The sequence below is a fragment of the Chryseobacterium sp. 22543 genome, from assembly GCF_052044565.1.
Taxonomy (GTDB): Bacteria; Bacteroidota; Bacteroidia; order Flavobacteriales; family Weeksellaceae; genus Chryseobacterium.
Window position 1 is genome coordinate 1 of record NZ_JBQENH010000009.1, and the last position, 57,671, is coordinate 57,671.

Genomic DNA, 57,671 nt, shown 5'->3' on the forward strand with positions numbered 1-57,671 from the left:
AATCGCACAGCCCGGGCGTGAGGAGTATGAATGGATAGCAGGAAATAGCTCCTGATTAAGTTTGATAGTTGGAAGGGGTAAGAGTTTGAGAAAACCTTACTGTTCCTGTATAGGGGGAAAAGTTTGGAAAGGAGTGCTGCTCTTTTCTAAGAGTAAAGTTAAAAGAAGCGTTTGATTAATATCTTATATATATAGTATCCCAATAGACATCCTATGGTATCTGCTACGATATCCAATGTTTCCATAGATCTACCTAGTCCCATTTCTTCCTGCAGAATTTCGGTAAGGAATGCATAGATAAGAATGATCTGAAAAAAGTATGAGAATTTTATTTTGGGAAATGCAGCAATGAAAGAAAAACCTAAGGCTGCGAATATACTTAGATGTAAAATTTTGTCAATCCCACTGAACATAAACCAATATTCATGGTTCTCTTCTCCGGGTTTGAGAAGCATATAAGTAAGAAATGCCCAATAAATGGGCAATATCTTACTAAATATTTTTGAAATCTTATCCAATGATAGCTTTGTAATCATCTGCAGAAAGTAACTCAGACTGATCTGCCCCATCAGCAATTTCCAATTTGATAATCCATCCGTCTCCATAAGGATCTGTATTCAACAGTTCAGGCTGAGATTCCAATTCTGAATTGAACTCAATAACCTTTCCAGCGATAGGTAAGAATAGATCTGAAACAGTTTTTACCGCTTCTACACTTCCGAAAACATCTCCTCCATTAAGATCATCATCTACAGTATCTATGTCTACATATACGATGTCTCCAAGTTCTCCCTGAGCGAAGTCTGTAATACCGATTGTAGCAACGTTACCTTCAATCTTGATCCATTCGTGATCTTTGGTGTACTTTAATTCTGATGGTGTGTTCATTTTTTAATTTTTATTTTGTACAAATGTATTCAAAAATATAGTAGCTTCAAATATTGGATATAAAAAAAGTCCTTCAAAACTGAAGGACTTTTAAGTTTATATCATTTTTAGAATCCGCCTCCGGAATCTCCGAATGTAAATGTGGCAGAAATACCTGCTCTCACTGTAGACAGCGGGAAAGCTGTGGAGATCTTATACTTTGAGGTCATCTGTTCATAGAATACTCTCAGGTTCAGGTTTTCGGAAACGTTATAGTCTGCGGAAAGTTTGATGTTCATCAGTCTTTGTCCTCCTGTTACCTGAGCATCATTCAACAGAATATTCATAATAGAAGTCTTGCTGTCTCTTAATGAAATATCTCCTCTGATGTTAAGATCACTTCCTTTTCCTCTTGTTCCTCTTCCTCTGATATTGGCTGTTCCCAATCTGAAGTTTCTAACAATATATCCAAGTCTTACTACATATTCTGTATTGGCATCTTCAGTAAGCGTTTGGTTTACCAGTCCCAATACCATCATTCTTGTTTTGTTGTACTGTATCCCGAACTGCATATTGTTTCTCATGGTAACATCTATCCCGATAAGCGGTGAGAAAGATTCTACATATCCTACCTGTGCAAATGTATACGGATTGATCTTGTCACCATCGTTTTTGATTACATTTCCTGCATTATCTACTGTCTGGTAGTATCCATCCGGGTTACCATGATAATCTACATTGCTTTGGATACCTGTTGCTGTATATGTCGCTGTATAACCATGTAAAATATCAAACTTGGTGAACTGTCCACTGATTATAGGAATATTTTTTAATCCTGAATACGTAATTCTCCAGTTTGGTAACGGGAATCCTGCTTTTTTAGGATTGGTCATTGGTGTTGCAGATTTTCCTTCCATAGCTGCTCTAAAGGCTGGGATCAATACATAGGCATTTCCAATACTATAATGCTTCGCAAATCCATTGTTGTCCAATACCGCTCCCGGGCCGCCCAACTGTTGTGAAAGGGCTCTTGCATTTTCTCTGATAGCCTGATAAACTGCCTGTCCATCTTTAAATGATGTGCTAAGAAGTACTGCAGAGTTGGAATAGGTTATCATTTCGCTGGCAAATGTAAAGTCAGGATCTGAAACTCCATTATTAATATAGTTAAATCCTGTATGTGAGAAGTTACTGTTAAAAGTATGCAGCACATTAAGATCAACTCTTAAATCGTTCATCGGCATCATCTGCAAGTCTGCCCTCAATTCTTTGGTGGACATTCTTACATATGGATCTGTCATATAATTGGAACCACTCACCCATCCGTTTTCCATCACTGTTCTTCTGATATCCGCCTGTGATCCTAAAAGGAATCCTAGAGTTGGACCTCCCAGTGTCTGTCCAGATCCATACCAGTTTGGAGCTGATATTAATCCCGGAAGCACTGTTCCATTTGTTTCATTATAACTTACGTTCAACTGTTTGAAAGAAGTAAGGAAGAATGCTGCACTTTGAAGTGGAGTAAGCTTATTTTTAAATTTATATTTCTTATATCTATATCTGTTCTTTTCCCACTGTTTGGTATACACATTGTTCAGAGAGTCCATTTCTTGTCTGCGCTTCTGAAGTTTGGCATTTATATTTTTGAAATAATTAAACTGGCCAAAGAACTTCGGAAGATCTGCTGAAGCTGTTGCCTGAATAACATTGGTATTCTGACCAACAGATCCTAAACTTGCAGTCTGGTTCGTATTAGGATCTACAAATCCAGTTAATGAAGTAGATCTCGCCGCCCAGTTATAGGTAAATCCATATCCTACTTCTGCATCAATGAAATCAAGATAAGGCAGATACTGGAACGGCAGTTTATAGTTCAGCTGTGCTCTGTGGTTATACAATACAGGTCTTCCGGCTCTGAATACATTCCCGAAGATCGATTTGTTATCCATTGAATTTACATCTAGATTGTCATTAAGCGTTCTGGTTGCTGAATTGATTTCCAGTTTTAATGATTTCGTGAAATTGAATCCTAACCCATATTGCCATCCGAAGAAGAAGTTTCTGTTTCTGATCGCATCAAAATTACTATTCATATCCCCATTAAGAATTGCTTCTACATTTCTGAACTCAAGTTCGTTGTAGTTTCTGTCGATTTCAGTTCTGAAAGATATTCTCGTAGGAATCGGATTAAAATTGAATTCTTTCACCCATCTTAAATACTTCGTAGACTTTGCCGTATCACTGATCATTTTATTGAAAGGTTTGATTACCCACGGTTTAAATGTGTAGTTATAATCAACATATCCTCTCAGGTATTGTCTGTAATTTCTCTTGGTATAAATATCTCTGAAGTAGTCATCATTATAAACAGCCGTTACCGAAACGTTTTCGATGTCATAAAACTTAGGCTTTTTATTTGGATTTACTCTTTCTTTATGCATATTCACGACTCCTATACTTCTCTGCTGAGTATAGGTTCTCGCTACTTTTTTCAATTGATCCTTGTTTGGTGCCTTATTGAACTCTACATCGGTATCCAGAGGGTTATATTTTGGATCTTCAATAGTCTGTGAGTAAGAATAGTTTAAAGGAATTTTCACCCCTGTTTTTTCAGGAAGGAATTTATCTACATTGATAGCGGTATTAATACTGAATGCCGATTGAGTAGACTGAGTTCTTTCCGCAGGTTTTGAATCTATATTTCCGAAACCAACAGATGTATAGGATGCATTGGCATTAACTGTTGCCAAATCTCCCATATTAAAATTTAAGCTGGCGTTTCCTGCATATCCTCCGTCATTCTCAATTTCAGAAAGACGGATTTCGTTTACCCATAAAACTCTTGTTATTCCAGCTCCTCCTCTTGCATCAGCATTCCTTACTCCAATCATAATGGTAGTAATGTTTCCTAAGCTTGGTCTTCCTTTGATGTAAATATTCTTGAATGGTTCCTGATAGGTTGGATCCATTGTTCTATTTGTAATAGGAACTCCTGATTTGTCTCTTCTTATTTTAGCATCTACAAAATTCTGAACATCAAGATTGACTTCATTTTCCAACGGCCAGATTTCCATAGGAGCAGTTGCCGTAGTAGGAGTCATGTTTAAAGACGATTCATACTCGTAATAGTTATCAGTAGCATCACTTCCGAAACGGATAAAGAATTTGGTTTTCTCATCCATTCCTATTACTCTGTTCAGAGGATCATGAGCATGTACAAATAGCTTCAACTTTTTGTATCTTCTCATATCCAGTGTTGTATTTTTGAATACTCCCCTTGCTTCTGTTTTAAGATCAGTTACTTTCATGTAAAGTGAAGCTTCATTTTGTCTTTGAGCTCCGGCATTACCACTTAATACCTGTCTGTCAATTCCCGGAGGCAATACATATGGAGGCTGGTTCAGTGCATTTTCTTCAATATTTACACTACCTACTTCAAAATTTGGATCTGTCACAGTACCCACTCCTTCGTCTGAACCTGGGATATTTGTGCTGGCAATGTTACTAGTATACTTTCTCCAGTCTGATCTTACAAGATCCATTGTTCCGAATCTTAAAGTAGAGGTTTGGTCAAATCCAGCAAGCATTAATCTTGCAAATCTTACATTATTTAATACAGATGGATCTGCAGTTCCTTCAGCTTTATCATAATTAGCAACAGGAATTCTGAACAAGTACCATTTCACATCTGCAGACTGCCCGTTCTGGAAGCTTGCTTTTACTGTTTTTACATCTACAATATTGTTTCCTCCCAATGCTAAGCTTGGCTGATCCAGCTTGATCACATACTGATTATAGTTTTCAGTCTGGTCAAGGTTATAATCTTTATTAATATCTTCTGCATCCGGAGTTTGTGAAGCTACATTCAGAGAGTTTGCTTCTGAGTTTCCTTCCGGGTTTCTGAAATATTTGTATCTCTCCACAACTGAAGCGGCCTGGCTTCCGGTAAATTTATCAGAAAGATAGAATACGAAGTCATCCACTGCTGGGTCAGCAATATTGGTTACCGGGTTTACAAAAGTATTTCCGAATCTCATTGCTTCCTGATCAGAAGTAAGACCATCATATCCGGCATCCTGCACTCGTCTGTCATCTCCTTCCGTAGAGAATGCATATAAGATTGGTGGTTGTTTTGGCTGTGTTCCCCAGTTTGAATTCGTAGTAGAAGATGGTGTTCCAGGAGTTGGAAGCCCATTTTCATACTGCATTTTTCCATCCTTCAGAACATCTTCGGAAACGTTTCCTAAGTGAAGTAAAAGTTTTGGATCAGTACCCAATGTTTTACCATCTGCATAGGGATCCATCATCCAGAATTCCACGTATTCAATGTTTGAAGTAACAAAGTTCGGAACACTGATTGATCTCATAATCCCCGCCCATCTGCTTTGTGCCTGTTCTGTAACTGGGTTTACGTTATAAGGTCCTTTTTCTTTAGGGAAATAAGAGATATCAAATGTATTGGTGAAAGTTTGTTCTCCCGCTACGAAATCTCTGTTGTTATAAATCTCGGAATATTGTACTCTTCTGGAAGCGTGGTTGGATACAGACTGCGGTGTAATTCCTGAAGGTGCTTTCCCTCCAACACCCCAGAATCTAGGGTCAATATTATACCATGTTAATAATCCTCTTCCATATCCGCTTGTTAAGTCATCATTGCCAGGTATTGTGTTAAATGGCGGCAATTTATTTTTTTCGGGTTTTGAAGCTAAGCTCCATGCTGCCGGTTCTTTTAATGATATCTTGGAAGTTGTCTGTTCAAAATCGTCAATATAAGATTGGTTATTGGTTCCCTTATTTAATCCAGGAATCAAATATGCTGCTTCCATCTTAAAGTTTAAGTTAGATGGAGCTTCGGTTTTTACCATTGGAAGTTTATTGGTAAGTCTTGTCAGATAAGGAGCCTGATTATTGTACATCAAGTTGATCCCTGCCATGGTATTATTTACCGCTTCCTGTCCGAAGTTTACTTTTTGGGTAAGTGGAGACTCTGAATAATTGATCACGGTCCCTCCCAAGATAAAATTCTCACTGAATCTTCTTTCTAAATTTAATCCTAAGAATCTTTTTCTTTGGGTATTAAATGTTAATTGATTTTCTAACGAGATATTGATCGCCTGTCCGGACTGTTTTACATTTTCATTAATGATAGTAACGGTCCCAAGCATATAGTCTACGGTATAGTCTACTCCTTCTGTAAGCTGTACTCCGTTTGCGGCAACTTTTACTGATCCCTGAGGAACGTTTACTGCGCCTAACGAAATACCCTGTCCCTGAACTCCTTTATAACGACCTTCCAATGTATATCTCTGTGCAAGGTTACTGGAGAGCGCTTCTTGTTTTTGCTTGGTATAAAGATCCTGGAAAACGTATTGAGGATTAAAAGTTCCTCCTAAAACCTTTTGCATATAGTTACCAAAAGGCTGTACTTTCGTGAAGATTACTCTTCCGGTTTCCGGTCTGATGGTAATCCCGTTGACAAAATCAAAAATACCATCTCCTTTGCTTCCGTCTTTATTATTCTGAATGTCTCCATTCATATTAAGACGATCCCAGTTAAATAATTTCAGTAAGTTCTGATCTTTTACAGGAGTATCCGGAAGATAGTTTACCTTACCTCCCGTTTTTGGGTCTCTGTAATATGCATTAAGAATAAATCCATCTTGTGCTACCTGTCCTGCATCTATTGAATAGATATTCTTCATCATCAGGTCCCACATCGGAGACTGAGTATTCACTTTATTGTTTACTCTCAATACTTTAGTAACCAATACAGGACTTTCTTCAGAAAATTCCCCTACTTTGTATACTTTATTACTTCCGTTAACGGTAAAAGAGTATGAAACTGCTAAAAGCTGCTGATCATTAAGCTTTTGATTTAGTGATATATATCCTAGTTGCGGCTGAAAGGTAAACTCATTACTATTCAGCTTTCTTGCTTTTGTATTGTATATGAACTGTTCTCCATTATCATAGGGAATAGGATCTGCCCCAAGCACTTGTCCCTGAAAAAGAGTACCATAGTTTTTTCCTGCTTCTCTGCTTCCGGCTACTGTGGATACAGCATCATATAAACCATTCAGAGAGTTATCCGGTAAAGTAACTCCGCCAGGACCTTCTCCAAGGTCTCTGATCCCGATTATACTTTTCTGATAAGCCAGGTTACTGTTTCCCTGATCCAATACCCAAACTTCCAATCTGGTAATATTGATCGTTGAGTTGATCTGTGGATAATTAAGTAAGGCATCATCATACTTGTTCAGGAAATAATGTCCTAAAAAGTAGTGCTGGTTTTCCTCATAGTCAATAGCGTTGACTTTAAAGTTATTCATAACACCACCACCCTGTACTACAATATTACGGGCTTCACCCTGTTGTTGGGAAAGGACAACGGTTCCAAATGTTTTTCCTAACTGAAATTCTGTTTTCACCCCGAACAGTGATTGTGAACCACGAATCAAACTGGTTGAAAGCGGCATATTTACGTTACCAAATTCAACTCTTTTGATAATCTTATCTTCTCCTCCTTCGTTGGGTTTATCAACATTTCCAAGACCTTTGCTCTGAAGATCTTTCCAGCTTCCTTTTGCCTGCCAAACAAGGTTCATTCTGTTTTCAAAAGCAAAACCACTCTGGGTATCATAATTAGCCTTTAGCTGAAGGTTTTCTCCTACTTTACCCAATAATCCCAGCTGAATTCTCTGATCAATATCAAAGGTGAAACTTGTCCTGTTTTGTGGCAGGATCATCGGGTTATCTATTTTTTGGTAAAGTCCGGCAAAATCCAGAGATGCATACCCTGAAGGGATGATTTCAATTTTATTACCTCCGAAAATAGTTTCAAAAAGCCTGTTATTAATCAACAATGAAGGGATAAGCCCCTTCTTCCTTGCATCTGATCTGTCTCTTCTGAAAAGAAGGTTATATTTATCAGATTTTTCCTTGTAATAGGCCTTAGTCTGAGTTGCAAGCATATATTCTTTATACTCCTGCGGAGACATTGCTGTAGGAGGACCCGTTATGGTATTTCCAATTTTAGGATACACATAGTACATCCCGGTTTTTATATCGTAATAGGCTTCGTACCTCGTAGGGTCGGCCACTTCATATTGTTTTCGTATAATCGCCGTGTCTTTTTGTACCTGCGCAAAAGTGCTGACAGACATAAACAGGAACGACAGGAACAAAAATATGTTAAGATGCTTACTATTCGCCACCAAATGTTAAATGTTTTTTAAGATTTGTTTAACCAATTCTTCTACCGAGATACTTGGATTTTGTTTTATAATTCTATCCGCAATCTTCTCGCTTGCACGTTTAGGAATCCCTAAAACTTCTAATGCAGATAACGATTCTTCCTTAATTTTATTATCTACCATCACAGAAATGTTCGCGTTTGGATCACTGTATTTCTGTACTTTATCTTTAAGATCTACGATAATTCTTTCAGCAGTTTTTGCACCGATTCCTTTTGCTTTTTGAATCAGCGCGCTGTTTCCGGAAAGTATTGCAGAAGCGATCTCATCAAGGCTTAATGTTGACAGCAGAATCAATGCTGAAACAGCACCCACTCCATTAACGCTTATTAACAGATTGAACATTTCTTTTTCTGAACGTGTGTTAAATCCAAAGAGAAGATGAGCATCTTCGCGGATGATCTGCTGGATAAATAAGAAAGTCTGCTGATTCAAAACCAGCATCTGTGAGGTCATCAAACTGATTCCCACGTAGTAACCAACTCCTTGTACATTGATGACCGCGTAGGTAGGCGTAAGTTCTTGAACGTTACCTTGTAAAGAAAATATCATTATTAATTTTTAAAACTCCCAAATATAGCAATTTAAACTAATTAATGTTTTCATTTAACGTGCGAATGATTTTTAACTTAATTTTCAAATAAGAATTCAATGAATTAACATAAAAGCAAAAGACTCCAAAATATGGAGTCTTTTATTATCTCAACACGGTTTAAAGTGTCATTTTTTAATAAGAAAATCTAATTAGAGGTTAGTGATTACTAATTACGATTTAATTTTTAGATTGATTTCTTTTCTCTCCTTTGAGCATCAAGAACAGCAATCGTAGCAAGGTTTACAATTTCGTCTACGCTTGAACGCATTTGAAGAACGTGTACCGGCTGCTTTAATCCCATTAAGATAGGTCCTATAACCTGCGCTACTTTCATCCCTCTTATAATTTTGTAAGAAAGATTAGCACTTTCCAGGTTAGGGAAGATGAAGGTATTCGCTGGTGTTGTTCCTAATTTTGAGAATGGATAATCGCTCAGGTGATCTGCATTCATTGCAAAATCCGGCTGAATCTCACCATCTACAATCATTTTAGGGTATTTCTCATGAAGGATGCTCACTGCTTTAGCCACTTTCTTGGAAGTTTCAGAAATAGCAGCAAAGTTTTCAAACCCAAGCATCGCAATTCTTGGTTCAATCGCAAAAGATTTTACTGTAAACTCTGCCATTTTAGCAATATTCACAAGATCTTCTGAGGTAGGATTCTGATTGATGGAAGTATCTGCGAAGAAAATAGGTTTCTTTTCAGACAGGATCATCATCATTGCCGCTACTTTATCTACTCCTTTATCTTTTTCAATAACTTCTAAAACAGGACGTAAAACTGAAGTATAGTTTTTAGAGAATCCTACGATAAGACCATCGGTATCACCATGTTTCAGCATAAGAGGTCCGAAATAATCTCTCTGACGCACATATCTCTTCGCTTTGTACTCGTTCATTCCTTTTCTCTGACGAAGTTTCCAAAGGGTTTCTCTGTATTTTTTTCTGTTTTCTTTCTGATCGTCATCACTTGGATCAATGATTGGAACATCCAGCGTAATTCCGTAACGCTCCATCTGCTCCTTGATGTATTTTTTATCTCCCAGAAGACTTGGAAAAGCAATTCCTTCTTCATAAAGGATTTGAGCTGCCTTCAATACGTTATATTCTTCAGCATTTCCAAGGGTGATTCTTTTCGGATTGGATTTAGCACGGCTCTGCATCATTCTTACCAATCTCTCATCTCTTCCCATTCTGTCTAAAAGCTGGTGCTCATATTCTTCAAAATCCGTAATGGTTTTTCTGGCAACACCACTTTCGATCGCTGCTTTCGCTACGGCACTTGATACTTTTGTGATCAGTCTGTTATCGAACGGCTTTGGAATGAAGTAGTCTCTTCCGAACTGCAGGTTCTGAACATTGTATGCTAAAATTACAGCTTCCGGTACCGGTTCTTTTGCTAAATCAGCAATTGCGTGTACGGCAGCCAGTTTCATTTCTTCATTAATTCCTGTAGACTGTACATCCAATGCTCCACGGAAGATATAAGGGAATCCTAATACATTGTTTACCTGGTTAGGATAATCACTTCTTCCTGTTGCCAGGATTACATCTTTACGAGTTTCAATAGCAAGATCATAAGCAATTTCAGGATCAGGGTTAGCTAAAGCGAATACGATAGGATTTTCGTTCATGCTCAACAGCATTTCCGGAGTCATTACGTTTCCTTTTGATAATCCGACAAAAACATCAGAGCCTTTTACAGCATCTTCTAATGTTTCAATATCTGTCTGAGCGATGAAATCTAGTTTTTCAGGGGTAAGGTTTTCTCTTTTATGGTTGATAACCCCCTTACTGTCACACATCAGGACATTTTCTTTTTTCAATCCTAATGAGATATAAAGCTTGGTACATGCAATAGCTGCCGCACCTGCTCCATTGACTACCATTTTCACTTTATCAATATCTTTATTCGCAATCTGCAAAGAATTGATCAATGCTGCTGCAGAGATAATTGCAGTTCCGTGCTGGTCATCGTGCATCAAAGGAATATTCAATTCCTCTTTCAGTTTTTGTTCTATATAAAAAGCTTCAGGAGCTTTAATATCTTCCAGGTTAATCCCTCCGAAAGTAGGAGCGATACCTTTTACGATTTCAATAAATTTATCCGGATCTTTTTCATCAATCTCAATATCAAAAACGTTGATATCTGCAAAGATCTTGAACAAAAGTCCTTTCCCTTCCATTACCGGCTTTGAAGCTTCAGCACCGATATCTCCCAGTCCAAGTACGGCAGTACCGTTAGAAATTACTGCTACCAGGTTTCCTTTTCCTGTATAATCATACACAGTTTCAGGCTTATCATGAATTTCCATACAAGGAACAGCTACTCCCGGAGAATAAGCCAATGACAAATCTCTTTGAGAAGAGTGTGGCTTTGATGGAATAACTTCAATTTTTCCTTTGGGTTCTGCTTTATGATAATCCAGCGCGGCCTGGCTGAAGTTCTTTTCGTCACGATTGTTGTTACTTGACATAAAATTTTGTTTTTTGTTAAAGTATATATTTAATGTGGTAATCTACTAAGCTTTCTATTGGTTTCTGCACAACATGTCCCACATTTAAATTAAGTTCTGTAGCTACAGAACGTAGTATATTTTCATAATAATAAGCGATAGATCCGATAAAATTGATTTCAACGTCTTTAGCTTCTTCATAGGGTATTACCTGGTATTCAAAAAAGTTTTTCATTTCTTCAAAAACCATATCCCTGAAATAAGGATGATCTTTTCTTTCGATCACAAATTTGGTAAAGTCTGCCAAATAAGCATTTGGTCTTGTCGTATGATACATATTTTGCAATGCATCCTCTACGGTAAGCAGATAGTTGGCTTCAAATTCGGCACGAAGGTCTGAAGGCAGTTTTTTCATGAAATATCTGCGCAGCAATTGTTTTCCTATAGCACTGCCACTTCCTTCATCTCCAATAATAAATCCTAATGAAGGTAATTCTATCTTTACATTTTCACCGTCGAAATAACAAGAATTTGATCCTGTGCCAAGAATGCACACGATAGCAGGTTTTCCGCTGTATGCTGCATAGGCTGCAGCCATCAGATCTTCCTTCACAATAAATTCTGCTTTTACAAAAACCTTCTTCAGCTCTTCCTCTATGGTTTCGCAGTTTTTTTTGACACCACATCCGGAACCATAAAAAAAGACTTTGGTAATTGAATTTTTAACCGATACCAGATTGCTATTTTTCTGTATCTCAGGAGCGATAAGTTCTCTGTTGATAAAATTCGGATTGAAACCGATTGTTTCTGTTTTCAGAAAAACTTTCTTAAAGTCATCAAGTATTACCCAATCCGATTTAGTAGAACCACTATCTACAATAGCAACCATATTTTAGATTTTAATTTAAGGGTGCTAAATTATGAATTTATCTTCAATTAGCGTTTATAAACAACCTGGAAGCTGTCTAAAATCATTAATGTTTAATCTGTGTCTTTTTTTCGTTGAACTGCAATAGCCAATCTTCTATTTCATCTTCCAGATAGGAAGTCTGTAATACCATTGCATTGATAAAATCATCAGGCACTGGTTCTCCTTTGGAGTTTTCAAGATTCCACAATTCATCTGACATATTTTCATATTCTGAATACACTCTTTTGAAGCGGGAATTTTCTTTCTCAAGAGCTTCAATATTTTTCTGTTGAAGCTGGAATTTTCTGTATTTGTTTTGACTTTTCATACAAATATTATTAATAATTGGGTCATAAAATGTAGGGGTATATGCTCTTAATCGTGCACTACAAGATAGAAAAAACCATCAACACAAGAAGTTGAAAATGAATTTATTATCAGGTCATTATTACATCATTCTGAATATTAAAATTAGAAATAATTTTAATTAAAAAAAATATTTTAACAACTTTTTTCAGTGTTTAACATATAGTTATAAATTTGCATACTCATATTGTGAAGCTTTGACATTATTGGCATTCTAAAACGGTTATTAACAGCCGGGATACAGTAAAGCCTTTATATTCTGAGATATAAATCATTTCAGTCTTATACAATATGTATTTATATATTTAGTTTTTATATTCATTACATGAAAGAAATACTCTTACGCCAGAAACAGGTTCTGTTCTTCATCATTGCAGGAGGACTGAGTGCGATTGTAGAAATAGGCAGCTTTAAGATTTTCAGTACCTATCTTCCGCATTTCTTTGCAAAAGAAATCAACTTCCATGGTATACATTATCCTTTAAGCAACATTTTTTCTACGAGCTGCGGGATTATTACCAATTATTTCCTGAGTATCTGGTTTGTATTTGAAAGAGGAAAACACTCAAAGAAAAAAGAGTTTGTTTATTTTATGGTGGTTTCTTTCTTTTCAACGTTACTCAGCCTAGGTTTTTTCCAGGTCTTTTACAGTTTCATATTTAAAGATAATATCAATTTATTTTTTTATACCTTGAGCCCGGAAATGATCAGCAAAATTGCAGCAATATTGCTGGTTTCCATTCTGAATTATTCGATAAAAAAGAAAGTAATTTTTAACGGTTAGGCTGTGACAAAAATTTTAAATTATCTCTGGAGATTCTGGCTGTTGCTGTTAGCATTTTTCCTGACAGTTATTATTGGAATCCCTGTCTATATTTTATCCTTTAACAAAAAGCATTATAAATACGGCTATAAACTTGTCAGGATCTGGTGTTTCGGAATGTTTTACGGAATGGGTTTCCGGTATGATCTCATTAAACTTTCGGAACAGGAAAAAGACAAAAGTATTCCTTATGTTTTTATCTCCAATCATACATCCATCATGGATATTATGCTTACCTGCATTATGTTTCCAAACCATCCGATATGTTTTGTAGGGAAGAAAGAACTGGTAAAGATTCCTATTTTCGGAACCATTTATAGAAGGATATGTGTAATGGTAGACAGAACGAGCGCAAAAAGCCGTGCGGATGTATACCGAAGATGTGCTGAAAAGATGGAAGAAGGCAACAGTATTGCCATTTTTCCTGAAGGCGGCGTACCGGACGATACTTCTATAATCCTGGATGACTTTAAGGACGGAGCATTTATACTGTCCTCAAAACATAACTCTCCTATCGCTGTTTATACCTTTATCGGACTCAAGGAAATGTTCCCTTTTGAAAACTCAAAAGGCTATCCTGGAAGAGTAAAGGTGTATTTCAATGGTATCATTGAGCCTACCAATTCGCCAAAAGACTTAAAGGCAGAGGCTTACGAAGAAATAAAAAAAACTTTAATCAGGTATTCCGTTGAAAGGAAATAGTTATATTTGTTTGTGAAATCTATAATAAATATGTCAAATTATTCTAAACAAACCAATTGGGCCCAATTCATTCCATTGGTTACTGTATTCTTCTTTTGGGGATTTGTAGCAGCCAGTAATGATATTCTGATCCCCGTTTTTCAAAAAGCCTTCAATCTATCTCAAACTGAAAGTATGCTGGTACAGATATGCTTTTATGTAGCGTATACTGTAGGTTCTTTAATTTATATGATCATATCAAAGAGTCTGAAACAGGATTTGATCAATAAAATCGGGTATAAAAACGGCCTTATTGTGGGGCTTCTTATTTCAGCAATGGGAACCCTGTTGTTTTACCCGGCTGCCAATATGCATTCTTTCCCTTTAATGATCTCCGGATTATTTATTGTAGGTTTAGGCTTCTCTCTTCAGCAGATTGTTGCCAATCCGCTTGCTATTGAAGTAGGTCCTACAGAAACAGGATCACAGAGATTGACAATGGCTGGGGGAATCAATAACTTAGGAACTACAATAGGACCGCTTATTGTTGCATTTGCTATTTTTGGTTCTGCAAGCGCAGGCAATACGGAAGCAAGTATAGAAAGTGTAAAAACTCCCTATCTGATATTAGGAGCAGCTTTTGCTCTTGTGGCTTTAATGCTTAAATTCTCTTCTCTTCCTGCTGTAACTCCAACGAATACTGAAAACACAGATGATTCAACTCCGGGTGAGCACAGAAAGTCAGCATTTCAATATCCTCAATTGGTAATGGGAATGATCGCGATCTTCGTGTATGTAGGGGTAGAAGTTTCCACAGCCAGTAATCTTCCGGCTTATATGGAAAAAAACTTAGGCTTTGAAACAAAAGATGTGGCCCCTTACATCTCTTTATACTGGGCATCATTGATGATCGGCCGTTGGACAGGTGCTGTAGAAGCATTTGATGTGAATGCCGGATTCAAAAAAATCTTAAGGTTCTTAGCTCCTTATCTTGCATTTGGTGTATTTTTACTTGTAAATGCTATTGCAAAACATGACCTGTCTCCATTCTATGTATATGGATTCATTATTATTGCCATGATTATTTGTGATATCTTAAGTAAAGGAAACCCGGCAAGAATGCTTTTAATCTTCTCTTTGGCTGGGATTACCGCTTTACTGATAGGAATGTTCACAAAAGGAATGGTATCTGTCTATGCATTTACCAGTGTAGGTCTTTTCTGCTCTACTTTATGGCCATGTATATTCGCATTGGCGATTAACGGGCTTGGAAAACATACCAATCAAGGATCAGGATTACTTATTATGATGATTATGGGTGGAGGTATTGTAAGCATTATACAGGGATATATTGCAGATATTACGAATATTCATTTCAGTTATATCGTAGGGGTTATTTGTTTTGCTTATCTTGCATTCTATGCGATCCGTGTGAGTGGGATTCTAAAAGCCCAGGGCATTGATCTTGATAAAGTATCTAAAGGCAATGGTCATTAATATAACGAAAACAATATATAAAAAGAAAAGGTTTTGGGCAGGTGTATTACTTGCCCAATTTCTTTTGTTTTATGTTTGCTCAAAATCCAGAGTGACGATCTCGTTTTTTGAAAGCTTTTTTGAACTTCAAAAAGGAACCCATCAGGCATTGTTCAGCTGGATTCCATTTTCTATAGGAGACCTTATTTATATCATATTAGGTGCTTTCCTTTTATATTATTGCATCATGCTATTCAGAAAGCAGCGAAGACATGATTCTATGCTCAGAACTCTGATCATCATCAATATTTTTTATTTTATCTATCAGATCTTTTGGGGAATGCTGTATTTCCAGACTCCTATCATCAAGAAGCTTTCAAGCCAGAAAGAACCTGATGTGGAAAAGGCTAAAAAACTGGCTCTCTCTTACCTTGAAAAATGTAAGCTGACCAGGCAATCTGTCCGAGAAGACAGCAAAGGAGTATTTATCATTACAAACCTTAATTCTATACAACAGGAAATTCTGCATCAACAGGCAAAATTACCTTCTTATATTTCAAATAAAAGGGCGACTCAGATTTTGGATATTAAACCCAGTTTATTCAAAAATATAATGAGTTTTACAGGTATTTTGGGATATTACAATCCCTTTACTGCTGAAGCTCAATATAACGCTGAATTACCTTCCACATTTATTCCCTTCACAACGGCGCATGAAAGTTCCCATCAGCTGGGTTTTGCCAGAGAACAGGAGGCTAATTTTGTGGGGTATTTAATAGGTATTCATTCCAGTAATCCTGAGTTGAGATACAGCACTGAGTTTTTCACTTTAAAAAGCCTTTTAAGGTTCATTGTGGAGGAAGATCCGGAGTTCGTCAAGAATGTTCTACATCAATATTCTTCTGCAATGAAAAGAGACCGTATGTATGAGAAGAATTTTGTACTCAGTCATCAGGGCTGGCTGGATGATTTTTTTGGATACGCCAATAATCTCTTCCTGAAAAGCAATCAGCAGGAAGGTTCTGTCACCTATTCTTACTTTATAGATCTTCTCTTAAACTATGAAAAATAAATAAAAAAAAGAATCGTATCAGGCGATACGATTCTAAAAACACAAATGATGAAAAAAAATTTATTACCTTGACTTGTTCCCTCATTCAAGGCGATGTAAAAGTACGACATATTTTATAAATACAAAAACATTTACATCCTTTTTTAAAACTTTATGAAAACTTTATGATTTTTTAAGTTTTTTTGAGTTTACACCACATTCTGACAAATCGCAATCAACACCAGTATTCGATATGAAAAACATCGTTTAAACCCGTACAGCCTATTAAATTACCATAGAATCAAACATTTGTTTAAATAAAAAACATTCGGTTTTTACCCTGTTTTCGTCATTTTAAAAAAAGGAGTTATCCACCGTATTTTATATATATTTCTACTATTTATATCGTAAAAATGTCAAGATTTTGATCAAAAATAATAGCCTTTATTATTCCAATTTATTCCATTGCTTTCCGCATGAAATTGAATGTAAACTATAACCCTGAAAACTTTTAAACAACCGCCTGCGAAACCGCATCTTACGTCTTAAAACCAATTCATTTGAAAAATTTCGTATTCTAAGCCAAAACTCCTGCTTTATCTAATAATACTATGAATAAATTCTACACTAAGCAGCAATAAAATCATATAATTTTATTAGAATATCCTAAATTTGGAACCCATATTTTGTGAAATAAAATATTGAAAGTCAAATCTAATCTACCAATAGCCGTTTATATCTCACTAATAAAAGAAAAAAATTTTTGTATATTTAAAACATCTGTGTATTTTAGATAAAAATATTAACATGATTTTTGACAAACTAATTAACCACCTAAAACTCGATAAACAGGAATTCATTTTCCAGTTCAATTCACATCCCAATTATCCATCTGCATTGGCTTTCAGTGACACGCTTAACTTTATGGGGGTGAAAAATGATGCTTATGAACTAGACAAAGAATATTGGGACGAACTTCCGGAAGAATTTATTGCTATTGTTGAAAATTCATTTTCTCTTGTAAAAAAGTCAGGAAGCAATTATTCAGTATACTCAGAAAAAGCAAAAACCTTCGGTAAAGAAGAACTTTATACCAAATCAACTGATTTTGTACTGTTATTTGAAAAGACCGAAAATGCAGAAAATAAACTGGCCTTCAATTTCAAGCCGGTACTTTATTTAATTTTTGCAGCTGTTCTCGCTTATTCATTTATAAGCCAAACCATTTATGAAGCCTTATTCAATCTTCTCTCTCTGGCTGGAGTATATATTTCACTTGAAATCTTCAATCAGAAATTCGGGAATACATCTACCGTAATCGGAAGTATATGTGGTGGAGGTGCTGCTGCCAGCCAGACAGTCAACTCATGTGATAAAATTATTAAGCAGGATAAGACCAGTATTTTAGGGTTAAAATTTGCAGACTTTTCCCTGATCTATTTTGCAGGACTTACCGTGCTGGGATTATTTTTACCGGCTACAGCTTATATTGTAAAAGGATTCACCTTTGTTTCTATCCTTGCAATAGGGTATTCTCTATACATTCAGGCTTTTGTAGAAAAAACGTTTTGTAGAGTATGTCTTTTGATTATTTCAATACTTGCAGCACAAATAGTAGTAAGCAGTTTATTTTTCGAGAATATGTCTTTCAGTGTGGGAACACTTTTATTGACAGTCATTTTATGGGCTCTGGTATTCTCTGCCATTATTTATTTCAATACTCTTCTTGAACAAAAAGAAGCGCTACAAAAATCTAATGCGAAAAACCTTAGATTCAAAAGAAATTATGAGCTGTTCAAAAACCAAATGGAGCAGAATCCAAAAATCGAATTCCAGAATACCGAAACTTTTGCTGTCGGAAAAAGAGATGCGAAACTTCGTATTTCTATCGTATCCAATCCATATTGCGGTTTCTGTAAGGATGCTCATAAACTGGCAGAAGGCCTTTTGGAAAAATACCCTGATACGATCTCTTTACAGATGAGATTCAATTACAGTCCCGAAAGAGCTCCTGAAAAATACACACAGCTTATTTCAGACTTAACTCATATCTACCATAACAAGCCTGAAAAAGAGTTCCTACATGCTGTAGAAGAATGGTTTGAAACTAAGGACGAAAGTAAAATCAATGCTCTTTCCGGAGGAAATGTAACATCGGAAAACCTGAATCCACTAGTAGAGATGTCTACCGAAAACAGTAACGCAGGATTAAACTTCACCCCGATTTTTATCATCAACGGATATCAATTCCCTGACAAGTATGATCGTGAAGATATTTTATTCTTTATTGATGAATTAATAGAAGATGATGAGATTTAGTAAATAAATATCATTCATCTGAAAATTTCACTATCTTAGGAAAAACAAAAATAACATCTGATAAGATGTAAAAGAGCAGAAAAACAGTGACAAATGGGACTATTTCCGGTTTACCATTTCATTGAATTATAATTGAATTAAAGTAAATGTCGTCACCCGCTGACGGCATTTTATAATGAGTAGTAGTTTTGAAAAAAAAGTTTCCTTTTTATAAGCAACCAGATACCAAAGACTGCGGTCCTACATGTCTCAGGATCGTAAGTAAGTATTATGGTAAAAGTATATCTCTGCAGCAGATTCGCAGCCTTTCCGAAACAACACGTGAAGGAAGCAGCCTTCTTGGGCTAAGCGATGCGGCAGAAAACCTCGGATTCCGGTCTATGGGAGTCCAGATAGATTTCAATACCCTTACAGAAGAGGTTTCTTTTCCTTGTATAGCACACTGGAATAAAAACCATTTTGTGGTTGTATACAAGATTGACAAAAATAATAAAGTATATATTTCAGATCCCAGTTATGGACTTATTACGTATACAAGAGAAGAGTTTATCAAATCCTGGATCGGAGAAAATGCAAACGAAAATACAGAAGAAGGAATTGTTCTGATTCTTGAAACAACACCAGCATTTTTTCAGACAGAATTTGATGCTGAAGAAAGTAAAGCCAGCTTTACGTTTCTTTCCAAGTATCTCCTTAAATATAAAAGACTTGTAATCCAGCTGGCCATAGGGCTTCTGGGAGGAAGTTTATTATCCCTGATATTCCCGTTTCTTACCCAAAGTATTGTAGACGTTGGAATCCAGAACCAGGATATTAATTTTATCTATGTCGTTTTACTTGCACAGATTATGCTATTTCTTGGAAGAATGGGAATTGAAACCATACGAAGCTGGATTCTTCTCCATCTTTCGGCGAGAATTAATATTTCCATCATCTCCGATTTCTTTATCAAGCTTATGAGACTTCCGATAAGTTTCTTTGATACGAGAATGACCGGAGATATCATGCAGAGAATAAATGACCACCACAGAATCGAGCAGCTGCTTACAAGTTCATCGTTAAACACCCTCTTCTCACTGGTAAACCTTATCATCTTCAGTATTGTTTTACTGTTTTATGATTACAGATTATTCATTGTTTACCTTGTTGGAGCGATATTGTATATTGGCTGGATCAGTTTCTTCCTGAAAAAGAGAAAGGAACTTGATTACAAAAGGTTCTCTCAGGTCTCTCAGGAACAAAGTAAAGTGATTGAGCTTATCAACGGTATGCAGGAGATTAAAATGCATAATGCAGAAAAACAGAAACGATGGGACTGGGAATTTCTTCAGGTAAAACTGTTTAAAATCAGAATAAAATCACTTTCATTAGAACAATGGCAGTCTGTTGGAGGAAATTTTATCAACCAGATGAAAGATATACTGGTAAGTTTCCTTTCTGCAAAGCTGGTTTTGAGCGGAAATCTTACTTTAGGGATGATGCTTTCTGTACAATATATTATCGGACAGTTGAACAGCCCTCTTCTTCAGCTTATCGACTTTATCAAGCAGACTCAGGATGCTAAGATTTCCCTTGAAAGATTAGGGGAAATTCATGATAAAGACGATGAGGAGGATAAAAATGAGCAGTATGTTACAGATGTTCCAAAGAAAGACATCGAGATCAAAGATATGTCATTCCGTTATATTGGTTCTGATGTTCCGGTTTTTGAAAATTTAAGTCTTACGATCCCTTATCAGCAGACTACAGCTATTGTGGGAGCCAGTGGAAGTGGAAAAACAACCCTGTTGAAGCTGTTAATGAAGTTTTATGATCCTGACCAGGGTGAAATCAGAATCGGAAACACCAATATGAAGAATATCTCCCCAAGATACTGGAGAGATCATTGCGGAGTGGTAATGCAGGAAGGCTATGTATTCAACGATACTATTGCCAATAACATTGCTGTAGGTGAAGATCATATTGACAAACAAAAACTGAGACGTGCTGTAGAAATAGCCAATATCAAGGAATTTATTGAAAGCCTTCCGTTAAGTTATAATACGAAAATAGGAAATGAAGGTGTTGGGGTCAGCGGCGGTCAGAAACAGAGACTCTTCATTGCAAGAGCTGTTTACAAATCTCCTGAATATATCTTGTTTGATGAAGCAACATCAGCATTGGATGCCAATAATGAGAAAGTAATTATGGAAAACCTTGAGCAGTTTTTCAAAGGGAAAACAGCAGTGGTTATTGCCCACAGACTTTCCACGGTAAGACATGCGGATAAAATCATTGTACTGGATCAGGGGAAAGTTGTAGAAGAAGGCAGCCATGCAGATCTTGTAGATTTGAGGGGAGAATATTACAGACTTGTAAGAAATCAGCTTGAATTAGGAAGCTAGCCAAAATATAGCGGAACCGAAAAGCTTATAGAGTAGGAAAAACAAAAACTAATTTTAATCATGAAAAATCTAAAAAAACTTTCGAGAAAAGAACTGACATTTGTCAGCGGAGGTGTAGTTATTCCGGACAACAATTGCTGTGGTTCCTGGTGTCTTGGCAGCTGGATGCCATGCCATCTCCATCACATTGCATGTCCACCGGATGCTGATACTTCACCACCATCGTGGTATGACGGGAATTGCCCATTTGGTTAAATTATATTCCCCCTGAAATATTGGGGGAAATTTTATCTTAGAAAAATGAAAGAAGACGTTTTAGACAATATTGAACTCCGCTCAGAAAGCGTACAGGATATTCTTACCCAGCCCCCGCATTGGATGATACGCTGGGGAAATACTGTTATATTTATTATTCTCCTGCTGATTCTCTTGATGAGTTACATCATAAAATATCCGGAATTTGTACCGGCTCCTATTATTGTAACTTCGCAGAATCCTCCAGAGAAGATTGAAGCAAGGACAAGTTCCAAAATTGAAAAAATATTCATAAAAGACCATCAGCAAGTTAAAAAGAATGATGTTCTGATGGTAATGCAGTCAGCAGCCAACTATAAGGATATTTTAGAGTTGAAAAAATTGGTAGATTCCATTACTCCTGATAATTTATATAGCTTCCCTCTTGCTCAGGCTTCAAGGTTCAAGTTGGGAGAATTACAGGGTGAATACAATAGTTTTGCAAAAGCATTTCAGGATGAAGCCCTTTTTACAAGATTACAGCCTTATGCTCCGGAAAACCTGGCAGCCAATCAGAGTATTTCTGAATACCGCATACGAATTGCTACCTTAAAACAACAGAAAAACCTGGAATCAATAAAATATGATCTGACTAAGAAAAACTTCAACAGGTCTCAGGAACTTTTCAATCAAGGAGTTATTTCTGCTATGGAACTTGAAAATGAAAAGATCAAATATCTTCAGGCCCAGCAAAATCTTGAAAATCTTAAAATCTCCATATCACAAATGGATGAAGGGGTTTCCAATCTTAATAAAACTAAAAGCGGAACGGCCATTAACACAGAAAAAGACAGAATTACATACTCTTCACAAACTTTACAGCTTCTTGAGCAACTGAGAAAATCATTGAAACAATGGGAACTGAATTATCTTGTTATATCATCTACAGATGGTGTTGCCAGTTTCCAGCAGTTTTTTGGTGAAAATCAGTTTGTAAAATCGGGTGAACCTATTCTTTCTATTCTTCCTAAAAATAAAGAGCAGTTGGTAGGCAGAATGTCTGTTCCTACCGTAAACTCAGGAAAGATCATTCCGGGCGAAAAAGTATTGATTAAACTAGATAACTATCGATTCCAGGAATATGGTATCATCGAAGGAAAAGTACAGAATATCTCTCTTATTCCTGATGATAAAGGAAATTATTATGTAGATGTTATTTTGCCAAAAGGATTAAAAACAAGTTACAACAAAACGCTTACATTCGATAAAGAACTTAGGGGCAGTGCAGAGATCGTAACACAAGATCTTCGATTGATTGAAAGATTCTTCTATCAAATCAGAAAGCTGCTTGGATATCAGGTCTGATAAAGAACTTAGATAAAAAATAAAAGCCGTTTTGCAGATTGTAAAACGGCTTTTTTTATTATGGTACTTCAGATTAGCTCCATTTAAAGTAATGTACATAAAATCCAAAGTAGTATAGTTCATTCATTACGGGCTTTATTCTGCGAAGGGAGGTTTCGATCGTACATCAATAGATCAATCAAAAAAAGCCGGTAAGAAAGCGAATACAGGGAAAACAATGATCTCCTGTTTTAAAACATTCCAATAAAAGAATATGATAAGATCGAAAACTGGATAGTTCCCTTAATTTTCTATTGAAAGACGATAATTTTAAAAAATGAAAAAATTGGGGAGAAATAAAAAGATAAATTTGCAGTTATTCTAAAAAATAAAACCGCAATCATTGATTTAATGATTGCGGTTTTTTGTAGCGAAGACGGGAATTGAACCCGTGACCTCAGGGTTATGAATCCTGCGCTCTAACCAACTGAGCTACCTCGCCTTTTTGGTGGTGCAAATATAGAAAATATTTCTTTACCTCCAAAATTATTTTAACTTAAAATATTCCAAAACATCACCAACATGATCTGGTTTGTTGATAATCTTATTGTTAGCATCTAAAATAAAATACGTCGGAGTTGCATGAATATTGTACATATCCGTGTAACTGCTGTTCCACCCTCTCAATTCGGAGTCATTCACCCAAGGAAATGCAGCAATCTTTTTAGTATAAGAATTTTTGTCAACATCTAAAGAAAACCCTACAACCTGAATATTTTTTGATTTCAGATCATTATATTTTTCCAGAAGTTTCGGAAGTTCACTTTCGCAGTGTGAGCATGTGGATGACCAAAACACAATAACCTTTTTATCAGCCTTTATATCATATAATGACTTCGCAGTAGTATTTACTGGTGCCTGGAACTTATAGTTAGGGAAAGCAGCTCCCATTTCAATGTTGGCATTCGATTTCAGTGTAGATGCAAGTCTGTCAGTGATGGTACACTTAAGATTTTTGGCAAGTGACAAATATTTGCTCTTGTACTCATCCATCTCATACACATCAAAAATATCGATCAGTTCTGATAAAACAGTCTGCCCTCTTGGAGTTTCCACTTTTAATCGGTCTAAGAGTTTATCAACAGAAGCAGCAACATTGGTATTTCCTCCGGAGTTCAGATAAGATACTAACACTGGTCTTAGTAATGAGGAAGTCTCCAGCATATCATTTGACTTGTCCAGAAAGTTGATTATTTCCTCCTGATCTACTTTTTTGGTGGCATCTTGTGAAGGGGAAATAAATTTACTGTAATTCGTGTTATAATAGGTAATAAATGGATGTTGAGCGGCATCAATAGAGCTGGAAGTACCGGAAAGTCTGTCGATCTCTGTTTTCAGTGCTTTTCCAAAGTCTGTATTATCTTTATAATATTCTTTAATCTGTGCTAAAGCCGGCAAAATAAGCTCTTTCTTTTGTGAGCCTTCCTGCTGCTTACTCATCAGGTTGTTCGCTTCATCTAGATAGGTAACATCTTTAACTTTATTATTCTGGATATCCAGTTTAACATTGACATTTTTATTTTCTGAAATAAAGCTTACTGTATTATTAGAGCCCGGGAAATAGACTTTCATCATTCCCATATAACTGCTTGGGTATTTAAAAGTCCATGTACTATTCTTACTTTGTTCTTTGGTAACAATAATATCTTTCGAACCGTTTAATGTATATAGAATAGCGTCCTGATCTTTAAAGTCTGCCGGAGTCTGAATGGTAACTGTAAATTGAGCCTGCAGAGCAAATGCAGCCAAAACCGCAGATAGCGTATAAATCTTTTTCATAGAGTAAAAATAAAAAAACTCTCTGATTAATCAGAGAGTTTAATATTATTTTAATAAAATTTTATGCTTTTACGCTTTTGTACTTTTTTGTAAAGTAAACAATAAATACAATTGCTACAATACCAAGTATATATACGTACATATCAATAGGCGCTGGTGCTCCGGTACCATTTCCTCCATTTCCACTTCCTGTTGGAGCTGGTTGTGGTTGTGGTGGGGCTGCATTTGCTAAAGTTATAGCAAAAAGAAAAAGAGCTAATACTAGTTTATTAATAGTTTTCATGTGGTTTATTTTAAGATTTTAGTGTTAACAGTTTCTCCCTTATCAGAAACGATTTTTACAACATATGAATTTTTAACTGAGCCATCAAGCTCGATTACAAAATCTCTGGATGCATCAACCGCTTTTTTAGAGATTACTAGTTTACCGCTCATATCATAAACTTGAATATCTGCTTTTTTCCATTTTGGATCAAATCTTACAATGTAATTTGTAATAGATGGATCATACACTACAAGTGTTCTTGATGCAGTAGTATTGTTTTTATCTACTGCTAAAGTAATATTACTTGGTTCTCCATAATACAAATTAGCTTCTTCATTTGTCACCGCTATAACATCTCCTTGTTTAGCTTCTATTAAGTTTCCGTTTTCGGCTTTATAATAGAACCCAAGTCCTGAAGATAACTGGTGTGCACCAGCTGGGATTAGCACTGCATTTTCTCTGATCTCGAATTTATAAGATTTCACCTGATCCAGATAGTAGTTAACTAACTTAACATTTTTCCCCTGGAAGTTACTCTCATTAGCTTCGTTAATATATAACCAATAGTTAGTATAATTATTATCATACCCACCATTCAATGATTCTTCAAAAGTACCGATGATATTTTTACCCGCTGAAGACTGAACTGAAGTTGCGGCAGAAATCTGGTGCCCTGTTGTTAATGATGGAGAAACAACATAGTATGTTCTGGAAAGTTCTTTTCCATTAGCATCAAGACCGATTACACCAAGCTGTTTTACAGTATTGGTTATATTCTTGCCAGTGCCAGCCATTCTAGCTGCTGTTACATCATAATTGATACCTGCTGTTCTTGCAGTAGATTTGAATCTTCTCAGTGTATTAAAATTTAAAGTCTGAGCCGTATTGTCTCTTAACTTTATTTTAAATGACTGCATAGGTTTGATTACAAGTAAATCTACGTCACCAATAGCTGGAGCTACTCCGTCACCTGTAGGTAAGAAAGTAACTACCTTAGCAGATGTAGCATAAGTAGAACCACTTGGAAGAGTCACAATTGTACCTGGGTCATATTCAATACCCCAGATATTTTTCACAGCATTTCCATCAGATCCTGTAACACTTTCAGTATATCCAATGTTAGCTAAATCTAAATTGGTAAGGAAAGGGTTTCCGAATTGGTAAAAATTTTGGCCGAATGTTCCAGACCATGCATTCGTAGTAAACTCAAAACTATCATCAAGATAAGTATTGTACTTCTCATTGTATTGGTTTAGAGCGTTACCGTTAGTTCCGAACACAACATTAGAGGCTCCCACATTAGACTTCCCTGCGTTCTGTAATGTTACAGCACCCGCATATGGCGCATATGGTTTCCCGTTAATATTGAATACGGTTCCTGATGCAGGAGCGCTTGGATTCCAGTCATTATTTTTAACCTTTAGCATATAATAACCTGAAGCATCCCAAGTAGTTGAGGTAGGAGCTAGATTCAACGTGGTAATAGAAACAGCATTCGCATTATCCCACTTAAGAATTGGATTGTCATATCTTCCGGTATTGAAAGTTTTACCAACTTCAGTAGATAATGAATTGTAAGCTTTACCAGAGAAAGGCAAAGCAACTTGCTGGAAATAATTACCTGTACCGTTACTTGTAGTTCTGTATTCTTTGGTAACAATACCTGAAATGTTGGATTGGGATAATCCGTCAATGTACAGCTGACCATACGTGGAAGTAGCAAAAGAAGCAGGAGTATTAAGTCTTAAGATGATATTTCCACCGTCAGTCTTATCAGCACCGCCAGCATCAATTGTCTTAAAACTATCCGTAGCAGATCCTACAACCATGATATTTCCATGTACGTCCAAAAGACCATTACCTTTTGTCTGTACACCTCCACCGCTATAAACTAGGGTGCCTTCGCTCACATACATATTAGCATTAGTGTCAACATGACATAGTATCTGCGCCTGAACAGAGTAACTAATTGCTAAAAGACCTATAGCAAATAAACTTTTTCTCATTGTATAAATTATTTGTGTGTTAATACAATCTTCACCCGCAAAGGTATTATTATTTTTCTTAAAAAAAAAATATTTTATCTATTAATCAAAACATTATCTTCCGTCAAGGTGATCTCTTTGTCCTCTCCTATTGAAAACATATAGTCTTCTAGAACTTTTTCGGTAGTACCTCTCAACCCTCTTGCGCCTAATCCTTTTTCAATAGTTTCCTCTACGATTCTTTCAATTGCACCATCTGTTATTACCAAATCTGTACCATCCATCTTAAAAAGTTCCACAAATTGATTCACAATTGAATTTTTTGGCTCTTTCATAATTCTTACCAAGGTCTCTTTCGTGAGTTTATCGAGGTAAGTGATGATTGGAAATCTTCCTAAAAGTTCCGGAATTAATCCGAAAGTACGAAGATCAATTGCATTAATATTTGTTAATATATATTCGTCTTCACCGGTTTTATTGATTTTCTCAGAACTGAACCCTATTGCCTGCTTGTTCATTCTTCTTTCAATAATCTCTTTAATTCCGTCAAAAGCACCACCGGCAATAAACAGGATATTCTGAGTATTGACCTGGATATATTTCTGATCTGGATGTTTTCTACCTCCCTGCGGCGGAACATTGACGATACTTCCTTCCAGCAGTTTCAATAATCCCTGCTGTACTCCTTCTCCGGAAACGTCTCTTGTAATACTCGGGTTGTCTGATTTTCTTGCGATCTTATCAATCTCATCGATAAAGACAATTCCTTTTTCTGCTTTTTCCACATCATAATCTGCGACCATCAGAAGTCTGGACAGAATACTTTCAACATCCTCTCCTACATATCCTGCTTCCGTTAAAATAGTGGCATCTACAATACAGAAAGGAACATTCAGTTCTCTGGCGATAGTTTTTGCCAAAAGAGTTTTACCTGTTCCCGTTTCACCTATCATGATGATATTTGACTTTTCAAGTTCCACTTCTCTGTTTTCGTCCTGAGCGTGGAGTAATCTCTTATAATGATTATATACAGCAATAGAAAGCTGTTTTTTTGCCTGATCCTGCCCGATCACATACTGATCAAGAAATTCTTTGATCTCTTTTGGCTTTTTAAGTTCAGCCATACTGTCGGCAGGTGAATATCCTGTTTTGGATGCACCATCTTTTACAATAGCGTGCGCCTGCTCTATACAATTTTCACAAATAAAACCATTCTGGCCAGAAATCAGCATCTGTACTTCATTTCTTTTTCTGCCACAGAAAGAACATTGGTTTGAGTTCATATGATATAATAATATGTATATGTTAAAGAAAATCGTAAAAAATTACTTTTTTACGATTTTCTGATTGTTAAGAATTAATAATTGAGTGTTGAATCTCTGTATATTCTTCGTTCGTTAATTTTAATCTTTCATTTCTAAAATTCATGTCTTCCACCTTGTTTAAAGGAATCAGATGGATGTGTGCATGAGGAACTTCAAGTCCTACCACCGCTACTCCTACTCTTACACATGGAATTGCAGTTTTGATCTTCTTGGCTACCTCTTGAGCAAATCCCCAAAGGTTTTTGTATTCTTCACTTTCAAGATCAAAAATCAAATCCACTTCTTTTTTCGGAACTACTAAAGTATGTCCTTTCACCAAAGGCATTGCATCTAAGAACGCAATAAAGTTTTCATTTTCTGCAATCTTATAGGAGGGAATCTCGCCATTGATGATCTTTGTGAATATAGTGCTCATTTTATCAGAAGTTAGGGGTAGATATTAGAAGTTTAGAAATAGAAACTGTATCAGACTATAAAGAAATGTCTAATACTTCAAAAGACAGTTTGTTTCCGTTTGGTAAAGTAATTTCGGCAGTTTCGCCCACAGCTTTTCCCAACAGACCTTTTGCAATAGGAGTGTTTACAGAAATTCTTCCTGTCTTCAGGTCACTTTCGTTATCCGGTACCAATGTAAATACCTGCTCTTGCTTGGTAGCATTATTTTTAAGTTTCACTGTTGTTAAGATGGAAACTTTTGAAGTATCTAATTGGCTTTCGTCTATAATTTTAGAAGTAGAGATAACGTCTTTCAGCTTAGAAATTCTCATTTCAAGCATCCCCTGAGCCTCTTTAGCTGCATCGTACTCTGCATTTTCTGACAAATCACCTTTGTCCCTTGCTTCCGCGATCTGCTGAGTGATTTTTGGTCTCTCTACAGTTTCCAACTGTTCCAGCTCAGCTTTCATTTTCTCTAGGCCCTCCTTAGTTACATAGCTTGCCATAATTTTCAAAATTTAGTTTTAGTATAAAAAAATAATCCGACATTTGCCGGACAATGTTTTCGTGTTGTAATCGTTTTATTTTTACAAATATATAAAAATTTAAATTGAAATGAAAAAAACTTTTTCAATCTTATCCATTTTCAGTATATTGATTTTCAGTAACTTAACTATAATCTCTTGTGGAAGCAGAGAAGATACTGTGAACTGTTTCCCCAATACTCCCATTAATGTATCCCTTAATCTAAACCTGCCTGCCTACTATGCTTTGAACAATATTAACGGCTGGATTTATGTGAATGAACAGCAGTCCGGAACAAGAGGACTGATTATTGTCCGAACTGCAAATGGATTTAAGGTATACGACAGAAATGCTCCTCACATATGTCCTGATAATAATACAACCCTTGAGGTAAAGGATAATATCGCTATTATCTGCCCGCAGGACAACACAAGATGGATCTTAAGTACGGGGCAGCCAGAAGCTGGAGCTAAAACATCTCTGCCGCCTAAAACCTACCCTTCCAACTATGATGCTCCAAGCAAAACTTTAAATGTTTATTATTAGAATACAAAATGAAGATCGTTATACAGAGAGTCTCTGAAGCCAGTGTAAAAGTAGACGGAAAAATTGTTGGTGAAATCGGAAAAGGATTAATGCTGCTGGTAGGTGTGGATGAAAATGATGAAAAAATAGATGCAGACTGGCTTGTACAGAAGGTTTTAAACCTAAGAATCTTTGGAGATGAAGAGGGTAAACTTAATCTTTCTGTCAAAGATATTTCAGGAGAAATCCTTTGCATCAGCCAATTTACATTGATTGCAGATTACAAAAAAGGCAATCGCCCGTCTTTCATAAAAGCAGCAAAACCTGATAAAGCTATACCTCTTTTTGATTATTTTAAAGAAGAAATAGCGCAATCCGGATTAAAGATGGAAAGTGGAATCTTCGGAGCGGACATGAAGGTTTCTCTGGTCAACGATGGACCTGTCACGATCGTAATGGATTCGGTTACCAAAGGCTAAATGACAGAAATGAGTAACAAAAATATAGTCATTGCTTATCTTGCAGTGACTTTAATTTTCCTGTTTGGAATAGTATTAAGCCTGAACAACTATAGCTTCGCCGGATATTACGTTGATAAAATCATTAACTGGCTCTGGCTGTTGATGACCATTTTTATCATTATCAGGTTTTGGAATAAAAAAGTGATTAAAGTATATTTTGGTCTTTTAATCTCAGGAATCGTTCTCAGCATTTTACCTATGATGATTCCCTTTTTTGGCATCCTCCATTATTTTTCAACTATAGGCTGTGACCAGCGAATTCACCTGAATGATACTTACAGAATGGAAAGAGGACGTCCGGGAGCACTTTACAAACCGCTTATTACGATTTACAAGAAAGAAGGAATCTTTGAAAAACAAATCTCAAGAATTCCTTATTCAAGCATTATAGAAAAAATAGTATGGTCTTCTAATGAGACTTATTTAGATGATAAAAGCCTGCCGATCCAGAAAGCAAAACTCATCAATGTCAATCAGGACAGTATGGGTATTCAGTACCGGATCATGAATAAGCAGAAAGTAATTTACCATAAGAACACATTAAACTGGTTTGATGATTTTTAAAAATTAAACCTACATACCTCAACACAACCATTCAGTGATCCTGGATGGTTTTTTGTAATCATAGAAGGTCTATTTTCCCAACCCCACAGGTTTCAAAAGCGGTGAAGTTTATCATAAAAAATTGATAAGAGTCTTTATACAAAGGAGAAATAAAAAAACAAAAAATAAATTCACAAAAATGTGATTTGTTTTTATTTTATTATTATTTTTGGGATAAATCAAAACTGATTTACAACCATTTAACAAAATCGTATGAAAACAAAAATCAACCTTTTCGCATTGTTTGCGTTCTGCTCTTCCCTGTCTTTTGGTCAGGAAAGCCAGCCCAAACTTAATCAGGATCAAAATTCAATCATCTATGTATGCTTTTCAAAAGGCATCAATTCAGAAAAAACTGCATTCAGCAGAAATGCTGATCTGGAGAGATTTTCAAGAGAAAATAACATTTCATTTAAGTACGATCTGGATTTTACAGACCGCAAACTTGATGAAATGGCCAGAAGCAGCAAAGCAATTGGAAACTCCTCAGAATCTGTAGAAAAGCTGAAAAGAATTTATAAGGCTGATCTGCCTCTTCAAAACGAAGAAACTACTCAAAAAATCATTCACAGTCTTGAAAGATTCCCTGAAATAGAATATGTATCTGTGATGAGTGCGGCTCCTATTGAACCTCCTTTGGTAAATGCTTTTGTAGCCACACCTGATCTGGAAAGTATTCAGACTTATCTGAATGACAATCCGGGAATCAATGCAAAATATGCTTGGTCAAGAGGAATCACCGGACAGAATATTCGTGTAAGGGATGTTGAATATGGTTTTTACAAAACTCATGAGATGCTTACCAACCAAAATTCTATACAGCTTGAACCGGGATATTCTCCGAATGCAGGATTAGCTAATAATAACTACCGTGACCACGGAACTGCAGTGGTGAGTATTTTAGGTTCAATAAAAGATAACATCGGGCTTACGGGTGCTGCCTACAGTACTTCTGAAATAAAAGGATATATGGAATGGACCACTGTGGGATACAACAGAGCATCTGCCGTAAGCAGATCTATTAATGCTTCCCAGTCAGGCGACATTATTTTATATGAAATGCAGACAGGAGGAAAAGACGGCCAGTATTGTCCTGCAGAGTATGATAAAGTAATCTGGGATCTTACGAAAGCAGCTACCGATTCAGGAATTATTATCATTGCCGCTGCAGGTAACGGAAATCAGAATCTGGATGATCCGTTTTATTCAACTTATCTTGCCAGAGGAAATAGCGGTGCTATCATTGTAGGAGCAGGGTCTCCCAATACCACCCATTCAAAATTAAGCTTCAGTACTTATGGAAACAGAGTGGATGTTCAGGGCTGGGGAAGCAGTGTTCTTGCTGCAGGCTATGGTTCTTATGCCAAATATGATAATGATAACAACAGGACTTATAATTATTTTAGCGGGACAAGTTCTGCAACACCTGTAGTATCTTCTGCAGCTATTTTAATTCAGTCTTTCTATCGTCAGACTACAGGTCAGAACCTGACACCCTCTGCGATGAAAAACCTCTTGATTTCTACAGGAATTCCTCAGGGAGGAACTGTAACCGGTCAGAAAATCGGACCTCTTCCTAATGTAAAAAATGCGATACTGCAATTGGAAAGTAAATTTGCTACCCCTGTAAAAACATTGTCTCCGCTGGAGGTTAAAATCTACCCTAATCCATCCAGCAGTACTCTTGCTATTCAAAGTACAGAAAACAAAAAGCTGGATTTTGAAATCATCAATCTTCAGGGGCGTACAGTGATCAAAAGTGCTGTTTTGCCTAATGAAAAAATTGATATTTCACAACTGCCAATGGGTCAATATATCATCAATATTAATGAAGGCCAAAGAAGGGTTGTTGAGAAATTCACAAAACTATAATAAGATTTTTTATACATTTTACTTCACATTAAACCCTCTTTCAGAATACTGAAAGAGGGTTTTTATTATCAATTTTTATCCGGTTATTTCGCAGGAACGCTGCTGAAATTCAGGGCTACTTTAATGTTCATGTCTGAAGAGGTTTGATTCTTCAGTTCATAGACTGTTCTTACTGTCAATCCTGAGCTTTTTACAATTTCATCCAGAAATCCTGTATCATTCAGATCCAAATTTAAGCTGGAAGAGTTGGTCGATATATTGGAACGTGAAGCAATCAATCTTTCTCCTGTTCCGTTGGATGAAACATATATTTTAACCGTTTTGAATGCACTCAGATTTCCTCCTGAAGGGGAAGCCACAGAAATTTTGGCGTCTGAAATTCTTACGTCTTTAATCTTTGCATTGTTATTTCCTCCAAACCATGTCTGTACATTGGTAGCTGTTGCAGTGGAAGAAACTTCTTTATCTGCAGGAACACCTGTAGAAATTAAAACATTCGTTGTGTAGGGAAATGTATTCTGAACCAGCGACTGTACGGTTCCGCAACTTACGAGTACAGCTGAAGCGGCCATTGCTGTTAGAACTATATTTTTCATAATTTTAAATTTTTAAACTTCATAGTTTAGTTTGCAGAAATTGTACCAAATTGATTTGGTCTTACTCCACACTTATGGTAAAACTTCCCTTGGTATTTCCGGAAGCCATATTACTTTTCCCGATAATCAGCCATACTTCGCCTTTTCCCGGAGTATCATAAGTGATTTCTCTTCCGAAAGGTCCATCGTAGTCTCCATTAGGAAGTTTGATCTGATTGAAACGGATATTGAAATCTTTCTCTTTCGTTGAAATTTTTGCTTTGATATTCGGGCGGTCGTAATGGGTCAGTTTTAAAACCAATTCCTGATCATCTTTTTTAAATTCTTCTCCCAATGTAAAAGGAAGCTGGGTAGCATCCGCAGTTCTTATGATCTGCCCTTCTTTTTCAGTTCTCATTACGCCTTTACGCAAAACTTCTTTGGTAGCGGGAGCATTGTTAATAATTGAATCTCTTTTTCTCAATGCTGCAGAATCTGCTTTTACAACGGAATCCGGCATTTCTGTTACAATTGTAGAATCCTTGTCCTTAACTGCTGTCACGGCAGGTTCTTTTTTACATGAAATAATAATCAATGGAATCAACAATAAGCTTTTTTTCATAATAATTAAGTTTAAGAATGTACCAACATATCATTCTGGTGAGCTCTATTAAATGCTAAAACTGTTCCAATCCTACTCTACTAAATTATTTTCTGGCTTCAATTCTCTTTCGTTATTTGTTTCAACCCATTTAAATGTAAAATACATAAAATTGAGCATAATTCCCATCAAAACAGTAACACCCCATGTCTTGGTATATTCCAGCGGATAAATAAACCGTACTATAATATCAGAGAACAGACCAAAAGGATTATTGAGCACATCCCAGCTGTTCCATCTCAGAAATCTTCCCAAATAAACTCCAAAACTGCTCATGAAAAGAAAGAATATAATCACCCCATTGATACTGCTTCTCTTACCATAAGCAGAAAGGCTTTTTTCAATATCATTAAGACTTATAAAACCACAGATCAGACCCGTCCACGCATAGGAAAGAATGACAATCAGATCATACCATATCGGTATTGAATTTCTCGCCCTCAGATGAAAGAGGTCTGTGAGAATATAGGGTGAATTGGGGAAGAACAAAATCCAGACGACAATAATAAAGATCAGTGATATTTTACTTTTGATATTAAAAGCAAGGATAAAAGAGCTTAGTAATAAAGGAATCCATGCCAGAAAAAGATTCCAGTTGAGAAACAAAAACACCTTTGTATCACTTATATAATATCTGAAGGCAGAGAGACTGAAACAGAATACAGTCATCAATATCAGCAGCATATTGATTTTAAACCTTGAAGAGGCAACGAGCTTTTTCATGATCGGCTATTGAATGGTTTGATAGTAAATAATCTTTGAAAGGAATGTTTTGGAGGTTTCTTTTTTCACTTTCGCCTGCAAGGTCTTTTTAAGTTTCTGATCATTTTTTTCTTCTGCATACCTCAACAGGGCTTTTTCGCTGAAATTGATAGAAGTTAAATGGTAGTTGACTGCAAAATCTTTTCTTTTCATATTCTGTGAAGTAATGAAGCCTCCCCAATTGAAGTAACTGCATACTAAAATGGTTCCATAGAAATACCAAACCATTGTATTGACAAGGAATATGTTTCTTTTCTTCTTTTGAATTTTAATAAAGGTCAAAGCAAGACCCACTATTGATAAAAGCAGGAAAGCAAAAACGCCCAGTCTTTTATAAGTGAATGCATAATTCACGATGTACTCATAATTTTTAACAGCGGCTGACACGACAAGGATAACATTGAGGAAAATCCAGATTTTGGCTAAGATTTTTAATAATCCTGCTTTCGGATCAAAATTAAATCCTGATTTAAAATAAAACATGATAACCAGAATAGCCATTATGATAGACATAATTACCGCATTCACTCTTTCATGGGTTTCTTCTGAAAGCTGAACGGGTGTTTTTACGGCTTCATAAAACTGTTCATAATTGTAAGTAATAATAAAAAAGACCAGTAAAATATTCAGCATAACAAAAGAGATAACTCCGCTCATTCTTTCGGCACTGAGATCAAGAAAAGAATAGGTAGCCTTCGGTATCCGGGAATCTTTTTGAAACTCATTATCCAAAAAGTGGTTGTTTTTGTAGATGAGTTTTTCCACAGCGTAGTTCCAGTAATTGAAGGCAATAAAAAAACCCAATACAAAGAGACAGAATACCTGCCACAGATTAATATCCAGTTCATAATCTGTGAAAAGGGCAGCAAAATGATCACTTCCAGCGGAATAAATTCCAAAGAAAACGGAAACCAGCACCAGCGGAATGACAATGAAAGCGAATGTCTTTTGCCACAATCCGGGAACATTCTTTTTGGGAAGCCATTCATCAAAACTGAAAAAAAGGTAGAATGAAGTGCAGCAATTCACAATAAAAACCGGAATCAAAAAGAGAATTTTCAGCCTTCTGTTCTTTGATTTATATCCCAGCAAAAGCAGCGAACTGACCACCGCAATAAAGGAAGGGAAATCTCCATACCACGCAAATGCAATACTGGATAAAATGCTTGTTGCAAAAAGAATATACAGGGTTCTTGTTTTATTTTTCTCCGGAGTCTTAAACAGGGTTAATACGGCATAAATGATTCCCAGAATTCCAAGGTTCAGTCCCATATCCTGATCGTAGAAGACAATGACAAAAAGGATGGCGGTAAGAAATATATAGTGATGTGTTTTCATGATATTTAAAGATTGAAAAATTAAAAGATTAAAAGAGTTAGATTTTGAGAACCTCATCGAGCCAGCTAAACTGCGTCAATATATAGAGATACAAGACTGTTATCGGAATATTGACAAGTAAAAGTAAAACTGAATTGCCGGATGCTTTCTGATCTGAAACATCAGTAAGATAGATAATAAGCTCATGCAGAAGAATAAACATATTAATCACAGCGGTTACCAGTACATAATAAAAGCCAAGCTCAATAAAAAATTCTGCTCTTAGCAACCAAAATGCAGCCAGTAGAAGCGTTCCCAACAGAAAAGAAATGATGAATGATCTTTTCCCAAGCGGGCTGAATTTTATTTTCTTCATGGTAATTCGTTTTAATGAAGAACAACAGTTTCTTTCTGTTGAATAAAATCCATTACGTGTTCATACTTCTGGTTCAACAATCCTTCAAAATCCCAGTGATAAAAGGCGCGCATATTCTGTCCCTTTCTATAGGCCCTGATATAAATTTTCACATATTCAGGCAGAATAATTGTTCCTAATACGATTGCGGCCAAAAGATGTGCATTGAGCTTACCATTTCCTAACAACAGGTACTGCATGGCTATTTCATCTTCAAAGTTGGTCCCACAACCGGTGATCAGGTGGTGTACATCATGGTTTTCCATTTTGGGGATCATTGAAAAGCCGTGTTTTCTGTAAAATTCACCAAGTTTTCTTCCCAGGGAATCTTCCTGAAATTCCAACAGCTGTTTTTCATTGAACTGCCATTGTCTTTTTTTCTTTTTAAAGTATTTTCTGTATAATTTTTGAGTTTTGTCGTACACAAAAAGCAAAAACTGAATGCGTATTTTTTTCATAGTGTATTTATTTTAATGCAGACTATTAAGCCCTATGGCTGTATAAAGAATTGCAATGGGTATATTGATCAAAAGAATTCCAATAGCTTTCAGACATTCATTCAATCTTGATCTGTATACTAAGCCATAGATCAACAGACCTAGTATTGCCAGTAAGTTCAAATATGTTCCAAAAATTAGCAGCATATATCCTCCTATTGCAAATTCTTCCATCTTTGTTGTCAGGTATCCAATAAGACACATGCTCCCCAACACCACAAACACTGCAAACAGAGACTTCCCGAGGTATAGAATTTCCTGGCCTTTTACCATTTTTTGATTTATTATTTCTGAATCTTTCATCATTTTTTTTAATAAGTAATCCAACCAATTAATTTCCGGCAAACGGACTTCCAAAAATGCCTACAGCAAGCTCCACCCAGATCAACGCAAGAGCCAGCAGAATGAAAATGCAGATCAGAATTCTCTGACTTTGTTTTTTAATTTTGCTTCTAACCATGTTGATTAAAAAAGCTGTTGTAAAGAGTAACGCTCCTGCTATCAGAAAATCTGAAGCTGACCAGTGTACTTCTTTAGAAAATAGATTCCCCAGCAACGGAATACACAGTAAAACCAATGGTAAGGCATAAATTGTGACTGTTTTTTGTTTTTGTGTTATCATTTTATTTAAAATTTAAATTATAAAGTACTTTGTAATTCAAAGTTAATTTTCAAAAAAATATAGGACTAGCGTCCCAATAGTTTTTCAAGAGCATCCAAATGTTCGGTAAATGCCTGTCTTCCACTCTGTGTAACACGATAAGATGTTTTGGGCTTCTTCCCGACAAATTCTTTTTTCACTTCAATATAGCCTGCTTTCTCCAACGCATTGCTGTGACTGGCAAGATTTCCATCTGTAATTTCCAATAAAGCCTTCATTTCTGAAAAATCAACCCAGTCGTTGACCATAAGAACGGACATGATGCCCAGTCTTACACGGCTTTCGAATTCTTTATTGAGTTGATTTATTTTGATCATAATTTTTAATTTTTATTGGGGAAAGCATTGATTTCCGATCGCTCCTCCTCCGTATTGAAAAGCTAAATTTCTGTTTACCAATACATATTCACAACCATCATTATATTTACTTCGGTCAGTCTTTATTTTTTGAAAAATATTAAAAGAAAACATTCCCAAGCCACTTCTTTTAAAACCTATTTTTAAAGGTTCTCCATCTTCTACAGAAATACAGTTTGCTTTATCTAATTTATTTTTCAATACTGCAACCTGGCTTTCGTTCCATCCTACTAAGCCTTTAAGCTTTTCTGTAAATAAAACATTAGAATTTAGATTCCAGTCTTGATAAATCACATTGGACGAATCTTTAGATGTTATCCTTAATCTTTCAAATATTTTATCATTTTTAAATTCTATATCTACAGAATAATTTTTAGGTTTGATTTTGTTATAATAATTTATCAGATCTTTAATTTCAGTTTCTTTTGAATAATATTCATCCTTTAATTCAGATACCGAATAACTTTTATCAAAACTTCCAAAGGCACAACCAATCATTAAAACCGTTACAATAGAACCCATCAAAAATACTCCTCCAATTACAGAAAAAATTATCAGTAGATATTTGAAAAAACTATTCACTTTATTATTTATACTTCTTATGCATAATCAATCCATACACAATATGCAAAACTCCAAAACCAATTGCCCAGAATACTAATCCCCAGCCTAAAATAAATAAAGAAATAAGTCCTAAGACAATCTCAAAATATCCCAGATATTTCACATCCGTTAAGGTATATCTTTCTGCAGCCACCAGAGCCAATCCATAAAAGATCAGAGTAGCCGGAGCTATGAAAACAAAAAGGTGATGATAAAGAAGAGCCAGACAAAAAATCCCTCCTGCCACTAAGGGAACTGCAAAGGTAATCAAAAGTCGTTTTGTAGTAGCATCCCAGATCTTCAAGCCTTTCTTTTTGCTTTTATTGGCGGTAAAAATATAACCACTGAGGATGGCAACAATCAGAATTATGATGCCAATCAGCACAAGCTCTTTCACCAAAGCCGGACCGAGAATATTTCTGTCTCCATCAAAATAGCTGATTCCTTCCCTCTGAAAAACAAAATACACATATATAGCCCCAATAATTGCCGTTAATCCGGCAACAACTCCGGATAACCCACTTAAAGAAATGAATCTGGAAGACCGCTCCATCATGGAACGGATATGGGATAAGTCTTCGTGATAATTTTTTGCCTCCATAAAAAGAACTTTGAATTACAAAGTTATAATTTATTTTGAATCTGCCAATTAATTATTTTAAATTTTATTAATCTTTTTTTCATATCCCATTTCGGCAATTCTTAACTTTAAGAAAATATAATTTAATTGACTTACTATGTCAGAAATACCAATAGACTGTCCGCAGGTACAATTGGAGGAAAATATCCCTCTGAGTGATGAGGAAGTAAAAAAAATTGAAAAAGAGCAAAGAAAACTAGCCCGCATAATGCCTGCCATCCAGGGTGGCTGTTCACTTTTTGGAATCCTGGTGAACCCTGAAGATTATTCTCAATATAAGACCTGAACAAAAGCCGTTGTTATTTATTTAAAGTACAGCAAAACAGCCCTTTCTATCAGGAAATTGTGATGACTCTGCAGCAACTGATATTCGTTTTAACAAAAAGAAAACCCCGCCAAAAGCGAGGTTCTCAGAATATATTAAAATTTGTTGTTTTTATAACGGATTCTGAACAATCAATGGATTAGCGTTGATCTCAGTTCTAGGAATAAGGAATTCCCAACGTAAGTCTGTATTAGCAACGGTCATTACGTTATTGGTAACTACAGAAGAATGGTTCGCTCCTGTTCTATCCAAACCAAGATTCAATCTCTTAAGATCTAAGAACCTGAAACCTTCACCCCAGAATTCCAGCCTTCTGCTGTCAAGAATTTCTGTGATATATGCAGCCCCTGTTGTAGTGGCTCCCGTGTAAGAAATGTTTCTGTTTTTCGCAAATATATTGAAAACAGCTTTAGAACCAGCTTCGTCTCCAGATCTGGCCAAAGCTTCCGCTTCAATAAGATACATTTCTGCAGCTCTCATATAAGGAACATCTACTCTACTGTCTGCCTGACTTGCCGCAAGAAACTTCTGTCCTGTGTATGGGAATTTAGAGTATGTTGAAGGTAAACTTAGTCCAGTATGTGCTCCTGTTGGATCAAAATTCTTAGTCCTAATATCTGTAGATGGGAATGACAGGAATAATTTACTATTAATCGCTTTTGGAGCCTGACGAATATTGGTTGAGTTAAAGTTTCTTGACATATACGCCCCAAAATTTGAAAATGTATCTCCTTGATCTGCTATGATTGTAGCTCCCCACATCCACTCACCAACACCTGCCAAATTATTAAAGCCGGCAGTATAAGTAGCATTATCCATCAATGGAAACCCTGCACGAGCCGACTGAGCAGCCGTTATAGCAGCAGCGTAATTCCCTTGTGTCAATGCAATTCTAGCTCTTAATCCTAAAACCACTTTGTCATTGAAATGTGATTTTGTAGCTCTGGTAACTCCTGCAAGTCTCGTCGCTGCTTCATTAAGATCTTTGTTGATCTGGGTATATACTTCTTCAACTGTGTTTCTTGCTAAAGGTATTTCATTCGCCACTAGTCTGACTGGAACTCCAAGCTGTGTATTATTAGCACCCGGTACATATCTCTTACCATAAATCTGAACCAACATATAATAACAGAAAGCTCTGAAGGCATATGCTTCACCAATTGCTGTTTTAATAGTAGCAGCATCCGCGGCAGTTGGTGCAGGAACTGAAGGGCCATTCGCAATAACCAAATTTGCATTTCTGATCAATGCATAGTAAAACTGGTAAGGATAAAAATCATTGGATCCACTTTCATTCACCTGGTCCTGCCATCTCACTGTTGATACATACCAACCATTTCCTGTAGATGGAAATACAAGATCATCAGCCAAGGCATCCATCATAATCATAATACCTCCCTGACCATTTTGTCCCTGGCTATCATTTTGTCTTGAATACATATCTCTATGCATCCCATTGACAATCGCCATAAGGTTAGCTGCACTTGAATAAGCCGCCTCTTCAGAGGCTGCAGTCGTAGGATCTGTTTCAAGATAATCGCTCTCACACGAAACCATTCCTGTAAAGACTGAAAGGACAACAGCCCATTTTATATATTGCTTTTTGATATTTTTCATTACTTAATTATTTAAAATGACACATTAAATCCTATAGTTACCACTCTCGCCGGAGTATATCTGTTTGATGCAGTACCGTTGGCTGCCTGAGCTGGTTCCAATCCTTTTCTGGCTGTTTTACTCCATAAATTTTCACCAGAAACAAGAATTCTTAATCCTGATACTCCAAGTTGAGATAAAGTTTCCGGAGCAAAGCTATAACTTAATGTAGCCTGTCTCAATGTTATAAAATCTGAGCTCACCAGCCATCTTGATGAATTACCGGCATTTGAACTTGTATATGTTGACGAGTTCAATGCAGGCACATCTGTGATCTGCCCCGGAGTAGTCCATCTATCCAGAATATCTGTACTTAAAGCCCCTCCTTGTGAGTAAGCAGACATTAGTGCGGCATAGTTGGAGTCATAGGTTTTTCCGCCTAACTGATAGGTAAACATTGCTGACAATGACCACTGCTTATAAGTAATCGCTGTTCCAAAACTTCCAAACAAATCAGGAATTGCGGTCCCGGAATAATCATACTTTGCTTTGTTAAAATTGGTCGTCACTTTTTGACCGTTCACGGTTCTGATATCAGCAGCTGTTGTATTAGCAAACGCATCAGCAACAAGAAATAAAGGTGAACCATCCGCCGGATCTACTCCATACCACTGTCTTAACCAATAATCATATATTGAGTGTCCTACAGAAACTTTCTTCGTTCCATTGATGATTTCCGTGATCCCATCAGTAAGTTCTGTAACCTGGTTTTTAAGTGTTGATGCATTCGCATTGATATTCCATGTGAAATTTTGAGTTTTAATAACGTCCGCATTAATACTGAATTCAAATCCACGGTTATACATTGTTCCCACATTTCTACTGATCGTATTATCCGGAACACCTGCAGAAACTGGAAGAGGAACGGGGAAGATCAAATCTTCAGTAACTCTGTTATAGTATTCTACAGATCCTGTAATTCTGTTATTTAAAAAGCCAAAATCAATCCCTACATCAGTTTGCTTATTAGCTTCCCAGGTTATGGTAGGATCTGCTAAGAAACCAAATAAGATTCCAGGTTCCTGAGCATTATTATACCCTAAGGTATAAGTACTTTTGTACATATAATAACTGTCTGTTCTGTCGTTTCCAACTTCACCATATGAACCTCTCAATTTCAGTTCACTGACAAGGTTAGAATTACTTAAGAACTCTTCTCCTTTTAGTCTCCATCCTGCACCAACAGACCAGAATGAATCCCATCTTACATCTTTGGCAAATCTGGATGAGCCATCCCAACGGATAGATCCTGAAAGTAAATATTTTGATTTGTAATCATAATTCAATCTTGAAAACACCCCTTCTTTTCTATAATTGTCTGTACGGGAAGTAAGTGTTGCAGGCGTTACAAAGTTGATCAACTCATCATTATCGTCAACAATCTGGCCTTTTTTATATCCGTACAGATATTCATACATGAATTTATAGCTTTCATGTCCTAAAAGGAATTCAAAATTATGATCGTTGAATTTTCTTTTATAGTTTAAGAGCTGATTCCAGGTAAAAGTCTGCTCCGTAAAGCTATACTTCTCTGCTGAACCTCCCGGAGCTGCATCTCCGATAATTTTATTTCCATAGGTACTTCTTCTGTTATTTCTGATGTCGTACCCTACATTGGTAGATAAAGTAAGATACGGATCTACTTTGATTTCAGCATAGGCTCTGGAAATGATGTAGTAATTTTTAGAAAGATCTTTATTTAAAAGCGTTTCCTGAATGACGTTTCTTCCCGCTGCAGCATCAGCACCTCTGGCACTTCCCGGATCATATACGATGTTCCCTGCACTGTCATAAAGGGTTGCAAATGTATTAGGATCATGAGCATAAGGACTGTAAATAGGCCCCATCGTTCTTGTCCATCTGTATGGGTTGATATAAGCGGAATTATTATCCACACCTTCCACGGAATTGTTTCCATTAGAAGATACTCCACTGATACTTGTTCCTAATTTCAACCAGCTTTTAACTTGTGAATCTACTTTCAATCTTGCTGTAAATCTTTCAAAATCTGATTTGATAAGATATCCTGTTTCATTGGTATATCCTACTGAAGAAAAGTATGTCGTTGTATTACTTCCTCCACTGTAATTCAATTCATAATTCTGTCTGAAACCTGTATTCATCAAAGGTTTTTGCCAGTCTAAATCTGTATATTTAAGTTTAGCATCAGGATTTAAAACACCATTAATAACTAATTGATGAGGGTCAACATTAAATACATTCGTTTTTAGAACACCCGGCCCATATTGTGCGTTTCCAGTAACCAAAACTATCGAAGCATAATTATTAGCATCTGCAAGCCCTAATCCCGGATTAGATGCAAATCTCCCATTTCTGATAGCTTCCCAGATAAGCGGATAATATTGATAAACATTTATTCTGTCATATTCCGGGATTGATCTTCCTACCGCTCCGGTACTCATACTAAAGTTGAAAGCATCTTTTCCTTTTCTACCTGATTTTGTGGTAATCAAAACAACTCCATTAGCGGCTGCAGAACCATACAACGAGGTAGAGGCAGCATCTTTCAGGATATTGAATGAAGCAATATCATTGGGATTGATAGCAGCAAGAGAACCGGTATATATGGTCCCATCTACTACATATAAAGGATTTGTTGTAATACCATAAGAACCTATTCCACGGATTTGAATACTTGGCGAACTTCCCGGCTGTCCTGTACCGGTACTTACTTTAACCCCGGCACTCGCTCCGTCTAAAGCTTGTCCGATACTCGTTATGGGCCGGTCTGCAAATTGTTTAGCTTTTACTTCGGTATTGGAACCTACCATAGTTTCCCTTTTCTGGCTTCCATAAGCTACCACAACGATCTCATCAATCTTAGTATCCTGCGGTATTGTGTCACGTTTTGTTTTTTGAGCCTCCACCAGATGTCCCCCTACAAAGAACAGCACAGCAGTACTCAATATTAATTTCATTTTCATATTTAACATATTTTAACAGTATGAAAGCAAATATATACAATAAAAACTATTGAAAACGCAAAGAAAATGATATTTTAATTAATTAAATTTAATCAATTTAAAATTTTAATCAAAATTTGACTATTTATTAAAAAAATATGTTAAAATTGAGTTAAATAAGTTTATTAAAAAGAAGAAAATGTCGTAAAATAAGTTAAAAACACATCAAATAGAAACCAAAATAACGATTTAATTAACAAAAGAATATTAAAACACCCAAATAATTAAACCAAATCAATTCTACAAATACTAAAGAATAACTTTTGAATAATGCAATATTGAAATACAAAAGACATAAAAAAATCCGGCGAAACAAATGTTTCGCCGGATCATGTATAGATTAGAATCTTATTATTTTTTTTAATAAAGAAGAAATTTATTTCGCTCTCAACTTTTCTTTAATAGACTGAATATTTTTCTTGGCTGAATCTTCCAGGATAAGACTTGCGCTCATATGAATTCTCGCCGGCATCAATTCGTTGAAGTGGTCTGTTCCCTCCCATGACACTTTTTTAATTAATGCTAAAGCTTCACTGTTTCTTGACGCTAAAGTCTGTAAAAAATTCTCCAGTTTCTCATCCATCTCCTGAATAGAATCTGATACGGAATGATAGACATTATGCTGCTCAGCCCATTCAGCAGATCTGAAGTCTGCATCAATAGCCATCGCAGAGAATTGTGACTTTCCGATCTTTCTCTCTACATAAGGTCCTATTACAAAAGGTCCTATTCCAAGATTGATCTCAGTAAGTGCTAAAGCCGAATCTTTCGTTGCAAAACAATAATCTGCTCCACAAGCAATTCCAACTCCTCCGCCAGTTGTTTTTCCCTGAACTCTTACTACTACGATTTTTCCGCAGTTTCTCATAGCATTCAACACTTTTGCAAAACCACCAAAGAATTGTGTGGAAGCTTCCAGTTCTTCAATAGCTAAAAGCTCATCAAAACTTGCTCCTGCGCAGAAAGCTTTTTCACCTGCACTTTTTACTAAAATAGCTTTCACCTCATCTTTCGCTCCCTCTTCAAGAATGGTTTCTGCCAGTTTTTCTAAAATAGCTCCCGGAAGAGAATTGCTTTTGGGTGTTCCGAAACTGATCTCAGCAATATTATTTTTAATTTCTGATGCTACAAATTCGCTCATTTTTATTTTTATTGGATTCTTACAAAAATACGAAATACAGCTCTTTCAGAGAAACTTAAAGATAATAATTTCTATTATAGATATACCATTTATAAGATTCCCCTTACGTAGAAATACGGAATCTATAATTTGGTATTTTCTACTCTAGCACTCCCTTCTTATTAATCGTTCCTTTGGCTTAGAATAATAACCAAAGGCGGAATCTGAAAAGCCCATAACAGAGTAAGAAATTTAAAACTAAATATCATTATTATGGAAGAGTACATTGGAATTGTAAAATTATTTGCAGGAAATTTCGCACCTAGAGGCTGGATGTTTTGCGACGGAAGCTTAATAAGCATTTCAAGAAATTCAGCCCTATTCTCTATTTTAGGAACAACTTACGGAGGAGATGGTATCAGTACTTTTGCGTTACCTAACTTAAAAGGGCGTATGGCCTTAGGAGCAGGAAATGTAAACGCCAACCAGTTCTATCCTTTGGGAGTGGTATCCGGTACTACACAGAATACTCTTTTAACCTCAAATCTTCCTAGCATCGCAGGTGGATTCCAATTGAAAGTAGCTAATAAGAATGCCAACTCATCAACACCTACTGCTACATCATCTATTGCGATCTCAGGAACACAGGTGGGAAGAGATTTCAACGTGGTATCCAGCTTTGTAAATGATTCTAATCCTGATACCGTGATTAACGGACAAAGCATTGCCTTTATAGGACAAAATTTACCGGTGAATAATATGCCTCCTTATCTGGGTTTAAATTATATCATCTGCGTTGAAGGCATTTACCCTCCAAGAGATTAATATTCACAATAACCTAATATTTAAAACAAAAAAAATCATGAAAAGCACTACTTTTTTAACAATTTGTAGTCTGCTCATTTCAATTATCACATTCGGGCAGACCAGTACAGAACAATTTGAAACGGAATCGCACGGAAGTACAAGCTTCACCGACAATGGAGTCATTTTCAATATCATTTCACATGTAAGTGTTTTCGATATTCAAGGAAATTACCCAGGTACAGGCTGGAATGGAACAGCTAATGACAACAGATACATTGACAATTCCAACGATACCCAGTCTCCTCCCTCTTTCAGTATTAAAACAACTTCTAATTTATTTAAAGTAAACCGATTCTGGATGTATCTTTCTGCGTTGAACCTCGATCTCAATGTAGCAGGAACACTAACTGTAACCGGAAAACTCAGCGGAGTCACAAAATTTACCCAAACAAAAACCAGCGGATTTGCGACAAGTTTAGGGAGTACGAACGGATACACCCTGATTGACCTAACTAATTTAAATGGACAAAATTACTCAAACATTGTGATTGATGAGCTGCAGATCACTGCGAACGGGTTATACCGATATGTAGCCATTGATGCTTTCACCTGGGTAAAAGACAGCAATCTGGTATTGGGTACTTCGGAAGCTAAAAGCATTAAAAAAGACTTGACTGTTTATCCTAACCCAACCAACGGACCTATTTCTATCACAACAGAAAAAGCCAGTGAAGCTAAAATCTACAGTCTGGATGGTAAAACGCTGAAAACAGTACAAACTCAGAAGGGAAATAATGAAATCAATATTTCAGAGCTTCCAAAAGGAGTTTATATTATCAAAACAGCAACAGAATCAACCAAAGTTATTAAAAACTAAATTCAGAAAATTTTATATAGTTCCATATCCCATAAAGATTCTAATTCATGAATGACAAAACCCTTAATATTTTTTAAGGGTTTTGTTTTTTCAATGCCAGAATATATTTGTCTATATACAGCTGTTTTTCTTTCGATTTATACTGCTGAATATATCTGGGATGTTCAAGAACAGTCAAGGTATCAAACAGTTTTGCTTCTTTGTTTAGTGTTAAAATAAAGTCAGCATTTTTTTTACCCAGAACAAATACCTCTGACGTATCGAGACTAAGACTGATATGTTTCTTCAAAGATTCGATCATAAAGTCTTTTACAGCTTCAAACAGCTTTTTATCATCATAGTAATTGGCATTAAGCCATCCGTTTTTTGTTTTTCTCACGATAGCCAGCGGAAATGGAGAATTGATATAAATGTCTTTGTAAAAAAGATCTACACCTCCATACTCTTCAATCATATCATACATGAAAACAGAAGAAACTTCATGGGTATGGGCTGATTTCATTTTTATTCCACAAATACTTTCAAGTCTTTTGGTATCTGTAAACGGAACTCCGGTTACCCCTGCTCCATGACGGCTGGGATTGATTCCGATCATAAATTTTCGCTGAGTGGAATCATTATAATACTTGTGATAAAACTTTTGCATCACCGTTAATGTTTCAGGATTATCCAGATAGGGATTCAAAACTTCAAAACCTTCAGGAAGGCTTCCTTTATAACTAAGGTTTTCATTGAATTCAATGATGTGGTCTGCAAAAGTTTTGTTCATATTTAGTTTTTAAGAAAAACAAAATTGTCAGGTTCACTCTCATCTTCATCCTCATCCTCATCACTTAAAGCCAACTCAATATCAATAAACTGAATGTATAAACCACAGATTTCTTCATTGTCATCATAAGCAAAGTAAACAGGATAGCTACCATCGCCAAAACCACTTGCAAACATCGGAATCTGATAACTGGTACCCGGGACCGTCCAATTGATCCAGTCACCTGCTTCCCTCTGATTATTGGGATGTTCTTTATAGCTTTGTGAGAAAAGCTCAGCGAAATAATCATCATAAACATTGTCGACAGCTATTCCATCTACAAATTTATCTACAAAAGGAAGTACTTCTTTATCAGTAATACACCCCAAACCTGCATCTACTCCGAAACCAAAAAAATCATCTTCGGTTACCCCCTCCAATTCTTCAATCCCGACTAATGCTTCTCTGTAAATAACAGGCTTTTCTTTGGTAAATTCAACCTTTACAACAGCATACCTGTCCCCCCAATCTTCAGATTTTACCACGGCAATAGTCACAGGAAAATTCCCCTTCGGAGTCTGAATAAAATAAGGTGATTGCTTTGCATTTAAAGAAACCAAAGGATCTCTTACCACCACTTTTCCGGAAGGAAGAGAAATATTTCCAATTTCCATCGTCTCTAATTTCTTTCCCAGAATTTCATCAGAAGTAAAATACGATTCCAGATCTGTAGGACAAACCAGAATATTTTTCACTTCTTCCCATTTTTGTATCCAGTTTTCGTTCATTATTTTTTATTTTATGAATTGATTTCAGGTTTGAAAGTAATGAATAAATCTAAGTGCATCAAACAGGAAAGATGTTTTAACAAAAGATTATAAAATAAAGCCGCAAATCACGAGGAATTGCAGCTTTATGTATTGTTTTAAGTTAAAAAAAATCTAAGAATCGGCACATATATAACATGCTCTGGCAATATCAGGCCATCTTCCAGGAAGGCAGCAGCTTCCGGGAGGACAAGGATTAAGGACACAAGACCAGTTTGGCCCGGATCCTTTAAGAGATCTCAACTCATGTCTTGAAAGTTTTTTTAAGTTTTTCATAGTGGTCAGTTTTGATGTTTTCTCCTACTCTATATGCTTTTCGGATTTCGCCTATTAAAGTTAGGTATTTTTAAGCAAAAAAAATATAACTAACTGAAATAATGAACATCCTCCTCTATATAAAATAAGCCTATCAATATTCTAAAGGTTTGTAGTTTCTAAAAATTTTATAAAAATCATCATCCTTTCCTTTGAATAGTTTTTCTTCAATAATTTTAAACTTGCCTGTAGAATCTTTTTCTTCCACCACTATTTTATCAGAAACATCTACTCGTGCAAATTCATCCAGAGAATCTTTTTTAATTTTTAGAAATGCGGTTGTGGTAGAGCCTGTTAAAATTACAGAATTGATACAATTTAGTTTTGAATTAAAACTTAGGTTTGGATAATTATCTGAATTTTTGATGTGGATAAAATCTTTATTTTTCGGTTCATATAAAAATAAGGTCATTACAATATTTCCTCCTCTTCCAGCTATTCCGCTTTGGTAAGTCATATCATTGAAGCCATCATTATTAAAGTCACTTATCTGAACGTCTAAACCGGTTACTCCATCTTTGATAAATTTAAAACTGTTCTTTAATTCCCAGGTATGAAATATTGAACCTTTAGTTTCCACCCAGATATCTTTTAGATCATAAAAATTCAAGGTAACAAACACATCACCATTCTTGACATGCCGGAATTTTTCAATCTCGACTTTGGTTTTACCCTTCCGTCCAACATTCAAGCTATCAACAAATTTTTCTTCAGAAAAATAACCTTTTTTATCAGGTTTCGGATTTCCAGAACAGGAAAAAAAGAGTAAAAGTAAAAAAGAACAAAAGACAATAGAAATGTTTAAAGGTTTCATGATTAAAAAAATATTCCTGAATTTATATATTTCCGGTCATATTTGAAATAAAAATCCCTTTCAATTACTGAAAGGGATTTTAAATTTATATTTTCCTGAATTAAATCAATCCAAACTGCTGGAAGTGGTGCGTAAAATGCTTTTTGTGCATCAGTTCCCACATTTCTTTATTCAGTTTTCCGAATACATAATTCATGTGTTCTGCCTGTGGATTTTCTTTGTAATAGATCACAAATTTCTTCAGGTTATCCATGAATGATTGTTTTGCGGCTTCCAGATTTCTGTGTGTTGGTTCCGGAAGTGAGCCATCCTTCGGAAGGAAAGGAGCTGTAAATTCTTTTGGCATTGCTCTATGATTGTAAAGAGAATCCTGCCATTTTTCAAGATTTTCCTCCGGGGTGAAACATTTCTCTGCTTCAGGTTCACCAAAACTTACCAGAAGAGCCTGTTCAAGATGTTCTATCATTTGCTGTGGAGACATTTTTCCCCAAAGCGCAGGAGTGCTTTCTGTTAATCCATTCAACATTTTTTGAACATTTTTCACATTCAGATCAATGAAAGGAGATTGTTTTGCAACCAATGTCAAAATTGTTGCTACACAAACCACCTCATCTCTTTGGTTCACCACTTCAACCAGCCATTTTACAACACCGGAAGGAATGTTTCTTCCTTTTACTCCTCTGTTGATTTTTTCTTTTGCTGTTAAATAAACAGTGATCGTATCTCCAGCATATACAGGTTTGAAGAAACTACATTCTTCTAATCCGTAATTGGCAATAACAGGTCCTTTTTTACCTGAAACGAATAATCCTGCCGCTGCTGAAAGGATGAAATATCCGTGAGCTACAGTTTTATCAAAGATGGTTCCTGATAAACTTGTTGCATCAGTATGAGCATAGAAATGATCCCACGAAACATTGGAAAAGTTAACAATATCTGCATCGGTAACAGTTCTTCCTGCGGTTTCCAAAGAATCTCCTACTTCCACTTCCTCAAAATACTTTTGGAAAGGATGTTTGTCTGAGAATTTTTTCTCTGCTCCCTGCTGGTAGATCTTGGTAATTGCTTTCAGTACATCCGGTGATCCCTGAATAGCTGTTTTCTGTAAGAAGAAATGAAGACCGCTTAGTCCGCCCATTTCCTCACCACCTCCAGCTCTACCAGGACCTCCGTGCATTAATGTAGGAAGTGGAGAACCGTGGCCTGTACTTTCTTTGGCGTTATCCCTGTTCAGCACAAAGATTCTTCCGTGTTGGGAAGCCATTTTCCAAGAGGTTTCTGCGATAAAATTCTCGTCATGAGAAATGATTGAACCTACCAAACTTCCTTTTCCTCTTTTTGCCAACGCAGCTGCTTCTTCAGCATCTTTATACGGCATCAATGTAGATACCGGCCCGAAAGCTTCTACATCGTGAGAGATATTTTTTTCAAAAGGCTTGTCGTTCAGGAATAGTTTCGGGCTCATAAATGCACCGTTTTCATAATTGGCATCTACCAGCTCGTGTTTTCCGTCATAGACAAGTTCTGTTTCTGATTTTAAAATATTTACTTTTCTCAGAACTTCTTCGTACTGCTGTCTTCCCACCAAAGATCCCATTTTGGTTTCTCTGCTTAATGGATTTCCGATTTTAGTCTGATCCAAAGCTTTAGACAAAGCATTCTGAACGTCACCGATTAAATGTTCCGGAACGATAATTCTTCTGATCGCTGTACATTTCTGTCCTGCTTTTGTGGTCATTTCGTTACGAACTTCTTTGATGAATAAGTCAAATTCCGGAGTTCCCGGTTTTGCTTCCAGTCCAAGGATAGAACAGTTCAGGGAATCTGCTTCCATATTGAAACGGACTGCATTTCCTGCAATAGAAGGAAGAGATTTTAATTTTCTACCTGTATGGGCAGAACCTGTAAATAATACAGAGTCTCCATCCTGTACATAATCCAAAATATTTCCTGGTTCTCCACAAACTAACTGAACAGCTCCTTCAGGTAATACTCCACTTTCAATCATATCCTGAAATACCGCATTGGTAAGATAAGATCCGAAAGGAGATGGCTTCACAATAGAAGGAACACCTGCCAATAAGGAAGTAGAAAGCTTTTCCAGCATTCCCCATACCGGAAAGTTATAGGCATTGATTTGTACAGAAACACCTTCACTAGGTGTTAAAATATGAGTTCCCAAGAAAGTTCCGTTAGCTGAAATTTTCTGAGTATCTCCATCTACCCAAAATGATGTATTGGGAAGCATTCTTTTTGCCAATCCGGAATAGGTAAAGAAAGTTCCGAAACCTCCTTCAATATCCACCCATGAATCTACATGTGTAGCTCCTGTTTTATATGATAAGTCGTAATATTTTTTCTTTCTTTCCAGCAGGTAAAGTGCTACTTTTTTCAACATTTCACCACGGTCGTAGAAAGTCATTGAAGAAAGGTTTTTGTATCCTACTGTTCTTCCATAGTCAAGAGCCTGCTCAAAATTAAGCCCTTCGGTATCGGAAACAGCTACCTGCTCTCCTGTAACGGCATTGTACAAAGGAACTCCGTTTCCGGTACCTTCTACCCATTCTCCGTAGATATAGTTTTTTAACTTTTCCATAAAATATTTAATTTATCAATGTAATGGTGTAATAGTTTACCAGTGAGGTGCTTCGACTACGCTCAGCATGACAAGTGTGACTATTACAGCTTACATTGTCATATTATTAGATTTATTATTTATTTCGGTTCCTGATAAGGAAACATCTTCACCAATCCTTCATATAAACTTCTATGAAGAATGGTTGCGTGATTATCTGTTTCCATCATTTTATATTCCAACGTCCAGTTTTTCTTTCCTGCTTTTTTCAAAACATCATAGAAAGCTTCGGCATCTTTTACCATCACCGGATGTTCTCCTTTCCCTACAGACACATAGACAAACTTTTTAGTATCCGGAGATTTTGAAAGTAATTGTGGAGCTTGTTTTAAAAGGCTTTCGTCATCCCACCACAAACTTGGGCTAATGATAAAGTAGTTGTTGAACATTTCCGGTTTTTTCAAAAGGATTTCTGTGGCCAAAAGCCCTCCTAAAGATTGGCCAAAAAGGTATTTCTCTGTGGTTTTGAACTGACTTTCCACATAAGGTTTTAATTCTTTTTCAACAAATGCAATAAACTTATCTGAGTGTCCTGTTGTAGGATAATCTTTCTGTAAGTCCTTCAAATCTGTATGAAAAGTAAAATCTCTTTTTCTGTCTACATTAGCAACTCCCACCACGATGGTTTCCGGCATGGAATACATCTGATTAAAGAATTGTACTAATCCTGTCACGTGAATAAAATCTTCATTCATACTTCCATCCAACAGATAGATCACCGGGTATGATTTTGTTTTATCATAGCCTTGTGGAAGATAAATATTCAACGTTCTGTCTTCATTTAACGTTTTGGACTTGATCGTCCTCACTTCTCCGATTGTAAGCGGTTTTGTTGTAACAGTCTGTGCTGATACCACACCATTCATCGCCAACACCATGCTGCATATAAGTGCAATTTTTTTAATCATATTTAATTTTAAATGGTCATTATTTTATATCATCCCAAATGCTGTAATCAACAATTTTCGTTGGAATCTGCTGAACATATTCAGTAAAAGGCTCACAAGGCAGAATAGCTTCTTTTCCTTCTCTTGCCAACTCCTGATAAAGTTTTGTTCCTTCTGTTTTCCAGTGTATCATTTCGTCGGAAACGTCACGGATAATTTTTGCAGGGCTTCCAACGATCAGTTTCCTTGGTTCACATCTGAAATTAGCCGGTACAAAAGCCAATGCTCCCACGATACTCTCATCACCGATATAGGCTTTGTCCATCACAACGGAATTCATTCCAATCAGACAATTTTTTCCAATGTGACCAGAATGAATAATTGCTCCATGTCCGATATGGGCAGACTCTTCTAAAATGGTTTCTATATTCGGGAAAACATGAAGGGTACAATTTTCCTGTACGTTGGCTCCATCTTTAATGATAATTTTTCCCCAGTCGCCACGGATCACCGCATTGGGACCAATATATACTTCTTCTCCTATTTCTACGTTCCCGATAATGACTGCCTGCGGATGAATGTAAGCAGATGGTTTTATAATGGGACGAATCCCATGGTATGAGTAGATGTTCATATTTGTTAAAGATCAGATAGTAGATTTCAGATGTCAGACATTTTTCCTGACTCTATATCTTTTATCTTTTTTAATTGATTACACTTTTTCGATTACCATTGCATATCCCTGTCCGACACCGATACAAAGGGTACACAAAGCATATTTTTTATCCTGCTTCTGAAGCTCTATTGCGGCAGAACCTACAATTCTGGCTCCGGAAACTCCCAGTGGGTGGCCAATCGCAATAGCACCTCCGTTCGGGTTTATTCTTGAATCATCATCTTTCAACCCTAAGCTTCTGGTTACAGCCAGCGCCTGTGCAGCAAATGCTTCGTTGAGCTCGATGATATCCATATCTTCAAGAGAAAGATTTAATCTTTTCAATACTTTTTGAGCTGCTTCTACAGGACCAATTCCCATAATTCTTGGTTCAACACCTGCTACGGAAGATCCCAGAATTTTTGCTTTTGGTTTTAAACCATATTTTTTAACGGCTTCTTCGCTTGCTAGAATCAAAGCAGCGGCTCCGTCATTCATTCCTGAAGCGTTACCAGCAGTTACCGTTCCTTCTTTTCTGAAAGCCGGACGAAGTTTTGTCAGCCCTTCCATAGAAGACGTCGGCTTGATAAATTCATCTTTTTCGAAAACAACAGGATCCCCTTTTCTCTGAGGAATTTCAACTTTTACAATTTCTTCTGCAAGCCTTCCGCTTTCCTGAGCTTTCGTTGCTTTCTGCTGAGACCAAAGGGCAAATTTATCCTGATCTTCTCTGCTGATCTGGTGGATATCTGCTAAGTTTTCAGCAGTTTCTCCCATTCCGTCAACTCCGTACAATTCTTTCATTTTAGGGTTGATGAAACGCCATCCGAAAGTGGTATCAAACATCTGGCTGTCTCTTCCGAAAGCAGCACTTGGTTTTGACATCACATAAGGAGAACGCGTCATATGCTCGACTCCTCCTGCAATATAAATTTCCCCTTCTCCTGCAGCAATGGAGCGGAATGCATTTGCTACAGCAGACATTCCGGAAGCACATAGTCTGTTAACAGTCTCTCCTCCGATTTTATAAGGAAGACCAGCCAGTAAAAGTCCCATTCTTGCAACGTTTCTGTTATCTTCTCCCGCCTGATTGGCACATCCGAAAATAACGTCTTCAATTTCCCCTACAGGAACTTCAGGATTTCTAGCAACCACTTCTTTGATCACAATAGCTGCCAGATCATCTGCTCTTACTTCTGATAATCCTCCCTGCAGTTTTGAGATGGGAGTTCTGACATAGTCTATGATGTATACGTTGTTCATAATTTTACTTTGAAAATAGGATAATGGATAATTTGAAAATTATACGCTATCTTTTTTATTTATTTGTTTTTATTTCTTAGTTCTAAAACCTGTTTTAAAGTATAGGGTTCATATTTGAAGTCCTTCCCATACATTCTTTGGACGCTTTCTTCAAAGGTGGAATCAAACCCTGCTTCTTTTCTTCTTTTATTTACATTTTTAAGATCTTTGACTGGCCATACAAAATTGACAAAGATTTGTTTTCCGTCTTTATCTTTTGTCATTTCACCTTTTCCCTGCGTTCCATAGATCTGTTCTTTGTCCTCCTGCATCAGATATCTATCTTCCATCATGGCAACCCATGTGAACGGAATTTCTTTCTTTTTCCCAGCTTCCTTAATGAGAGGCAGATATTTTCCAATTTTGGTTGAATGCTGAATTACATACCAAGCTGCCTGATTCGTAGGTTCTCCAACCAGTGTTTTTCCGGGATAACCATATTGAGCAATAATAGTTTCTATCTTCTGCATGTTCAGACTATCATGCTCTGCCACCAGCTGCCAGCTTTTCTTTTTGAACTCTTCCTTGTCAATATTCAGATCTTTCAGCAGCTGTTCTTTTTTCTCCGGAGTTATCTCGGTATCAAAAAGCATTCTGTATCCCTGATCCACTTTCATGATGCCATCAAGTTCTTTTTTTAAAGTTTCATTTACTTTCTGCTGAGCATTGATCAAAAGGGTTGAAATCCCGAAAAGCAATGCAATTATTTTTCTCATTTTGTTTAATTTGGTGTCTGGTTTTAGTTTTTATAAATCAGTTACTTTCTTCCCGATTTTGTAGACCGTTCCTACAAATTTTGCAACCAGCTCCTGATTTTGATTGGTAATCTGAATGTCATAAACGGCTGTTTTTCTCGTGTCATTCACCAACACACTTTCTGCTCTGAAAACATCACCTTCTTTTCCTGCTTTGGTAAAATTGATGATACAGTTCAGTGCTACAGCAGCATCTCCGGTATTGTTGGATGAAAATGCCAGCGCAGAGTCTGCAAAAGCAAAGGTAACGCCGCCATGAACAGTTTTAAGCCCGTTAATCATGTCTTTTTTGATGGGCATTTCTATTAAACAGTAATTTTTTTTTACTTCAATCATCTTGATATTCATCCATTGGGAAAAATAATCCTGATTGAACATATAATCTGCTACTTGTCTTGGATTCATTTCTGTTAATTATATGTTTGTTATTTCTTCATACAGCTCATCGGATAATCTGTCATAAACACCCATCGTTTTACCCAGAATGATTTGCTCATATGTAAGATTTTCTGAGTCTGATGTATTTTCAGAGGGATATGATTCGTTTAAATCAATTCCATTTTCAATAGCTAATCTTTTAATCAGCTCCTTATATTTTTCATTAAACTTTCCTAACAGCTCAAGCCTTTCCTCAGCATTTACAGAGGAGGCTTCCTGAGTTAAGTATTGTTTCTCAATTAAAAGCCTGGTTTCTAGCTCAGCTCTGAATTCTTCTATATTCATGAAAATAATTATATTTTCTTTTTATTTCATTAAACATCTTTTGCTGGCATCTTTTAAATAACGTTTACCATCTTTATCGAATCCCCAGACATTGGATATCTCTCTTAATAGAAACAAATCATAATCTCTTTTGTGAATTTTGATTTTGTTTAATCTTCTCAGTTTCCGATTAGCATTTCTTTTATTTTCCTTTTCTGTCACAGCAGTTGTAATTCCTGTTATGGGCGTTTTTCTCCTTGACCTACTCATAATAAAAGTTATTAATCTTTATAATTTTCTCAGTAAAGGACTTTGTCTGTATCTCTCTTCCTGATATTCTTCGTAAAGGCTCTGTAAGGTTTCAGAGATTTTTGCATATCCGATTTCTTTGCCCCAGCCTAATAATCCTTTTGGATAGTTTACTCCCTTCTGCATTGCCAGTTCTATATCTTCGTCATTGGCAACGCCTAATCTTTTGGCTTCAACCGCTTCGTTGATCAGCATGGAAATGATTCTTAAAAAGATCTGCTGATATAAAGAATCATCTTTCTGAGTAAGAGGTTTTTCTGCTCCTTCGCTATAATCGTAGAAACCTTTTCCTGTTTTTCTGCCATGAAGTTTTGCTTCAGACATTCTTTGCTGAAGTAATGATGGTTTATATTTCGGATCGTAGAAATAATCTTTATAGACCGTTGTTGTTACGGCAAAGTTTACATCTACTCCGATAAGATCCATTAATTCAAAAGGTCCCATTTTGAAGTTCCCCAGTGTTTTCATTGCGTCATCCACCTGTTCCGGTGTAGCGATATTTTCTTCAACAATTCTCAGCCCTTCCCCATAGTAAGGTCTGGCAATTCTGTTGACTATGAACCCTGGAATATCTTTCGCAATAACAGGAGTCTTCCCCCATTCTTTCATGAGGTTGTATATTTTTTCTGCTAATGTATTTTCTGTTAATAAGGATGGAATAACTTCCACTAAAGGCATCAACGGAGCCGGATTGAAAAAGTGAATTCCGATGAAACGCTCCGGTTTCTTTAGTTCTGCACCAAGAGAGGTGATAGAAATAGATGAGGTATTGGAACTGAGTATACAGCTTTCTGAAACATAGTTTTCAAGTTC

55 protein-coding genes and 1 tRNA gene (1 of these 56 running past the window's edge) are annotated in these 57,671 nt (G+C 36.4%); 15 read left to right on the plus strand and 41 right to left on the minus strand.

Annotated features, from left to right (window positions below; genetic code table 11):
• Window positions 1-158 precede the first annotated feature (158 nt).
• From ACTJIP_RS21905 to ACTJIP_RS21935, 7 genes are all read right to left on the minus strand, one after another.
• Window positions 159-485 (minus strand): VanZ family protein, encoded by a 327-nt coding sequence (locus ACTJIP_RS21905; RefSeq protein WP_317043595.1) that lies wholly within the window; start codon window positions 483-485, stop codon window positions 159-161.
• 25 nt (window positions 486-510) lie between these two features.
• A complete protein-coding gene (gene gcvH, locus ACTJIP_RS21910; protein ID WP_047383072.1) occupies window positions 511-888 on the minus strand; it encodes a glycine cleavage system protein GcvH in 378 nt (125 codons plus the stop codon).
• Between the two features lie 107 nt (window positions 889-995).
• The gene (gene sprA, locus ACTJIP_RS21915) at window positions 996-8,030 is read right to left on the minus strand and encodes a cell surface protein SprA (protein WP_077413702.1); all 7,035 of its coding nucleotides are present in this window, start codon (window positions 8,028-8,030) and stop codon (window positions 996-998) included.
• A gap of 57 nt (window positions 8,031-8,087) precedes the next feature.
• The gene (gene ruvA / locus ACTJIP_RS21920; RefSeq protein WP_180565117.1) at window positions 8,088-8,672 is read right to left on the minus strand and encodes a Holliday junction branch migration protein RuvA; all 585 of its coding nucleotides are present in this window, start codon (window positions 8,670-8,672) and stop codon (window positions 8,088-8,090) included.
• A gap of 227 nt (window positions 8,673-8,899) precedes the next feature.
• The gene (locus tag ACTJIP_RS21925) at window positions 8,900-11,191 is read right to left on the minus strand and encodes an NADP-dependent malic enzyme (RefSeq protein WP_077413704.1); all 2,292 of its coding nucleotides are present in this window, start codon (window positions 11,189-11,191) and stop codon (window positions 8,900-8,902) included.
• A gap of 16 nt (window positions 11,192-11,207) precedes the next feature.
• A complete protein-coding gene (locus ACTJIP_RS21930) occupies window positions 11,208-12,059 on the minus strand; it encodes a BadF/BadG/BcrA/BcrD ATPase family protein (RefSeq protein WP_426480837.1) in 852 nt (283 codons plus the stop codon).
• 85 nt (window positions 12,060-12,144) lie between these two features.
• A complete protein-coding gene (locus ACTJIP_RS21935; protein WP_047373857.1) occupies window positions 12,145-12,408 on the minus strand; it encodes a hypothetical protein in 264 nt (87 codons plus the stop codon).
• 363 nt (window positions 12,409-12,771) lie between these two features.
• Here ACTJIP_RS21935 and ACTJIP_RS21940 point away from each other — a divergent pair, with 363 nt between their 5' ends.
• The 8 genes from ACTJIP_RS21940 (at window position 12,772) to ACTJIP_RS21975 (ending at window position 22,779) form a co-directional block, all read left to right on the plus strand.
• Window positions 12,772-13,230: a GtrA family protein gene (locus ACTJIP_RS21940; protein ID WP_077413706.1), complete on the plus strand. Its 459-nt coding sequence runs from the start codon at window positions 12,772-12,774 to the stop codon at window positions 13,228-13,230.
• Window positions 13,231-13,233: 3 nt separating this feature from the next.
• Window positions 13,234-13,971, plus strand: a complete 738-nt coding sequence (locus tag ACTJIP_RS21945) for a lysophospholipid acyltransferase family protein (RefSeq protein ID WP_077413707.1) — start codon at window positions 13,234-13,236, stop codon at window positions 13,969-13,971.
• A 30-nt stretch (window positions 13,972-14,001) separates the two neighbouring features.
• Window positions 14,002-15,447: an MFS transporter gene (locus tag ACTJIP_RS21950; RefSeq protein WP_077413708.1), complete on the plus strand. Its 1,446-nt coding sequence runs from the start codon at window positions 14,002-14,004 to the stop codon at window positions 15,445-15,447.
• A gap of 91 nt (window positions 15,448-15,538) precedes the next feature.
• The gene (locus ACTJIP_RS21955) at window positions 15,539-16,498 is read left to right on the plus strand and encodes a DUF3810 domain-containing protein (RefSeq protein ID WP_440705097.1); all 960 of its coding nucleotides are present in this window, start codon (window positions 15,539-15,541) and stop codon (window positions 16,496-16,498) included.
• Window positions 16,499-17,284: 786 nt separating this feature from the next.
• On the plus strand, window positions 17,285-18,796 hold the full coding sequence (locus tag ACTJIP_RS21960) for a thioredoxin domain-containing protein (protein ID WP_440705098.1): 1,512 nt from the start codon (window positions 17,285-17,287) through the stop codon (window positions 18,794-18,796).
• A gap of 188 nt (window positions 18,797-18,984) precedes the next feature.
• Window positions 18,985-21,180 (plus strand): peptidase domain-containing ABC transporter, encoded by a 2,196-nt coding sequence (locus ACTJIP_RS21965; RefSeq protein ID WP_440705099.1) that lies wholly within the window; start codon window positions 18,985-18,987, stop codon window positions 21,178-21,180.
• A 60-nt stretch (window positions 21,181-21,240) separates the two neighbouring features.
• Entirely contained in the window at window positions 21,241-21,435 is a 195-nt protein-coding gene (locus ACTJIP_RS21970; protein ID WP_180565115.1) for a hypothetical protein, read from the plus strand.
• 45 nt (window positions 21,436-21,480) lie between these two features.
• Window positions 21,481-22,779, plus strand: coding sequence for an HlyD family secretion protein (locus ACTJIP_RS21975; RefSeq protein WP_077413712.1), 1,299 nt, complete (start codon window positions 21,481-21,483; stop codon window positions 22,777-22,779).
• A 407-nt stretch (window positions 22,780-23,186) separates the two neighbouring features.
• Here ACTJIP_RS21975 and ACTJIP_RS21980 read toward each other — a convergent pair.
• The 7 genes from ACTJIP_RS21980 to greA form a co-directional block, all read right to left on the minus strand.
• Window positions 23,187-23,260, minus strand: a tRNA-Met gene (locus ACTJIP_RS21980).
• A 44-nt stretch (window positions 23,261-23,304) separates the two neighbouring features.
• Window positions 23,305-24,597 (minus strand): TlpA family protein disulfide reductase, encoded by a 1,293-nt coding sequence (locus tag ACTJIP_RS21985; RefSeq protein WP_077413713.1) that lies wholly within the window; start codon window positions 24,595-24,597, stop codon window positions 23,305-23,307.
• Window positions 24,598-24,658: 61 nt separating this feature from the next.
• A complete protein-coding gene (locus ACTJIP_RS21990) occupies window positions 24,659-24,880 on the minus strand; it encodes a hypothetical protein (RefSeq protein WP_047383050.1) in 222 nt (73 codons plus the stop codon).
• Between the two features lie 5 nt (window positions 24,881-24,885).
• Window positions 24,886-26,868, minus strand: a complete 1,983-nt coding sequence (locus tag ACTJIP_RS21995) for a T9SS type A sorting domain-containing protein (RefSeq protein WP_077413715.1) — start codon at window positions 26,866-26,868, stop codon at window positions 24,886-24,888.
• Between the two features lie 74 nt (window positions 26,869-26,942).
• Window positions 26,943-28,130 (minus strand): ATP-dependent Clp protease ATP-binding subunit ClpX, encoded by a 1,188-nt coding sequence (gene clpX, locus ACTJIP_RS22000; RefSeq protein ID WP_077413716.1) that lies wholly within the window; start codon window positions 28,128-28,130, stop codon window positions 26,943-26,945.
• 67 nt (window positions 28,131-28,197) lie between these two features.
• The gene (locus ACTJIP_RS22005) at window positions 28,198-28,587 is read right to left on the minus strand and encodes an HIT family protein (protein ID WP_077413717.1); all 390 of its coding nucleotides are present in this window, start codon (window positions 28,585-28,587) and stop codon (window positions 28,198-28,200) included.
• A 55-nt stretch (window positions 28,588-28,642) separates the two neighbouring features.
• A complete protein-coding gene (gene greA / locus ACTJIP_RS22010) occupies window positions 28,643-29,113 on the minus strand; it encodes a transcription elongation factor GreA (RefSeq protein WP_047420150.1) in 471 nt (156 codons plus the stop codon).
• A 109-nt stretch (window positions 29,114-29,222) separates the two neighbouring features.
• Between greA and ACTJIP_RS22015 the strand changes: the two genes are divergently transcribed.
• The 4 genes from ACTJIP_RS22015 to ACTJIP_RS22030 all read left to right on the plus strand — a co-directional run bounded on the left by ACTJIP_RS22015 (window position 29,223) and on the right by ACTJIP_RS22030 (window position 32,653).
• Window positions 29,223-29,678 carry a hypothetical protein gene (locus ACTJIP_RS22015; protein WP_077413718.1) on the plus strand — a complete coding sequence of 152 codons (456 nt, stop codon included), beginning with the start codon at window positions 29,223-29,225 and terminating at the stop codon, window positions 29,676-29,678.
• An 8-nt stretch (window positions 29,679-29,686) separates the two neighbouring features.
• Entirely contained in the window at window positions 29,687-30,136 is a 450-nt protein-coding gene (gene dtd / locus ACTJIP_RS22020) for a D-aminoacyl-tRNA deacylase (protein ID WP_440705100.1), read from the plus strand.
• Window positions 30,137-30,145: 9 nt separating this feature from the next.
• Window positions 30,146-30,742, plus strand: a complete 597-nt coding sequence (locus ACTJIP_RS22025; RefSeq protein ID WP_139348461.1) for a hypothetical protein — start codon at window positions 30,146-30,148, stop codon at window positions 30,740-30,742.
• Between the two features lie 252 nt (window positions 30,743-30,994).
• Window positions 30,995-32,653 carry a S8 family peptidase gene (locus tag ACTJIP_RS22030; protein ID WP_440705101.1) on the plus strand — a complete coding sequence of 553 codons (1,659 nt, stop codon included), beginning with the start codon at window positions 30,995-30,997 and terminating at the stop codon, window positions 32,651-32,653.
• 83 nt (window positions 32,654-32,736) lie between these two features.
• On the opposite strand, the gene ACTJIP_RS22035 is transcribed toward ACTJIP_RS22030, so the two are convergent.
• The 11 genes from ACTJIP_RS22035 to ACTJIP_RS22085 all read right to left on the minus strand — a co-directional run bounded on the left by ACTJIP_RS22035 (window position 32,737) and on the right by ACTJIP_RS22085 (window position 39,101).
• The gene (locus ACTJIP_RS22035; RefSeq protein WP_077413722.1) at window positions 32,737-33,249 is read right to left on the minus strand and encodes a hypothetical protein; all 513 of its coding nucleotides are present in this window, start codon (window positions 33,247-33,249) and stop codon (window positions 32,737-32,739) included.
• Between the two features lie 61 nt (window positions 33,250-33,310).
• A complete protein-coding gene (locus ACTJIP_RS22040) occupies window positions 33,311-33,850 on the minus strand; it encodes a hypothetical protein (RefSeq protein ID WP_077413723.1) in 540 nt (179 codons plus the stop codon).
• A gap of 72 nt (window positions 33,851-33,922) precedes the next feature.
• Window positions 33,923-34,612, minus strand: a complete 690-nt coding sequence (locus ACTJIP_RS22045; RefSeq protein ID WP_077413724.1) for a DUF1361 domain-containing protein — start codon at window positions 34,610-34,612, stop codon at window positions 33,923-33,925.
• A 6-nt stretch (window positions 34,613-34,618) separates the two neighbouring features.
• The gene (locus ACTJIP_RS22050; protein ID WP_440705102.1) at window positions 34,619-35,989 is read right to left on the minus strand and encodes a DUF4153 domain-containing protein; all 1,371 of its coding nucleotides are present in this window, start codon (window positions 35,987-35,989) and stop codon (window positions 34,619-34,621) included.
• Window positions 35,990-36,026: 37 nt separating this feature from the next.
• The gene (locus tag ACTJIP_RS22055) at window positions 36,027-36,344 is read right to left on the minus strand and encodes a hypothetical protein (RefSeq protein ID WP_219072162.1); all 318 of its coding nucleotides are present in this window, start codon (window positions 36,342-36,344) and stop codon (window positions 36,027-36,029) included.
• Window positions 36,345-36,355: 11 nt separating this feature from the next.
• Window positions 36,356-36,841, minus strand: a complete 486-nt coding sequence (locus ACTJIP_RS22060; protein ID WP_180565109.1) for a Coq4 family protein — start codon at window positions 36,839-36,841, stop codon at window positions 36,356-36,358.
• A 12-nt stretch (window positions 36,842-36,853) separates the two neighbouring features.
• On the minus strand, window positions 36,854-37,186 hold the full coding sequence (locus ACTJIP_RS22065) for a hypothetical protein (protein WP_077413727.1): 333 nt from the start codon (window positions 37,184-37,186) through the stop codon (window positions 36,854-36,856).
• Between the two features lie 25 nt (window positions 37,187-37,211).
• A complete protein-coding gene (locus ACTJIP_RS22070; RefSeq protein WP_428168068.1) occupies window positions 37,212-37,502 on the minus strand; it encodes a hypothetical protein in 291 nt (96 codons plus the stop codon).
• Window positions 37,503-37,567: 65 nt separating this feature from the next.
• Window positions 37,568-37,858 carry a winged helix-turn-helix domain-containing protein gene (locus ACTJIP_RS22075; RefSeq protein WP_077413729.1) on the minus strand — a complete coding sequence of 97 codons (291 nt, stop codon included), beginning with the start codon at window positions 37,856-37,858 and terminating at the stop codon, window positions 37,568-37,570.
• A gap of 12 nt (window positions 37,859-37,870) precedes the next feature.
• Window positions 37,871-38,479 (minus strand): hypothetical protein, encoded by a 609-nt coding sequence (locus tag ACTJIP_RS22080; RefSeq protein ID WP_440705103.1) that lies wholly within the window; start codon window positions 38,477-38,479, stop codon window positions 37,871-37,873.
• Between the two features lie 4 nt (window positions 38,480-38,483).
• Complete coding sequence (locus tag ACTJIP_RS22085) at window positions 38,484-39,101, minus strand: hypothetical protein (RefSeq protein WP_440705104.1); 618 nt, start codon at window positions 39,099-39,101, stop codon at window positions 38,484-38,486.
• A 136-nt stretch (window positions 39,102-39,237) separates the two neighbouring features.
• Here ACTJIP_RS22085 and ACTJIP_RS22090 point away from each other — a divergent pair, with 136 nt between their 5' ends.
• The gene (locus ACTJIP_RS22090; protein ID WP_077413732.1) at window positions 39,238-39,426 is read left to right on the plus strand and encodes a hypothetical protein; all 189 of its coding nucleotides are present in this window, start codon (window positions 39,238-39,240) and stop codon (window positions 39,424-39,426) included.
• A gap of 150 nt (window positions 39,427-39,576) precedes the next feature.
• Here ACTJIP_RS22090 and ACTJIP_RS22095 read toward each other — a convergent pair whose 3' ends face one another.
• The 3 genes from ACTJIP_RS22095 to ACTJIP_RS22105 form a co-directional block, all read right to left on the minus strand.
• Complete coding sequence (locus tag ACTJIP_RS22095; RefSeq protein ID WP_077413733.1) at window positions 39,577-41,082, minus strand: RagB/SusD family nutrient uptake outer membrane protein; 1,506 nt, start codon at window positions 41,080-41,082, stop codon at window positions 39,577-39,579.
• An 11-nt stretch (window positions 41,083-41,093) separates the two neighbouring features.
• The gene (locus ACTJIP_RS22100) at window positions 41,094-44,066 is read right to left on the minus strand and encodes a SusC/RagA family TonB-linked outer membrane protein (RefSeq protein ID WP_440705105.1); all 2,973 of its coding nucleotides are present in this window, start codon (window positions 44,064-44,066) and stop codon (window positions 41,094-41,096) included.
• A gap of 415 nt (window positions 44,067-44,481) precedes the next feature.
• Entirely contained in the window at window positions 44,482-45,246 is a 765-nt protein-coding gene (locus ACTJIP_RS22105) for an enoyl-CoA hydratase/isomerase family protein (protein WP_180565102.1), read from the minus strand.
• Window positions 45,247-45,498: 252 nt separating this feature from the next.
• Between ACTJIP_RS22105 and ACTJIP_RS22110 the strand changes: the two genes are divergently transcribed.
• Window positions 45,499-46,050 (plus strand): phage tail protein, encoded by a 552-nt coding sequence (locus ACTJIP_RS22110; protein ID WP_077413735.1) that lies wholly within the window; start codon window positions 45,499-45,501, stop codon window positions 46,048-46,050.
• Window positions 46,051-46,087: 37 nt separating this feature from the next.
• Window positions 46,088-46,909: a T9SS type A sorting domain-containing protein gene (locus ACTJIP_RS22115; RefSeq protein WP_077413736.1), complete on the plus strand. Its 822-nt coding sequence runs from the start codon at window positions 46,088-46,090 to the stop codon at window positions 46,907-46,909.
• 73 nt (window positions 46,910-46,982) lie between these two features.
• Here the strand turns inward: ACTJIP_RS22115 and ACTJIP_RS22120 are convergent, their stop codons facing one another.
• From ACTJIP_RS22120 to ACTJIP_RS22180, 13 genes are all read right to left on the minus strand, one after another.
• On the minus strand, window positions 46,983-47,678 hold the full coding sequence (locus tag ACTJIP_RS22120; RefSeq protein ID WP_077413737.1) for an SMUG2 DNA glycosylase family protein: 696 nt from the start codon (window positions 47,676-47,678) through the stop codon (window positions 46,983-46,985).
• 2 nt (window positions 47,679-47,680) lie between these two features.
• Complete coding sequence (locus ACTJIP_RS22125; RefSeq protein WP_077413738.1) at window positions 47,681-48,445, minus strand: DUF4241 domain-containing protein; 765 nt, start codon at window positions 48,443-48,445, stop codon at window positions 47,681-47,683.
• A 153-nt stretch (window positions 48,446-48,598) separates the two neighbouring features.
• Window positions 48,599-48,760 carry a bacteriocin-like protein gene (locus ACTJIP_RS22130; RefSeq protein WP_156118866.1) on the minus strand — a complete coding sequence of 54 codons (162 nt, stop codon included), beginning with the start codon at window positions 48,758-48,760 and terminating at the stop codon, window positions 48,599-48,601.
• A gap of 133 nt (window positions 48,761-48,893) precedes the next feature.
• Window positions 48,894-49,613, minus strand: a complete 720-nt coding sequence (locus tag ACTJIP_RS22135) for an XAC2610-related protein (RefSeq protein ID WP_077413739.1) — start codon at window positions 49,611-49,613, stop codon at window positions 48,894-48,896.
• 100 nt (window positions 49,614-49,713) lie between these two features.
• Entirely contained in the window at window positions 49,714-52,209 is a 2,496-nt protein-coding gene (paaZ, locus tag ACTJIP_RS22140; protein ID WP_077413740.1) for a phenylacetic acid degradation bifunctional protein PaaZ, read from the minus strand.
• Window positions 52,210-52,328: 119 nt separating this feature from the next.
• Complete coding sequence (locus tag ACTJIP_RS22145) at window positions 52,329-53,156, minus strand: alpha/beta hydrolase (protein WP_219072154.1); 828 nt, start codon at window positions 53,154-53,156, stop codon at window positions 52,329-52,331.
• A 19-nt stretch (window positions 53,157-53,175) separates the two neighbouring features.
• Window positions 53,176-53,769, minus strand: coding sequence for an acyltransferase (locus ACTJIP_RS22150; protein WP_077413742.1), 594 nt, complete (start codon window positions 53,767-53,769; stop codon window positions 53,176-53,178).
• Window positions 53,770-53,847: 78 nt separating this feature from the next.
• Window positions 53,848-55,053 carry a 3-oxoadipyl-CoA thiolase gene (pcaF, locus tag ACTJIP_RS22155; protein ID WP_077413743.1) on the minus strand — a complete coding sequence of 402 codons (1,206 nt, stop codon included), beginning with the start codon at window positions 55,051-55,053 and terminating at the stop codon, window positions 53,848-53,850.
• Between the two features lie 59 nt (window positions 55,054-55,112).
• Entirely contained in the window at window positions 55,113-55,808 is a 696-nt protein-coding gene (locus ACTJIP_RS22160) for a DUF6624 domain-containing protein (protein WP_440705106.1), read from the minus strand.
• 30 nt (window positions 55,809-55,838) lie between these two features.
• Window positions 55,839-56,252 (minus strand): PaaI family thioesterase, encoded by a 414-nt coding sequence (locus ACTJIP_RS22165; RefSeq protein ID WP_440705107.1) that lies wholly within the window; start codon window positions 56,250-56,252, stop codon window positions 55,839-55,841.
• A gap of 9 nt (window positions 56,253-56,261) precedes the next feature.
• Complete coding sequence (locus ACTJIP_RS22170; RefSeq protein WP_077413746.1) at window positions 56,262-56,570, minus strand: hypothetical protein; 309 nt, start codon at window positions 56,568-56,570, stop codon at window positions 56,262-56,264.
• Window positions 56,571-56,591: 21 nt separating this feature from the next.
• A complete protein-coding gene (locus ACTJIP_RS22175) occupies window positions 56,592-56,819 on the minus strand; it encodes a hypothetical protein (RefSeq protein ID WP_077413747.1) in 228 nt (75 codons plus the stop codon).
• 18 nt (window positions 56,820-56,837) lie between these two features.
• Window positions 56,838-57,671: the 3' portion of a 3-hydroxyacyl-CoA dehydrogenase NAD-binding domain-containing protein gene (locus ACTJIP_RS22180; protein WP_428168059.1), read on the minus strand. The gene runs 297 nt beyond the window's last position; the window shows 834 of its 1,131 coding nt (coding positions 298-1,131); the start codon falls outside the window, past its right edge; the stop codon is at window positions 56,838-56,840.

Coding starts and splice junctions, on each gene's coding strand:
- dtd (WP_440705100.1), top strand. CDS start 29,687: ATGAAGATCGTTATACAGAGAGTCTCTGAAGCCAGTGTAAAAGTAGAC.
- ACTJIP_RS22035 (WP_077413722.1), bottom strand. CDS start 33,249: ATGAAAAATATAGTTCTAACAGCAATGGCCGCTTCAGCTGTACTCGTA.
- ACTJIP_RS22050 (WP_440705102.1), bottom strand. CDS start 35,989: ATGAAAACACATCACTATATATTTCTTACCGCCATCCTTTTTGTCATT.
- ACTJIP_RS22045 (WP_077413724.1), bottom strand. CDS start 34,612: ATGAAAAAGCTCGTTGCCTCTTCAAGGTTTAAAATCAATATGCTGCTG.
- ACTJIP_RS22090 (WP_077413732.1), top strand. CDS start 39,238: ATGTCAGAAATACCAATAGACTGTCCGCAGGTACAATTGGAGGAAAAT.
- ACTJIP_RS22125 (WP_077413738.1), bottom strand. CDS start 48,445: ATGAACGAAAACTGGATACAAAAATGGGAAGAAGTGAAAAATATTCTG.
- ACTJIP_RS22135 (WP_077413739.1), bottom strand. CDS start 49,613: ATGAAACCTTTAAACATTTCTATTGTCTTTTGTTCTTTTTTACTTTTA.
- paaZ (WP_077413740.1), bottom strand. CDS start 52,209: ATGGAAAAGTTAAAAAACTATATCTACGGAGAATGGGTAGAAGGTACC.
- ACTJIP_RS22065 (WP_077413727.1), bottom strand. CDS start 37,186: ATGATGAAAGATTCAGAAATAATAAATCAAAAAATGGTAAAAGGCCAG.
- ACTJIP_RS22115 (WP_077413736.1), top strand. CDS start 46,088: ATGAAAAGCACTACTTTTTTAACAATTTGTAGTCTGCTCATTTCAATT.
- ACTJIP_RS22150 (WP_077413742.1), bottom strand. CDS start 53,769: ATGAACATCTACTCATACCATGGGATTCGTCCCATTATAAAACCATCT.
- ACTJIP_RS21935 (WP_047373857.1), bottom strand. CDS start 12,408: ATGAAAAGTCAAAACAAATACAGAAAATTCCAGCTTCAACAGAAAAAT.
- ruvA (WP_180565117.1), bottom strand. CDS start 8,672: ATGATATTTTCTTTACAAGGTAACGTTCAAGAACTTACGCCTACCTAC.
- ACTJIP_RS21990 (WP_047383050.1), bottom strand. CDS start 24,880: ATGAAAACTATTAATAAACTAGTATTAGCTCTTTTTCTTTTTGCTATA.
- ACTJIP_RS22105 (WP_180565102.1), bottom strand. CDS start 45,246: ATGAGCGAATTTGTAGCATCAGAAATTAAAAATAATATTGCTGAGATC.
- ACTJIP_RS22075 (WP_077413729.1), bottom strand. CDS start 37,858: ATGATCAAAATAAATCAACTCAATAAAGAATTCGAAAGCCGTGTAAGA.
- ACTJIP_RS22070 (WP_428168068.1), bottom strand. CDS start 37,502: ATGATAACACAAAAACAAAAAACAGTCACAATTTATGCCTTACCATTG.
- ACTJIP_RS22130 (WP_156118866.1), bottom strand. CDS start 48,760: ATGAAAAACTTAAAAAAACTTTCAAGACATGAGTTGAGATCTCTTAAA.
- ACTJIP_RS21975 (WP_077413712.1), top strand. CDS start 21,481: ATGAAAGAAGACGTTTTAGACAATATTGAACTCCGCTCAGAAAGCGTA.
- ACTJIP_RS22060 (WP_180565109.1), bottom strand. CDS start 36,841: ATGAAAAAAATACGCATTCAGTTTTTGCTTTTTGTGTACGACAAAACT.
- ACTJIP_RS21960 (WP_440705098.1), top strand. CDS start 17,285: ATGATTTTTGACAAACTAATTAACCACCTAAAACTCGATAAACAGGAA.
- pcaF (WP_077413743.1), bottom strand. CDS start 55,053: ATGAACAACGTATACATCATAGACTATGTCAGAACTCCCATCTCAAAA.
- ACTJIP_RS21950 (WP_077413708.1), top strand. CDS start 14,002: ATGTCAAATTATTCTAAACAAACCAATTGGGCCCAATTCATTCCATTG.
- ACTJIP_RS21985 (WP_077413713.1), bottom strand. CDS start 24,597: ATGAAAAAGATTTATACGCTATCTGCGGTTTTGGCTGCATTTGCTCTG.
- greA (WP_047420150.1), bottom strand. CDS start 29,113: ATGGCAAGCTATGTAACTAAGGAGGGCCTAGAGAAAATGAAAGCTGAG.
- ACTJIP_RS22025 (WP_139348461.1), top strand. CDS start 30,146: ATGAGTAACAAAAATATAGTCATTGCTTATCTTGCAGTGACTTTAATT.
- ACTJIP_RS22145 (WP_219072154.1), bottom strand. CDS start 53,156: ATGATTAAAAAAATTGCACTTATATGCAGCATGGTGTTGGCGATGAAT.
- gcvH (WP_047383072.1), bottom strand. CDS start 888: ATGAACACACCATCAGAATTAAAGTACACCAAAGATCACGAATGGATC.
- sprA (WP_077413702.1), bottom strand. CDS start 8,030: ATGTCTGTCAGCACTTTTGCGCAGGTACAAAAAGACACGGCGATTATA.
- ACTJIP_RS22085 (WP_440705104.1), bottom strand. CDS start 39,101: ATGGAGGCAAAAAATTATCACGAAGACTTATCCCATATCCGTTCCATG.
- ACTJIP_RS22110 (WP_077413735.1), top strand. CDS start 45,499: ATGGAAGAGTACATTGGAATTGTAAAATTATTTGCAGGAAATTTCGCA.
- ACTJIP_RS22175 (WP_077413747.1), bottom strand. CDS start 56,819: ATGAGTAGGTCAAGGAGAAAAACGCCCATAACAGGAATTACAACTGCT.
- ACTJIP_RS21970 (WP_180565115.1), top strand. CDS start 21,241: ATGAAAAATCTAAAAAAACTTTCGAGAAAAGAACTGACATTTGTCAGC.
- ACTJIP_RS22015 (WP_077413718.1), top strand. CDS start 29,223: ATGAAAAAAACTTTTTCAATCTTATCCATTTTCAGTATATTGATTTTC.
- ACTJIP_RS22095 (WP_077413733.1), bottom strand. CDS start 41,082: ATGAAAAATATCAAAAAGCAATATATAAAATGGGCTGTTGTCCTTTCA.
- ACTJIP_RS21925 (WP_077413704.1), bottom strand. CDS start 11,191: ATGTCAAGTAACAACAATCGTGACGAAAAGAACTTCAGCCAGGCCGCG.
- ACTJIP_RS22040 (WP_077413723.1), bottom strand. CDS start 33,850: ATGAAAAAAAGCTTATTGTTGATTCCATTGATTATTATTTCATGTAAA.
- ACTJIP_RS22030 (WP_440705101.1), top strand. CDS start 30,995: ATGAAAACAAAAATCAACCTTTTCGCATTGTTTGCGTTCTGCTCTTCC.
- ACTJIP_RS21995 (WP_077413715.1), bottom strand. CDS start 26,868: ATGAGAAAAAGTTTATTTGCTATAGGTCTTTTAGCAATTAGTTACTCT.
- ACTJIP_RS21940 (WP_077413706.1), top strand. CDS start 12,772: ATGAAAGAAATACTCTTACGCCAGAAACAGGTTCTGTTCTTCATCATT.
- clpX (WP_077413716.1), bottom strand. CDS start 28,130: ATGAACTCAAACCAATGTTCTTTCTGTGGCAGAAAAAGAAATGAAGTA.
- ACTJIP_RS21930 (WP_426480837.1), bottom strand. CDS start 12,059: ATGGTTGCTATTGTAGATAGTGGTTCTACTAAATCGGATTGGGTAATA.
- ACTJIP_RS22170 (WP_077413746.1), bottom strand. CDS start 56,570: ATGAATATAGAAGAATTCAGAGCTGAGCTAGAAACCAGGCTTTTAATT.
- ACTJIP_RS22165 (WP_440705107.1), bottom strand. CDS start 56,252: ATGAATCCAAGACAAGTAGCAGATTATATGTTCAATCAGGATTATTTT.
- ACTJIP_RS22055 (WP_219072162.1), bottom strand. CDS start 36,344: ATGAAGAAAATAAAATTCAGCCCGCTTGGGAAAAGATCATTCATCATT.
- ACTJIP_RS22005 (WP_077413717.1), bottom strand. CDS start 28,587: ATGAGCACTATATTCACAAAGATCATCAATGGCGAGATTCCCTCCTAT.
- ACTJIP_RS22120 (WP_077413737.1), bottom strand. CDS start 47,678: ATGAACAAAACTTTTGCAGACCACATCATTGAATTCAATGAAAACCTT.
- ACTJIP_RS22160 (WP_440705106.1), bottom strand. CDS start 55,808: ATGAGAAAAATAATTGCATTGCTTTTCGGGATTTCAACCCTTTTGATC.
- ACTJIP_RS22100 (WP_440705105.1), bottom strand. CDS start 44,066: ATGAAAATGAAATTAATATTGAGTACTGCTGTGCTGTTCTTTGTAGGG.